The sequence below is a fragment of the Parasutterella excrementihominis YIT 11859 genome (assembly GCF_000205025.1).
GTDB classification, from domain to species: Bacteria; Pseudomonadota; Gammaproteobacteria; order Burkholderiales; family Burkholderiaceae_F; genus Parasutterella; species Parasutterella excrementihominis.
In genome coordinates this window covers 1-44,714 of sequence record NZ_GL883713.1, presented here as the reverse complement: position 1 = coordinate 44,714, position 44,714 = coordinate 1, and the positions used below count along the sequence as shown (strand labels likewise).

Below are 44,714 nucleotides of genomic sequence, written 5' to 3'. Positions count from 1 at the left end.
AGGCCCAAAAACAACTATCAAACTCGGGAAAAAATCTGAGGCGCTAAAGAAGATTAATGAAGCGGACCTGCTCACAATCGATGGCTTTGGTCTGGGGACTCTAACTGCTCAGGAGCAAAGCCTCGTCTTTGAAATTACTAAAAGTCGTGCCGATAACTTGTCCACGATCATAGTCAGTTAAAGGCCATGCGTTGATTGGTACGAGTGGTTAGGCGAAAAATACATCGCTGATGGTATCGCTGACAGAACTCTTGGTTTCTACTATTTGAGAGAGTGAAAGGAGAATCCCCTCGAGCATTAGCACGGATACAGGCTAAGGAAGCGGCGTTCGTAAGGCTAGACGGTCTCTCGAACTAAATCGCTGCCCCGAGAGACTAATTAAAAAAGTCAGAACCTGTTCCGCGGAACTGAGAATATTGTTCAAAGACCGTATCCTGCGACAGTTGTTTAACAGGTTCTAAATTTTATTTGTTACGAACGTATTTTTTTATGAAATTGTAGATCTTTCTCGCTACTTTTTTTATAAGGTTGTAGCGAAGAGTCTGAGGCGGAAAAAATATTAAAAGAAATGATAAGCAATTTTCGTATCGTTCTATTTTTTTTCTATCGTACGTTGATAAATTAATTACCTCCGATTTATTTTGTTTGTTCTCTGATTGGAAAAAGAGAATTGTTTGCCAAAAGTTATACCAATCAGGATCAAAGGGTTCGTGGCGGCTATGGGGGGGGGTAATTTCTTTTAATTCTAATTTGTCGATAATGTCTTTCCACGACCGTATATGAGAAGGAACTCTTCTTTTGAATGTGTCTAACGATTGTTCCGATGCTAACGACAAAGCCTCTCGTTTAGAATCATTGCGCAGTAACTCAATAATCGCTTCTGCTGCTTCTTTAACGGAATGCTGTGGGACCGGGATTATTCCCTTTTGATCTTTTATGAGTTCAACATAAGGAAGTTCAAACAAAACAACAGGGATACCGTATTGCTTTGCTTCGATCAGGTTCATAGGAAAACATTCGAAGCTCGAAGTAATGAGTTGGACATCCGCGGTAGAAAGAAATTTTTGCAAATTAGTTGTAAAACCTTCATAAATGATTTTATTTTCTAGTCCGTTGGTTTTAACGTAATTAGTTATGTACTCAACATCAGCTGCTTCTCCACGTCCGACGATGTGACAAACCACGTCATCAATCTTTTCGCATACTAGCTTAAAGATCTTTAAAGCTTCAACATAATTTTTTTGAAATTGATCAAGTCGAGCAATCCATACGAGATTTTTTACATCATTTGGTTCAATTGTTTTGGGAGTGAAGGGTAAAAATTGGATAGGATTAGGAATATAAAATGTCGGGATTCCTAATGCAGAATAGAACTTTAAGTCCATTGTGTTTAGTACAGCCATGGCATCTGCAATATGATAAAAAAATGGAAATTGAGATAAGTGACTGCACTTGTCAAGCAAAAAGAGGGTGCAGATTTCATGGCTAGTAATACAAAAGCGTATTCCTAAAGACTTTGTGATCAATCCGTCAAAAAACAAGTTGTTAGAATGAGCTGCGTGGTGGATGAGTAAATCAACATTGTGTTCTTTTAAATATTTCCTCAATTTTGCACCTCGGCCATGCTTAAAAGAGGAAGGTAGAATCACTCTCTCGGTCGTTGAGGGAAGGTTATATTCAAGTTCTTCTTTTATTTCTTCTGTAAAAAGAACTACTTTGAATCCCATTTCTAAGAATTGAGGGATTTGGAGAGAGATTACTCGTTGGACGCCTCCATCATAAACCCTGTGATAGAAAATCCCTATTTTTCTGATTTTTTTGGGAAGAGACGCCAGGAAGCGTGCCCCTTTGATTTTTTGGGATAAGAGGGCGGGAGAAGACCAATATTTTTGAATTAGATAATCAACAACTAAGTCCCGAAGGTCTGTGTTTACAAATAATGAATCGAAACCGGTTGCACTGTCTGCAATAGGGAGACGTGAAACTCGTGTGACGGCTTGATCAAGTAATCGTTCCGTCAATCTCTTTAGAACATTTTGGTATTTTTCTTCTTGTTTTTCCGACTCAAGAAAGCGACTAAGATAGCTTGGGATTAAAAGAATTTTCGATTGCTCATTAATTTTGTTAGCATCAGGGGAACTCGTTGAAATCCCGCACCCTATACGATAGCTATAAAGCGGCTCGGTTTTTATGGATTGGAGCGTAGACGAAAAATAACAAATAAGAAAGAATTGATAGCAGTCTGTTCCGGAGATTAGAAAGGTATCATTGACGAATGGTAGCGTTCTTTTAACAATGGATGTGCGATATATTTTATCCGCCATTCCCCAGCCGATGGTCCCCCGGCTGAAGACGGCGTTGATGATTTCGTATGGTGTGTTGATAATCCCGTACCATGGATTTCTGAATCTGAAGTAAGCCTGTATTTCTTCTGGAGTGGTGCCAAAAGCATCCATATCGAAACGGAGGATATCAGCATCGTATTTATTCGCTAATGCAACCTCGATTTCAAGGACTCGATTAAATGGTAGCTTGTCATCACCGTCTAGGCAGACGCACCATTTTCCTTTGGCAGCAGCAAAAGCTGTTTTACGGGCAGCGAGGGTTCCCTTATTTTCTAGATGAATAACTTTGAAGCGAGAATCTTTTGACGCAAATTCATCGCAAATTTGTCCGCTTTTGTCCGTGCTGCCGTCATCGATGACAATAAATTCCGCCGACTCGAGCGATTGAATGAGGAGGCTCGAAAGACATTCGTTCAAATAGGCCTCAACATTATGTACAGGCACAATGACGGAAATGGAGATCTCTTTATTTCCTTGTTGAGCGGTCATGAAGTGTTCCTTTCAGAGATTTGATGAATGTTGTTGTTCCTAGTCTACTGAGTGGTTTGTATCATTGTCTGGTTGGAAGACGATGAGGGTTTATGTAGACGATCCAAGTGGGGTATGAAAAAGATTCTATTATTTTTTCGAGGATTTTATGTTGCTTCGTTCTCTGTTTTGGATCAAGGGACGCTCGGGGTTTTCGATAAAATAAGTCGGAAGGAGCAGAATCATAATGCTTACTCTTGGCATAATACTATTTGTTTGAAATTCTAACTTACCCGTATCAATCTTGTGTTTATCACTAAGTCATGGAAAATCCTATCTTTGCATTATTGGGAGCTGCTGGTTTTGTTGCACCTCGTCATATAGAGGCGATTCACAGTGTTGGCGTCGAACTCTGCTGCGCATGCGATAAATCAGATAGTGTTGGTGTGTTGGACCGTCGATTTCCTCATTGCCAATTTTTTCTCTCTGAGAACGAATTGGAAAATTACATAAAAGAGAGAAAGAAATCACAAGCGCCGGATATTAATTACCTTTCGGTTTGTACCCCTAACTATCTCCATTTTTCTCATATTGCATTTGGGCTTAGCCATGGGATGAACGTGATATGTGAGAAGCCTTTGGTTCTGACCTCCAATGAGTTATTCCGGCTGCAGGAACTAGAAAAGCAATCTGGCAAAAAAGTCTTTTGTATCCTTCAGCTTCGTCTTCATCCTCAGATCCAAAAACTGAAAACAAGAGTGGAAGACTTATTTGCGGGTGATAGGCAGAGATCAAAGCTTCAAGTCTCTTTGAATTATGTGACGTCGCGAGGGCCTTGGTACAAAAAGAGTTGGAAGTTTGACGAAAGCAAAAGCGGAGGAATTGCAAGCAATATCGGAATCCATTTTTTCGATATGCTGATCCGATTATTTGGTTATCCGACATCTTTTTCAATCAAGGAAAATGATCCGGAGTGTCTTAAAGGAACCTTGGATTGCCCTTTGGCGCAGATTGAATTTTGTTTAAGCATTAGACAGGAAGATTTGCCGCAGGAAGTAAGAAATTCCGATCAAAGATCCTGGAGACAAATGATGATTGACGGAGAGCCGTTTGATTTCACAAATGGTTTTACAGATCTCCATACAAAAAGTTACGAGGAAATTCTGGCGGGCAGAGGATTTGGGCTTCAGGAAGCATTCCCGGCCGTCTCGCTTTGCGAGAGCATCCGAAGGACGAAAGGGTAAGTCACTAAGAAATGGGTAACGTTGTGCCTATATTTCGCCCTGAGGTTGTGAAAGAGGGTGTGCCGCCTGAACTTCAATCCGCTCTTTCTCAAGTCATTGCAGAGGGTAGGTTCATTAAAGGCTGTGAAGTGGCAGCCTTTGAAAAAGAGCTTTGCTTAGAACTTCAGACGCATTCCGTGGTAACGACCGGGAACGGAACCGACGCTCTTCTTGCGTGCTTGATGGCACTGGATCTTCGCGAAGGCGATGAGGTGATAACGCCGGCGTACGGATATCCAGCTGCTGTGGAAATGATGTGTTTGCTGGGTTTGAAGCCCGTTCTTGTGGATGTTAACTGGCAGACATTTAATATAGAAGTTGGTTTGCTGAAAGACGCCGTTACTTCCAAGACGAAAGCAATACTGCCCATTCACTTGTTCGGATTGCCGGCATCGATGGACGACATCCTTCACTTTGCCGAACAACACGGGCTTCCTGTTATTGAAGATGCAGCCCAATGTTTAGGGGCCGAAGTGGAAATTGAAGGAACACGCAGAAAGGCAGGAACGGCTGGGAGGCTAGGCTGTACTTCATTTTTCCCCACAAAAAATTTGGGTTGCTGGGGAGACGGAGGTGCGGTTTTCGTTAATTCGGATGATGTGCAACTTACACAAAAGATTCGGATGATTTTGAATCACGGACAACGCGATAAATACCTTCATGAAATTCTTGGTTTGAATTCGCGCTTGGACACCTTGCAGGCCGTCGTGTTGCGGCATGCTTTGAAGTATTTGAGAGATGCGAATGAAAAGCGGGTGGAAATCGCTATACGTTATCAAGAGGAGCTAAGAGAGATTTCCGAGATTGAATTGCCGCCTTTTCCTCATAATCCTCTTAACATTCCCAACGTTTTTACGATTAAGGTCAAGCCGCAGCTCAGGCAACAGTTAAAGAGCTTTTTGTGGGAGAAAGGAATTTCCACGCAAATTTATTACCCTTTGGCGATGCACTGGCAAAAAGCTTATCAATCTCGCATACGCAGCGGCTCCTCTCTTACCAATGCGGAGAAACTAACTCATTGTGTTTTGTCCTTGCCTCTCTTTCCTTCTATGGAGAAGGCCGAGCAAGATCGTGTAATTCTCGCATTAAATGAATTTTTCAGAAATCATGAATAAATATCAAGCTCATCCTACGGCGGTTATTGATGAAGGCGCTTTGATTGGAGAGGGCTGCACAATATGGCATTTTTGTCATATTTCCGGAGGCTCAAGTATTGGTAAAGGATGTACTTTAGGACAAAACGTTTATGTTGCGCCGAAAGTTAATATTGGGCAGCGCGTAAAAATCCAAAACAACGTGTCCCTTTTTACCGGCGTAATTGTTGAAGATGATGTCTTTTTAGGACCGTCTTGTGTCTTTACGAATATCTTGACACCTAGAAGCGAAGTCAACAGAAAGGACCAGTTTTTAAAAACTACGGTTAAAAAAGGAGCTTCTATCGGAGCAAATGCGGTCATTCTCTGCGGAAATGAAATTGGGAGATATGCAATGGTAGGAGCAGGTTCTGTCGTTACTAAATCGATCAAAGATTTTGAGTTGGTTGCCGGAAATCCTGCAGTTCATTTTGGTTGGGTAGGTCGGTATGGAGAGAAACTGCAGTTTGATTCAGACGGCTGGGCAGAATGTAAAAAGACCGGGAATCGTTATTTTCTTTCAGACGGCGAAGTAAAAGAGTACATAAGCTCCAAAGAAAAGTCAGTGAAGTAGTATGGATAAATTGACAAAATTAAAAATTGCAGTACTAGGCTGCGGGTACGTCGGACTTCCCTTAATTATCGAATTGTCTAAGCATTTTTCCGTTCTTGGTTTTGATATCGACCAATCCCGAATCAAAGAATTGAGGAGTTTCATTGATAGAAATGGCGATTATTCAGCGAAGGAAGTGAGAGAGGCCGAGGCAGTGTTCAGTTTTGATAAACAAAAACTGAAAGGATTCGACGTGTTCATTGTGGCCGTCCCGACTCCGGTACTGAACGATCGGCCAGATTTGTCTTGTTTAATCGACGCTGCTCAAACGGTTTCTTCATCACTATCTCCGGGTAATTGTGTGATTTTTGAATCTACGGTGTCCCCCGGTTGCACTCGCAATGTTTGTTTGCCAATTTTGGAAAAAGGATCGGGATTAAAGGCTGGTAAGGATTTTTTGTTGGCTTACTCTCCGGAAAGAATCAATCCCGGAGATCAAAGTCATGCCCTAAGTAAAGTTGCCAAGGTTGTTTCCGGTTTGGATGACAAAAGCCTTAAATTTGTATCTCGTTTGTACGAAAAGATCGTTCCGTCTATTCATGAAGCTGAATCGCTGGAGGTTGCGGAAGCTTCGAAGCTGCTCGAAAACATCCAAAGAGATGTCAATATCGCTCTTCTTAATGAACTTCTATTTTGTTTCGATGAGATGGGTATCCCAATGGATTCCGTTTTGAAATCTGCTTCTACAAAATGGAACTTCAATAATTATCATCCGGGTTTGGTAGGTGGCCATTGTGTCCCGGTGGATCCTTATTATTTAATCGATGAAGCTAGAAAGTTTTCGGCTAATCTTCCGTTAATTGCTCAGGCAAGAAAAACAAATGAAGAGGCGGTTGCCAATTTTTACAGGAAGATCTTAAATAAATTAAAGCGCCCTTACGCTTCAAGCTATGTTCTTATCAATGGATTATCTTTCAAACCGGAAGTGCCGGATATAAGAAATACTCAGGTTCCTTCTTTAAAAAGCATGTTGGAACAAAACGGGGTAAAAGTCGATATATATGATCCCAACGTGAAGCCAGAGGTTGCAAAGAACAGCTTTGGAATAGAGTTATTGAAAAAATTACCGGTATTTGATAATTACCATTTAATAGTCTCTCCTTATGACTTGTCAATTAAGAAAGGAGGAAGGTTCTGACCGGAGCTTTGTTGAATCTCTTTCAAGCATAATTTTTACATCACAGAGTAAGGCTTACAGTGTATGGAGGAGGGAGTTAAAAAGGTAAATTTTATCCTTGCTACCTTTTTAATTATTCTGGACTCGATTATTTAGCTATTGTTCTGAATTTCAGCTGAATGAAAAGCTGGAAATTCCGCTGTTTTCTTGTCTCTTCGTGATGCTTTCTTTCTATAATTCTCTTCTGGACTTTTGAATTAGGTCGCCTTGTCCTTCTGAGAGGTAACGAGCATCTGTCTGCTTTCTCCCTTTGGTTAGAGAATAAAGGGAATGGAAGGAGACACCCCCTAAACTAAAAGAATCTTTAACTCCTAAAATCTCCCTTAAAAAGGAACTGCTATTAACCCAATAGGCTTACCTAACGCAGAAGCTGTCTGCTCAACGCACTGTAACTATCTTGTCGATTACTTAGCTATTTACATATCTAATATTGGGGATTACACTTCTCTTAAGGTGAGCTTAAGAAATAGAACAAAGCTCTAATAATTCTCAAACCTACTCAAGGTTGAAATATGAAAATTCTGAAGGCTATTTCGATTTTGGTTGTTTTATCCGGGATCTCCTGTCTTACCTTCGCTGCTGATTCTCCTAAATATTTAGCCGATAGGCATGCCGCTAAACAAGTTCCCTGTGAAGCTTGTCATGGTAAAGGTACACCAAACGGTCAAATCCAAATGGATAACTGCCTCAAGTGTCACGGCGGCACATATGAGAAACTGGCAGCCCAGACTGATGGTGGAGATATCAACTATCACGATACGCATATGGGTCAAATAAATTGCATTGAATGTCATCAAGGTCACAAACCCTCTCGATTGGTTTGCGATCAGTGCCATGAGTTCAAAGCAAAAGTACCTTAAAAATATTCATTCTTAATTTCTCAAGGAGAATGTTATGCAGTTAAAAAGACGTACGCTTCTTTCCGGTTTGGCTGCTTCTGCGGCTGTTCCGTTTATGTCCGCTGCTCATGCTAAACAAGCAGGCGCCGGTACAAAATGGGATAAAGAGACCGATGTGCTCGTAATCGGCTACGGCGGAGCAGGTGCTTGCGCTGCAATTGAAGCTCATGATAAGGGCTCCAAAGTTCTAATCATTGAAAAAATGGCCCAGCCCGGCGGCAATACCGCTATTTCCTCTGGCGGTTTCATGGTTCCTCAGGACGGTCCTACAGCCTTAAAGTATCTGACAGCCACTTACGATCTGGCGAACTCTGAAAAAGATGATGAACTGCTGAACACCTTCTGCAAGGAAATCATGGGAGTCAAAGACTGGATGACCGGCCTCAAAGAAGGAACAGAACTTTGGGTTTACGGTCATGCCGGCTTCCAGAATCTTCCTGGCTGGGAAGTTATTGATAAATACAGAGTCCGCGGTAAGAAACGCTCCGGCGACTGCTTATTCGATCTTTATCGTTACGCAGTAGAAGAAAAGAGAAACATCCCTGTAATGCTCGAAACGCCTGCCGTTCAATTAATTCAGAAAGACGGACAGGTTGTCGGTGCAGTTGCCAAGAATAACGGCAAGAACATCAATATCAAAGCCAACAAGGCCGTGATTCTGACAACAGGCGGATATGAGTTCGATCCGGAATCTTTGAGAACCTATGCCCAAGGCGAAAACTATCACGCTTTAGGCAACCCCGGTAACACCGGGGACGGTCTGAGAATGGCTCAGTCCATGGGCGCAAGATTGTGGCATATGACTGCTTACTCTTGCCCGCTGGGAACCGAACTTCCGGGCTGCAAAGCCGCCCTGCAAGTGACGATGATGGCACCGTCATTTATCTGGGTGGACAAGAACGGCAAACGCTTTGCTGACGAATTCTCTCCGGACGGCCATACTCGTTGCTACGTAGTTAATCGCTTTGATCCGATCTCTCACAGCTATCCGTCTATTCCTTGCTGGCTCATTTTTGACGACAAGGCATTCAAACGCGGACCTGTCGTCGGCGGATCTTCTGGATACTCTATTAATAGAGAAGGTTACAAGTGGTCCAGAGACAATTCTCAGGAATTAGCAAACGGAGTTATTACCAAAGCTGAAAGCCTGGAAGAACTGGCTAAGAAGATCGGAGTCTCCGCAGAAAACTTGGTTGCTGCAGTTCAGAAATGGAATACGGATATCAAGGCTGGAAAAGATACTCAGTTTAATCGTCCGATCCAAAATCCCCATAAGAAAGTTGTTCACATCGAACAGAAAGCCGGTGCAGCTGTCTCCGCACCGCTGGACGAAACCGGACCTTACTATGCCATCAAACTTTATCCGACCCTCTTGAACACTCAGGGCGGTCCTAAGAAGAACGTGAATGGTCAGGTAATGGACGTCAACAACAATCCGATTCCTCGTTTGTATGCAGCAGGAGAATTGGGCTCTATGTGGGGCAACATCTACCAGGGCGCTTGCAACAACGCAGAATGCATTGTCTTCGGAAGATTAGCGGGTAGAGCCGCAGCAGCGGAAAAACCTTGGTCTTAATTAACTTCTAACTATTTAAGGAGACTGCCGGAACCAAAAATGTTTGAGCAGTCTCCTTTTTTTATATGGATTAAAACTATGATCTCGCGACGTGACACATTAAAGATCTCTCTAGCCCTTTCAGCAATGGGCCTTTCTGCCGCTCCGGCTTTTGCTTGGAGAACCGGCGAGCCTGAAGAAAAAATCTCTTGCGACATTCTCGTCATTGGTTCCGGCATTGCTGGCACCGTTGCAGCACTCCAAGCCGTAGAAGATGGAGCTAATGTCTTAATGATCGATAAAGCCTCAGAAAACCAAAGAGGCGGCAATTCAAGAGTTTGTCTTGGTTCATTTTTGATGCCGGAACATAACACTCCGGAAGCTAAGAAAGCTTTTATTGAGGATGTAAAGAAAAAGTCTCTTGGCGGCGGAAGAACCGATCTATATGAAGTATTAGCAGATAACATCTTGGATTCTGTTAAATGGGCCGAGTCCAATGGAGCCGCATTCGAACCCTGGCTTCAACAAGCGCCATGGAACGTTGGAGTAAGAATCGCATCTCCCGGCCAATACAGAGGAATGCCGAAATTATTGAAGACACTCTTTGATAAATACATCGAGAAGGGAGGCAAAGTCTTATTTAAGACAAAAGCAAAACAGCTTTTAGTTAATAAGAAAGGCGCTGTGGACGGTGCTATTTGCCAAACGGATAAAGGTCTTCTTCAAATTAACGCTAAAGCTGTCATCTTGGGAACAGGCGGATATTCTGCCAATAGAGAAATGTTAGAAGCCGCCCATCCGGGCGGAGCCAACATTCTTATTCGAGGAAACAAATTTATCACGGGCGACGGAATTCGTCTGGCTCAGGAAGTTGGTGCAGGAACTATGGGCATGGCAGGTGTTGAGTCTTTGCATCTTCCCGTTGTCTTTAATGGTCCTCAGGGAAGAGGATCTCCTACCAGAGCCTTACCTTACTGTTTAGGTATCAATGCCGAAGGAAAAAGATTCGTCGACGAATCCCTCGGTTATGCTTCTTTCGGTAAAGCCACTCTGCAGCAAACCGGTCAAAAGGTTGCATTGATTTTCGAAGAGGCGATGCTTCAGAAAGAAAAGAGAATAGGAATGTCCGTTGAGTTATTCAAACGAGCAAAAGGCGGCCTGATTGAGGCAAACGGCTATGAGCAGCTCGCTAAAGAAATAGGAGTCCAGCCGGCTGTATTAAAAGAAACCTTAGAAAAATTTAACGCTTCCGTAAAAGACGGAAAAGCCTTAACCGCTGAACCACCGAAGTCAAATTTGGCGGAAAAGATCAATCTCAACGGCAAGCTGTATGCTTTTTATCCGTTAACTCCGTCCATCACCATGGTTTACGGAGGCCTAATGATTAACAAAGATGCTCAAGTTACTGAAGCAGACGGTACTCCGATTAAAGGTCTCTATGCGGCCGGTGAAACAGTGAACCTTTATTACCATGACTACCATGGTGGCGGTATCCTTTCACAGAGCTTAGTATTTGGAAGGATTGCTGCAAATCAAGCTGTTAAATATATCAAGCAATAAAATCCATTTAATCATTAAAATCCCCAGCCTCTAATTTGGATAGGAGGTTGGGGCAGAGTATTTCGACGCTTTTTTATATTTACGGTGTTTGTTTTAACGCCTTACCGGACTAACTTTGCTTAGTCCGGCAAAGGCGTAATCACATTTCTTGAAGTGAAAAGCATCAAGTTGTTAACTCAATCGAACGCAACACTATTTAGATAAAATATCATTTACCGCGATCTTTGCAAAAGATAGATGTGTTTAAGGATGGCATATTCTAAAGCTTTATTATTTATTTGATTTGAATTAATTATTTAATTTAAGGAAAGATTTTATGATAATTTAAAGGGTAACAATAAATTAAAAGACCTAGATTTAAAAAAAAATGAATGAAACGCATCAAAATAACTTTTTATTAGAGTTGACAACAGCCTTTGTTAAATTATAATTTTTACCCTTAGATTAATAAAATGTAATGATCCGAAAGCGTTGGTTAATTTATTGGTTCGAACATTGATCGATTACAGAAAGTATTGTTTCTAATTGAATTTAGTTGCAAGAATCACAAAATAGATTGTTATTTGTTATTTATAAATTTAATTATTGAAATTTATTGTCAGCGCATTTAAATAGTTTTTTTGTCTATGGGTACTTTTGGATGAAAAACTTATTTTAGTTATTGAAATAATAGTTTAAAAATGTTATGAAATTTCATGACTCATATCTGACTTTTTATTTATGAAACAGTATTCAAGAAGTTCAACTAATAGTTTTTTTTCAAAAGAATAGGTTGATTATTCTTATGAATGCAGGAATCCCTAAAAATTAATAATTTGCTTAATAATACAAATTGACTTCAAGATATTGATACTTAAAAAAATCTTATATATTTTATTCAATGTTCGGGTAAGCGTAACTTAGTTCATTAAACTATATTGTTTATAGAACGCTCTGTAAGTTTTTTGATAATTAAATAAATACAAACCATAAGATTGTCTATTAACAATTCAAATCTATTATATTCTATACGGATAGGCATAAGGGGTGGAGGAGTTAAGACACACTCATCCAGTATGACTGTTATTCCATTTTCTTCGGATGAAACAAAGCAATTGATATATTCTTTCAATTTCTCACATATTTTGCCGTTATTGAAAGTTCCGGAATCTTTTGCGACTTTTAGTATAAATTCATTTTTATCTGATAAATATCCTCTCTTGTGAACAATGATATGTCGTAATTTTTCGACAAAAATGATTCTTTGTTTTAAGGATAAACCTTCCCATTTTATATTGCATTCCAAATAATCTATTAATTGCATGCCAATTTTAATCGCACCTCCTTTTCTTTGATTTGCCTTTCTGCAAAAATATTTGAAATCCTTTTGTATGATTTCTTCATTTGATATATTCTTTATCTCATTTGGCCAAATATTTCTATCATTAATCATTGTATAGGCATATAACTCTTCCAAAGTATCTTCGAATATCTCATAGGCCTCCATTAACAAGAACTGATATTCTCTGTTCTTTTGATTATTTATGAGTAATAATTTGTCGTCAAGATACATTGATTCATGGTTATAAAAAAATCTTTCCCCAGATGTAGGGTCAATGAAGCTCATATTGTGAGCGCTCATCGGAAATTTTTTTATTAATTCTTTGCGTTGTTTATTTTGAGAAATAGATTTAAGCTCTGAAATCCGTTTGTTATAAATATCTTTAATATCTCTCTTTAGCAAAACGACATGACCAATCCTCTTTGAATATGTCTCCCAAATCCTAACAATATCCATAAATAAAATTCTCTTTATCCACATAGATAATAATTTCTTAATAACTAGTATAAAATATTATCCAGAAAGAATTGGACATTTTATTTGCTTCCTTAATTGAAAAGTTATAATATGCTGGATTGTAGCTCCAGTCTAGAAGTTTTGATGGGTTACTTACACTGACGGCTTGCCATCATTTCTGTAAAACTCTGGCGTATCAACGAACAACTTCTTAAAACAGGGGACGCATTCTTGCTACTTATCTAAGACTCTTTCAAATACCATCCATTCCGATTTTGGTTGCCTTTGAATGAACTTCTTAAAAGAGACTTATCCGGTTACTATTTCATAGACGGAGATAGATAGGCGTTTGAAATAGATACATTCAAAAATTTCGCGCTAGTCAACCGTAACTTCCCGATGGCAAGATCCATCGGAGTCATTCATGACAAAGCAATCACGAAACTAATTCGACGATAAACGTAAGTCTTATTCTCACTTGTATCAGCAAAGAGAAGTCCAAGAAATGACAAAAGATGGAGAGTCTTGGTACAAGGAACAAATTTTGGATCAAAAATAAAATTATTAAATTTTTATTAGAGAATTACTAGAAAGACCGTTAGCAAAATCCATAATTTAGTCGATCAAGTCAATTAAGACTTTAATTAGGAGGGCCGACTAGATCCTCCAATAATATTAAAATCTCAGGATTCCATTGATACGGAATCCTGAGCCAAACATAAACTTCAAAATCGACTAATCAAATAGTCAACAAGACTGACCTTATCCCTGTTTACTCATATTCAGCGGAACCCGAATAACCAAAGAAGGCTTCGTCAATCTGCTGGAGGGCAGAGGTGCAATGTTGGCATTGTCGCCGAATTTCTTACGAAGCTCGGAGATTTCTCCGAATTCGATAGCACGCTGCGGGCAAGCTTCAACGCAAATCGGAAGAAGTCCTTGAGCAAGACGATCAGCGCACGCATCGCATTTATGCATTTTATGCGCGGTTTCATCCAATACCGGTGCACCGTAAGGACAGGCTTGGGCGCAGGCGCCGCATCCGATGCACTTCTTCTCGTCAATCAAAACGAGTCCGTCTGATTCGCGCTTGAAATGTGCTTTAGTCGGACAAACCTTGACACAGGCCGGGTCAGCGCATTCGTTGCAGCCGACCGGGACATAATAGCCGCGAACATCCTGCAACCAAGCACCGTTGGCATCCTTCTTCCAATCGCCTTCTACAAACTCGATGACTTTTCTGTAATTCGTTCCGACCGGTAAAGAATGTGCATCTTTGCAAGCAATAACGCAGGTCTTGCAGCCGGTACATTTCACCAAATCAATATAAAAACCATACTGTGACATATCAGCTCCTTAAGCAAGACTTACTTCAACGAGGTTGGTATGCATGGGAGAGCCCTTGGAAATCGGGGAGACAATAGAGCTCGTCAAGGTGTTCATGCAGGCACCTTCGTCAACACCGGATTTCGGATTGGGCTGATACCAAGAACCCTGAGGCAGAGCAACGACACCCGGAATAATTCTTGGTGTAACTTTTGCTTTGATGAACAGAGAGCCTCTGTCATTCTTGACTAAAACGCGATCGCCCGATTTAATACCTCTGGGTTGTGCGTCGATAGGGTTGATCAGCAGGAGGTCAGGCTGCAGCTCCTGAATCCACGGCAGATTGGCATAAGAGGAGTGGACGTGCCCTTGACCGTGGTAACCGTAGCATTCAAGGGGATATTTCTTCTCAAGAGGATCTTGGTGTCCTCGCATTTCCTGACAAACAATGTAGGCAGGAATCGGCAGAATGACTTGACCTTGGCCTTTGGGAAGCTCCTGTTCTTTTGCTAACTTGGCAAGACGTTCGGAATAAATCTCAATCTTTCCGGAAGGAGTCTTGATCGGATATTTTTCCGGATCTTTACGGAAGTTTTCCATCGTAATGCCGCTGTCGCCATTAACTTTGTATTTAACAATGCCTTGGCGAACGAAGTCGGCATAAGAGGCCGGTAACTCAGGAACATTCTTACGAGTTTTCTCATACAGTTCCATGAGCCACTGATCATAAGTCTTGCCTTCCGTGTATTTGTCTTCTACGCCGAAACGCTTAGCCATTTCGCGCATGATGTCCCAGTTTCTCATCTGGCCGTGCTGTGGGTTGACTGCTTTTTCCATGGCAATCAGATAGCAGTGGCCGCCGACGGAGTAGGAGTCGCCGGAGAAGTCGTTGTTTTCCTGGCCTGCGACATCAGGAAGCAAATAGTCTGCAAACTTCGCGGTCGGCGTCATTTGAGTGTCAACGACCACGAAGCATTCAACCAGTTTCGGATCCTTCAGCAGCTTAGCCATTAAGTTGCTGCCGGTATGTTGGTTAATAACGTTGTTGCCCTGAGTCTCCCACATGAACTTAATGTTCTGTTTGAGCTTGTCGCAGCCCCTGACTAAACCTTGCTTAGCTGTTAATTGGTCTGCTTCGTAAATAGCTCGATGCCAAACGTTCAAGCAAACTGAAGCTTTGACAGGATTGGGAGGAACCGGGAGAGATGCTGCAAAACCGTTTTGATCGGCTTCTCTGGCGCCATTGTTTGTGCCGGGAAGACCAAGCTGACCGGTAAGAATCGGAAGCATTGCGATCGCAATAGAAAGGCTGTCGCCGTTTCCTCTTCTTTGCGGACCCCAACCCTGAGCAACGAACAAGGGTTTTGTCGTTCCGATCTCTCGAGCAAGACGAATAATCGTTTCTTTAGGAATTCCTGTTTCTTTAGAAGCCCATTCGGGTGTCTTGGCAATGCGGTCGGGACCTTTTCCTAAGATATGGCTCTTGTAGTCCGAGTTCTTGGGAGCTGATTTCGGCAAAGTAGTTTCGTCGTAGCCGATGCAGTATTTATCCAAGAACGGCTTATCGATTAAGTTCTCTGTGATTAAGACGTAGGCAATGCCTTCAACCAGAGCAGCGTCTGTACCCGGGTTAATAGGTATCCATTCATCTTCTCGTCCCATCATCGAATCAGAATAAATCGGGTCGATCATGATGACTTTTGGACGGCCTTTTTCTAATGAACAGTTAAAGCCAAAGGCTTGGCCTCCGCCGGAGGCACGAGTAACAGCCGGGTTGTTACCGAAACCGACATAGAGTTTGGCGTTGGCAATCTGTTCCATATAAGAGCCGACGTTGGTGTCTTGGCTCATAATGGCACTTGTGTAACCGGAGCGGTCAAATGAACCCATCAGATACGGCCAAGCGTTCTGGAATTGCCCAGCTGAATAATCAGAGAAGAAGTTTAAGTTTCCTCCGATAAGGTTAAAGAATCGCTGGGCGCACTTGCGCGAGTTCATGGCAATGCCGTTGTTGCCTGAGCCGTGGTTGATAAATACAGCTTCGTTACCGTATTTTTGAATCACATCTTTTAATTTTCCGGCGATTTCATCAAACGCCTGATCCCACGTGATTCTTTCGAACTTGCCTTCGCCTCGTTCACCGACGCGTTTCATGGGGTATTTCAAGCGTTCGGCAGAGTAGAGACGTTGGCGAATCGAGCGGCCTCTGATACAGGCGCGGACTTGGGGGAAATCTTTTCCGAAGGCGCACGAGCAGGGATTTCCTGTGTTATCCGTTTCGATACGGATGACTTGGCCGTTTTTACTGACGACACGAACCGGACAGCGGCTTCCGCAGTTGACGGTGCAGGCTGACCAAGTGATTTTTTCAATGTCATTTGCTGCAGCATTAACGGCAGCGACAACTTCTTTTAATGGGAAAAGAGATGTCGCAGACAGGGATGCCAATCCCGTAAGCAGGCTTCTTCTTTTCATTTGAGGTATCAACATAGCTTCTCCATTGGGGTTGAAGAAAAATTTGCTGAAATGCTCAGCATGAAAAAATTTTAATTTTTAAAGTCTTTCGGAGGTTTCGAGAAAAGGACACCCTTCAAGAGAAAAAGACATCTCTGAAGAATTAGCAGCGTCCCAATACTTGTTTTCTATATTCTTGCGGTGAAAGCCCAATCTCTCTTCTAAACATTGCAGAAAAGGCGCTTGTACTTCCGTAACCCAGCTCTGAGGCGATCCAGCCGATATTCTTGTCCTTAGACATAAGCTCAATGGCGTTCACGACGAGTAGTTGATTCTTCCATTGCTGGAATGTAACTCCCGTCTCTTTAACTACAAGACGATTAAAAGTCTTACTGCTTATGTGAAAGAAGTCGGCCCAATCTTGAAGAGATACTTTCTCAGAAGAATTCTCCAAAATATAGGAATTTACGTGCTTTAACCTTTCGTCTTTCGGAACTGCCAGACCGAACATAGGACGGGCATGACTGTTCATCACTTCTTCTATGATCAGTTTTAATAATTTTTCTTTCTGATTTGGCAGAGGCTTCGTTTGATCACTTTCAGCGATGTACATTAATCCATGGAGAGCGTACATAGGAAGCTCGACAGAACACACCTGATCAAAGCCAGACCAAGTATCGCAGTCTAAATAGAGATAACCGGAGGAAGCTCCTTCAGAATGAAAAATCCGATGAGGAACGCCTGCAGGCATCCAAAAAGCTTGGTCCGGCATAAGTGTCCAAACCTTATCTTTCGTATAACAAATACAGCTGCCGCTGATGGGGAAAGCAAGTTGTCCGCGCTTATGCTTATGAAAACAGCTGTCTAATGTCTTTGGAGAATCCTGATTAACTAATGACTGGACGTGAGCAGTTGCAAGCGCTTCCATCGCATCGGTGTCAAAACTAAAGTCTTGTGCTGGACTCGTCTTCATTTTTGTTGGGGTATTTGAAGCAATAAGAGGATTATATTTTTCTCATGGAAAATAAATAATTCGAATTTTTACGGATAAATATTTTTTGAAAATGATTGACGATTTTAATGTTTAACTTGTTGTATTCAAAGCAATTGGTCTTAGGCATGTAAGTCTGCAAATCTGCCTCCTCATAAGATTTGGAGTTAACGCCTTATTTATAGTCTAACTTGTTAATTCTATTTATAAAAACCTCATCTTCTCGACTTTGTTTTGTTGCAATTGAGTGGATTGGTAAACTCAATTAAGAGATCGTTATTTTGAAAGATTTGTCTTTTCTACCTCCGACAAGAAGTGAGGGATAGTAATCGAATGTGATCTTTATCCGGCTATTAGGTTTGACAATTCGTTATTACTTGGAGAAAAAAGACAAAGAATTCGAGGCCAAAGCAAAGGAAGTTTTATTGCTCTACAAAAAGGTTGAATGGATAACGCAATTGTTGAAGAAATACGGTGGTCTGGAAGAGGAAATAACGCTTGTCAATCAAGAAATATTTATCTCTTACGACGAAAGACCTGGCATTCAGGCGGAAGAGAATAAGCATAAAGACAGAAATTTGAAACTCGGGAAAGGCTCTGTTCGATGCGATTATGAATACATTAGACACGGGACCTTCTCTTTGCTGGCAGAGATCGACCTGTTAACAGGAAAATCTACAGCATCGTCTGCGAATCTCATAAATCATGAGACTTCATCGATTTCTTTAAGATGCTGGATAAAACTTATGCGAACGAGTAAGTTTATTGGAGAGTATAGGCATTTTGATACTGCTTGCCAATGAATTGGCGATAGTGATAATTATGCATCAGACCACACCATTGAAAAGAGGGTGCGTTGTCAACGATAACACAGCCATTCTTCGGACAAGGAAAGTAGAGGAGAACGGCCGAATAAGAGTGTTTAAACTGTTCGCTTACTAGATTTCAAGAGCGCAATTCCATCTGAATTAAATAAAGAGGAGGCTTTTGCCTCCTCGGATTTTAAAAGAAAAGATAAAATTACTTACCTTTATTCTTTAGGAGTTCGTCTGCTGCAATGTAGCCCATGGTAAACGATTTTGAAATGGCAGAAGCAGCGAGGAAACTCTGACCATGTACGCCTCCGGAAACCTCTCCGGCAGCGTAAAGTCCCTTTATCGGCTTTCCGAATACATCAATTACATGCGTTCTGGGATCAACTTTGACGCCGCAATAGGTTGCGACTAAAACCGGAGTTGAGGGATAAATGTAAAAGGGCCCCTTATTGATGGGAACTAACTTCCCGGAAATGTCAACACAGAATTTTCTGCCGAAGACGCTGTCAGCGCCTTTCGTAAGGACGTCATCATTGTATTGTTTGACAGTTTCAGCCAAACCTTTGGGATCGATGCCGGCCTTTTTTGCAGCCTCCTCTAAGGTATTGCCGGAATAGAATACTCCGAGGCCCTTGAGATAGTTATAGCGAGCCGTTCCGTGATCTTTGATCGTTTCTTCATTAATCGGTTCGTCATAGACGCAGTAGGCAATTCCGTTTTCTTGCTCTAGCGCTTTATCTCCTATGTCTTTCTTAGAGATAGATTCGTCGCAAATACGTTGTCCCTTTTTGTTAACAACAATAGCTCCGAAACGGAACGGGTACCAGACTTCTTGTCCTGATTTTGAACCGACGGCAAAACCGTAAGTGGCCTTGATGTAAGGCATGTCAGCAACGTCTGCGCCGTAAGCTTGAGCCATAAGAAGACCGTCGCCTTGACTTCCTCCTCCGCTGATAGCATTGGCGTTGGCCATTCGAGGGACATATTTTTCAAGCAATTTTTTATTTCTGGAGAATCCGCCGCTAGCCAAAATGACGCCAAATTTAGCTTTGACGGCAACAAGCTTTTTATCGTGTTCAATCAAGACACCCGAGATCCGGTCAGCCTTCTCATCCCAAATTAATTCTTTGGCAGGAGATGATACCCAAAGAGTGCCGCCGTCTTTTGTAAATGCTTCCGTGAGTGCTTTAACAGTAGCAGGGCAGTCGACAGTCATATTACGCGGTACACTTCCTGATTTGCCGACGTTTTGATTTTTAAGTTTGCCTCCGTTGGCAAGCATCCACTCAAAAGCCTTCAGAGAATTTTCGGTAACGGACTTGACGAGTTCAGGATCATTTTTTTCTCCCCCGACACGCATCATGTCTTCGTAAAACTGCTTCGGAGAATCTTTTATATTTTTTTCTTTTTGGAAACTAGAACCAGGGACGGCAAAACCGCCGACGGAAAGAAGTGTGCTGCCGCCGGTGAACGGAAGTTTTTCTGTAAGCAAGACTTTTAATCCGGCTTGAGCTAATCTCGTTGCAGCTGTGAGACCGCTCGCTCCGCTTCCGATGACTACTGCGTCAAACTCCTGGTTCCAGTGATCGTTCTGTTTTGGTTGTGCAGCGGCAGGAAATGAAACAGTAGAAACTGTTGCTAACGTTGCGTAAAAGAAGTTTCTTCGGGATAAACGTTGCATCATTTTTCTCCTCTAGAGAGCTCTAGGCTCAACATTCATAAAATTCTTATACAGAAACAGTTTGTTCCTGAGGAAATGCCTTTTCTCAAAAAGGATTCCCTATATCTATTCAATACCCCAAAGTCCCTAGGTACTTTGATAATCATCAAACTTTGTCGAAAAAAAAACGAACTACGAGTAATTACTCTTTTGTTCGTTCCTGAAGATGGATATCCTTGCTTCAAGGAAAAAGTAATGTTTAGAAGAAATTTTATTAATTTGGCGGCTTTTGCCTTTTCTGCGCCTGCTTTCGCCCAGATATATGGTGATAAGTCGGACGATTACGATTTGATCGTTGTTGGTTCAGGGGCTGCCGGACTTTGTGCTGCGATTTCTGCTTTTGATCACGGAGTAAGAAAAATAGTGGTTTTAGAAAAGCTGCCAATTTTAGGCGGCACGAGTGCAATTTCCGGGGGAGCTGTAGCTGTCTCTCAAACCGATATGCAAAAAAGAATGGGTATATCGGACACGGATGAGGAATTTTTTGAGGATTTGATTAGAGAAGGCGGTTATCGCAATGATCCCAAACTTGTGGAAATCTACATTACAGAAGTCAGGAAGCAATTTGAGTGGTTGGGAAATTGCGGAATTCATCCTTCAAATATTATGGCTGCTGCAGGAATGAGTAAACCTCGTTCTCATATGTTTAATCCAAATCAAATGATGAATTTTCTTTTGGACGAAGTGTCTCGCAGGAAAATCGAAATTAAAACAGGAACGAGAGCTGTCGAGCTCCTGCAAAAAGGCCTGAGGATCTGTGGGGTGAGGGCGGTCAGTCGCAAAAGCTCGGTTGAATTTTGCAGTAAATACGGAGTGGTTCTCGCAACAGGTGGCTTTGCTAGGAATCAGGCCTTGATGAATAAATTTGCGCCGCACATGTTTGGCGTAGATGTGGTCTCAGGGATTGGCTCTGAAGGAGACGGAATCTTAATGGCAGTTGAGAGCGGCGGACAGGTAGCTGGGGGAGAAACCGTTACAGCTTCTTTTGGTTTTGCTCAAAATCCATCTACTGTAAGAGACTTCTCCACGATTTTCTATAGTGGCGCGATTATTCTTAATCGTTCTGGAAAAAGATTTGTTGATGAATCTTTGCCGTACAAGTCATTAGGAGAAGCTTTTCTTAATACTAAAGAAGCATGCGCTTATATTCTGTTCGATGAATCTATTAGAAAAGCTCAGATGAGACGCCGTCCTGTTGATAAGGCCATGTGGAGTCCCTATGACAATGGACAAGAACCCGGCTATTGCTTTAGGGCAGATACGGTAAAGGCGGTGGCTGATAAAGCAGGTTTAAACCCGATAAAAGTAGCAGAGGAAGTAGCAAGGTATAACGCTTATGTGTCTAAGGGACGAGATCCTGAATTTGGTCGGACTTCTCTCTCATCGGGCTATGGCCAGCTAAAGAAAATTAACGTTCCTCCTTTTTACATCATGCCAGCTATAGCAGTCGTTCCGGGAACTTATTGTGGCTTAAAGGTAGATGAACAAACTAGAGTGCTTCGAACCACTGATGATCCTATAGAAGGTCTTTTTGCGGCAGGAGAGATAATGGGTGGTTTTCACGGTAAAAATTTTGTGACTGGGACGGGCCTTGGCAAGGCCCTCGCGTTTGGAAGAGTCGCAGGAAAAAACGCTAGCCTATGAAAACGACCTACTACGCCTTTTTCTTCGTATTGTCACTCTTTTCAGCGGGTTCTTCTGCAGAAGTTATTCGGTTGGGAGTCACAGATTATGCTGCCAACGGAGTTCATCAAGAGCTGATTCGCGATTCTGTTGAAGAAATTAATAAAATTCTTGAACCTAGACACTCCCTCATTGTAAAAGAGATGACGGAAAGTGAGATGAAGACAGCAATTCTTCAGCATGAGTTAGACCTGTTTATTTCTTCCAGTGCTTTTTATCGCCAAATGGTTAGGAGCGGAGCAAGAGATATTGTTTCAGTAGAAACAGGAAGAGGCACGGGGCCAAACAGAACTGAAGGTGCTGTCGTTTTGGTTGATAGAAGAAGGAATGATCTAATTTCCTTTAAAGATCTAGAGAACAAAACAGTGGGTTTTTGTAAAATTTTTGGAAATTTTACTTTGCATGTCATAGAAAGGGAGCTCAGAGAAAAAGGCCTGCACGCACTTACTTACTCAAATAAATTAGATCTTCAAAATATAGATCTCCAGGAGTTGTTGGAGCAGCTGAGATTAAAGCGTGTTGATGCAGTTATTGCTCCTACTTGTTCACTTGAGAAATTAGTAGAAGAAGTTGAAGTAGATACCTCTTGGTTGAAAGTTCTGGAACCAAGACAGTTCTCTTCCCTTAAGTGCTCCCACTCAACATTTCTTTATCCCGGACTGACAGTGTCCTCTTTGCCGTCACTAAATTCGGTATTCTCAAAAAAAATAACTCAGGGATTATTAGACATTCTTTCCAAGGATGGAGAGCACTTTTGGAGTGTATCCACAGATTTCAGCGAGGTTGATCAACTTCTCAGAGCTTTAGATTTAGACGCTTGGGCTGAAGATAGAAAATGGACATTTGGTAAATTGATTAAAGAATTTTGGCCGCTCTTGTTATCCATAGTACTTGTGATGGTTTGTTTGGCTACTTACGGTTCAGTGGTTAGTTTTATTGTCAGAAAAAGAACGAAAAGTTTGCGCTGTGCATTAATGAGAGAGCAGTTCCTCAAGCAAAAATCGTTAACGGAATCTAGAAGAATTGAGGAAATGCAGCGAATAGGAGCCTTCAGTCAGCTCAGTTCTTTATTTGCGCATGAATTGGGGCAGCCAATTTATGTGATCAGGTGCTTTTGTTATTCTCTTCAGAAGGCTTTGGATCGTACGAAGAAAGGTGATTCTTCCTTGAAAGAAATGGTAGCAGACATTGAAAATCAGGCTGCACGCGCTGAAGAAATTGTTCAAAAAACCAGAAATTATATTAAGGGCAGAAAAGGACGTTTAGAGAAAGTTGAAATTAATCATCTTGTTGAAAAAGCAATAAAAACTTTTAAGATGCTCCAGCATGAAGATTTTCAGATTTATTTTCATCCGACAGAATCCGAACTTTTTGTGTTGGCAGAGTCTTTAGATATCGAGCTAATACTCATCAATTTGCTGCGCAATGCTAGTGATGCCTGCGAAACGGTAGGCATATTTAAGGCGTGGATAGAAATAAGAAAATTAGCGGATATTGTTGAGATTAGGCTTTGGGATTCAGGGGCGCCCATATCTCAAAAAGTTTTATTGAATATCAAAGAGTTGACGGCTTCTTCTAAAGAAGAAGGTCTGGGTGTTGGCCTAAAAATTGTTGATTCTTTAGTGGAAGGTATTGGGGGAACACTAAATTTTGGTATTTCCAAAAACAAAGGTCTTGAAGTTATCCTTCGATTCCCACTTTCTGAAGGTGTTTAAATGAGTTCTGCTGAGAAAAAGCTAGTGCGCTTAATTGATGATGATCCGATGGTATTAAAAGCGATGAAATCGGTTCTGGTGGAAGAAGGATTTGAAGTCAAAACCTATCTCACGGCAGAAGATTTTTTGACAGAGGACGCAAATTCAATTCTTGGGTGTTTGGTTTTAGACTTGAGAATGCCGAATATTAACGGTCTCCAGCTTCAAAAAATTCTCAAGGAGAGGGAGTTTCACCATCCGGTTATATTTTTGACAGCTCATGGAGAAGTTGAATCGGCCGTCTTAGCGATGAAAATGGGCGCAGTGGATTTTTTGCAGAAACCAGTTTCTCCTGCAAAGTTAGTAGAGACGATCAGGAAAGCTTGCAAACTTGACGAAACCGAGCAATGGGAGAGCCAGGATAAAAGAATTGAGTTGTTGAAAAAGCTGTCTCCGCGTGAAAAAGATGTAATAGTCAAAGTATTACAAGGTCTGTCCAACAGAGAAGCGGGTGAAAGTCTTGGTATAAGTGAGAAAACCATTGAAAACCATAGAAATAATGCCTATAGGAAATTGAATGTTAAAAGTTTTAAAGAATTGCAAAAGAAATATTCATTTCATTTTTAAAAGTATTAATTCTGATAAAAGGCGAAAAATTACCCCTTCATGAAGAAAGAAAATATTTTCTCGCAAATAAAGAACGTAAGTGCATTGCCTGTTGGCTCCGTCTTTGCAAGCAGAGGCATACATAGACTAGCTCAATTGTCGAATCCAGTTATAGCATATCTACTACATATCTATAAATAAGGGCTAAGGGTCAAAAAATAGACCTCATGGGCATTTTCGTCCAAAAGGTCAATCAGAATCCGCCAAACTCAGGTTTTAGTTACAACTGGCGATATCCGCATAAAGCTCCACTTTTTGTATCGGGAGCTTTATGCGAAATTATTAATGCTAAAGGGCACTAACTTTCTTCTTGTAAGCTTCGTTTAAAAGTCTCTCAGCATGTTGCATTTGAACTTTGACGGCCTCAGGGGAGGTGCCTCCATAAGATTTTCTCGCTTCAACTGAATGCTCAAGAGAAATGTCATTAAAAATATCTTCTTCGAATAAGCTGGATTGAACTTTAAACTCTTCTAAAGTTAAATCGTCAAATGTTTTGTCATTTTCAACGCAATATCTTACAGTTTGACCAACCACTCTGTGAGCTTCCCTGAAGGGTAATCCCTTTCTCACCAGGTAATCAGCCATATCGGTTGCGGTTGAGAAACCATTGGAAGCTGCTTGATAAGTTCGTCTGGTATTGATTTTCATCTTGCGGACCATTGGGGCCATTACCTTCATTGTGTTCTGCCAAAGGTCGATGGTTTCGTAAGATAAGAATTTATCTTCTTGCATATCCTTGTCATAGGCGAGCGGAATTCCTTTCATCATCGTAAGCATGGCTTGAAGGTAACCGTACATACGTCCTGTTCTTCCTTTAATAAGTTCTGCAAAATCGCAGTTCTTTTTCTGAGGCATGATGGAAGAACCGGTTGTAAAGTCATCGGAGAGTTCTACAAACTTATATTCCTGACTTGCAAAAATAATAATTTCTTCACAAAGCCTGGATAAATGCATGTAGCTTATAGTTGCTATGGAAGCAAATTCAATGCAGTAATCTCTGTCCGCAACAGTGTCAATACTGTTCTCTGTTGGTTTTTCAAAGCCAAGTTGTTTTGCTGTGGACCAGCGATCAATAGGAAAATCCGTACCTGCTAAGGCAGCAGCTCCTAAGGGACACTCAACCAAGCGGTCTAGGAAGCTCTGAAGTCTAGCGTAATCGCGTTTAAGCATCCAAAAGTATGCCATAAGCCAATGAGAGACTAAAACAGGTTGGGCTACCTGCAGATGAGTGAAACCGGGCATAATTGAGCCGAAATTCTTCTCCGCCTGTTCAAAAATTGCTTTTTGGATTTCGATAATGAGTTTTTGGCACTCTTTTGCGGCATCCCTAAAATAAAGATAACTGTCTATACAACACTGGTCGTTACGGCTTCGTCCTGTGTGTAGTTTTCCTCCGGTAAGTCCTATGATTTCAGTCAATCGCTTTTCAATTGCCATGTGGATATCTTCGTCCTCGGCATTGAAAGTGAACTTGCCGTCATCTATCTCTTTGCCTACAAGTTTCAGACCTTCTTTAATTTTTTCCACATCTTCTTTTTGAAGAATGCCTGTTTCACCAAGCATAGTGACGTGAGCTAAACTTCCTTGAATGTCGTAAGGGCAAAGACGTGTTTCAACTTTAATTACAGCGCCGAATTCTTCTACAAATTTCGGAGGAACTTCTGCAAATCTTCCTCCCCACATTTTGTTGGACATATATTCTCCTCAGAGTTATTTGAGGGCATTGACAACGGTCATCATATAAACCTTGATAAAGTCTAGATACCGGTCAACGGGGATTTTTTCGTTGGGTTTGCCCATTTCAGAGTAGCCGTTTGCCGCTCCGAAATTAGGTATCGGCATTCCTGTTATTTTTCTGATCCAAGAAGCGTCGGAACCGCCGGGTTTTGCTGCGATGACGACATCCTTGTCTAAAACTTCTTTATATGACTTGGCAACAAGCTGGATAAACGGATCATCGTAAGGAATATCAAGAAGAGGGCGGTTATTCGTGATTTCCAGTTTGTAATCGTAAGAAGGATCCTTAGCCTTAAAGGTCTCAAGCACGTCTACGATTTCTTTCAATGCTGCATCATGATCTTCTCCAGGGACTAGCCTCCTGTCAAACCAGAAGACTGCTTTAGAAGGATGAACATTAGCTGCCTCTCCGGAGTTCAAGATGGAAACGGTCAGGTGAGGTGAAGGCATGCCTTCTGCCGGTACTTTTAATAATCGTTGATTAATTTTCTTGAGTTCGAGAATGACGTTAATTGCCTTTTCTAGGGCATTGTCTCCGTGTTCATATATGGCGGCAGTGTGTTGTGCTTCTGCAGTGTAGGTTACATGACCTCTGAGTATCCCGCCATGCTTAGGAATGAGACGTCCGTCGCAGGGTTCCATGCAAAGACCGAAATCTCCTCGCAGGTAGCCGTTATTTAATAAATATTGGGCGCCAAGTTTGCTTCCGTTTTCTTCATCACACATCCAACTTAGCAGAATACTTCCTTTGGGGTCAAACCCCATTCGTTTTAAAAAGATAACTGCCATTAAGGCACCGGCATCTCCTCCTTTCATGTCGGAAGCACCTCTGCCGTAGATATGTCCGTCGGCGACAATCCCAGACCATGGACCGTATTTTCCAGGGTCCTTCGGGTCGGGTGGAAAAACGTCCATATGCCCGTTGAAAACAAATCTTTTTCCCTCTTTAGTACCTTTCCATTCGGATAGTAAATTCGGTCTGTTGGGAGCACCATAAATCCTTTCGACAGGTAATCCGTTAGCAGTCATCCATTTTTCAAAAACATGGCTGACTGCTTCCTCTTCTCCGGTAACGCTCGGGACTTGCAGTATTTCTTGTAAACATCGAATAGCTTCTTCTTTATTCTGATCGACAAAAGAAGAAATTTGCTTGGCGCTAAGTGTCATAGATATTCTCCTATAGGAGTTGCCCAACCTTTTTGGGTTGGGCATGGATAGGGAAATTGATTAGAAGATGAATTTGCTTATCACGTAGCCGATTGCTACTTGAGATGCAGTGGTAACGAGTCCAGGAAGCATATAGCTGTGATTAAAAATGTATTTGCCGATCTTAGTCGTTCCGGTTCTGTCAAACGCTATGCAGCCGATGATGGCTCCGCCGGCAGGGATGAGAAAGTAACCGTTGCAGGCAGGGAACATCCAAACCGTGTCAGCAGGATTTAAATTTAAAGCCATAGCTAACGGCATTAAGGCTGTAATGGTAGCTCCCTGAGAGAAAAGTACGGCAGAAAGGAAAAATAGGCATAGGCCGAACAAAATAGGAAGATTATTAACAACTTCTCCAAATTCTTGAACAAAGAAGGGTTTATAGAAGTTGAAGAAAGTTGAGGTCATCCAGGATACTCCGTATACAGCGGCCATACCAATTAAACCGGCTCGGAATACTGAACCACTGGCTAACTTAGCTTTATCAACCCTGCCGATTACCATGATGAAACATGCGCAGCAAAGCATGACAATTTGGACCATATTTGGAATAGACAAGCGACTTGTTTTTCCTGCGGCATTAGTAAAATGGGGAAGTAAGTCAGGGAATGTTCCGTAGAAGACGACAGCAAGAATGCCTAAAGCAAAAATCCATACTGACCAGACTGCTTCTTTAGAAAATTATCTGGTTTCTCCCGGTGCAATGGTGTCTCTGAACTCACCGGAGGCAAGTTTGGCTTGAAACTCCGGATCGTCCGCCAGTTCCTTTCCTCGTTTGTACATAAAGATGCAACCGACAAGTAAACCTAAAATACAGGCGGGTATACTGACTGCAAAAATTTGGAAGGGAGTTACTCCTTTTACTGCTAGGAAACCGATCATGGCGGCTGTTGCTGCTGACATTGGAGAACCGGTAATGCCGGCTTGTGCGCCAATTACCGACATCGTCAGAGGTCTTTCCGGTCTGACTCTTGCGCTTGCCGCAACTTCCGCAATAACTGGATAAACGGCGAAAGCCACATAACCAGTGCCGCAGAATAGGGTAAAGAAATAGCTTACCAGCGGGCCCATGAATGTGATATGTTTAGGATTTCTTCTGAGGAGCTTTTCAGCAATACTGACTAAATAATCTAAGCCTCCGGAGCCTTGTAAAATTGAAGCGCAAGAGACCACAGCGAGCATGATGAACAGGACGCTTACGGGTGGCGAGCCTGGAGTCATTCCAAAAATGAAAATGAGAACCATTAATCCGAATCCGCCTCCGGCTCCAAGTCCTAAACCGCCCCATTTTGCTCCTATGCCTATAGCTAATACGACTACTAATAGTTCTAGCCAAAAATTGATATCCATGATGTCCCCCTGGTTATGGGATGCCGACGGGAAGAGTCCAGTCGGCTGAATGTAATGTTTCTAAGATTGAATCAATGCATTAACTTCGTTTTCGAGAAGTTCTTTTCCTGCATTTACTTTGGCTAATCTTTCTGAAACTTCTTTCTTGTCAGCTTCCAATTGTTGTTTTCTAGATTCCAACTGACGCTGTACTTCTTTTTCTGCAGACCCGCCAATGATGATCTTTGCCATAGCGATGGCCACAGGATCTAGAGCAGCTTTGACTTGCTCCTCGGACATGTTTGTTTTTCGACCAAAGAGCTTTTCAAAACTGTCATTAACTATGCTGACGTTGATTTCATTCGCTTTTAGCTTGTGGACAAGCATGTAGTCCACTACCTGAGCAACAACTGCATGTGCAGCTCGGAATGAAATTTTGTCAGATCTGACAAGCGAGTTAGCAAGTTCCGCAGCTGTGCAGAAATTGCCTAGCGCATTTTCTCTCATGCGATCTTTATTAACAGAAATTAAGCCTAACGTGTCAATTAAGAGTTCGATGCAGCCGACCATATCCTTTAAGCCGACCATGAGGTAGCGGGGACCTTCGCCTGTGGCATCGCAGACGTTTGAATAGGGAGTATTTTTGATAGCGCTGTAACCACCAACAAAGTAGCCCAGGATATTTCCAACTCTGCCTCTAACATATTCAAGAGTGTATGGATTCTTTTTTTGAGGCATGATTGAGGAGCAGATGGCAACCGAATCATCAACTTCTACATAGCCAAATTCTGGTGCTGACCAGTTATAGAGATCCGTACACATTCTCGACATGGTATTTCCCATGACGGTAAGTACGCCTAGAATCGCGAGGACATAGTCTCTTGAACCAACAGCGTCAATAGAATTATCTATTGGTTTTTCAAAACCCAATAAATCGGAGACTAGTTTTGTGTCAATATCCCACGTTGTGGAAGCCATACAGCCTCCTCCCATAGGACAAATATTCAGTGCAGTGAAGACTTGACTCAGACGTGCGTAATCCCTTTCAAATGCAGCTAATATTCCTGAGATGTATTGGGCAAAAGTAATTGGTTCAGAGGGTTGCTGGTGCGTATAACCGGCTAGTACTGCATCTTTGTTTTTTTCTGCAACAGCAATCATTGTCTCGCGTAGCTGATTTAATTTTTCGCACACAAGAAAATAAACTTTGCGATTATCCATCCTTGTTAGGGTGGCAATCATGTCGTTTCTTGATCTAGCGGTATGAAGTTGACCGCCGATTTCAAGACTTGTGTGGTCAATCAAGTATTTTTCAAGGTTGAAGTACATTCCTTCTAGTTGGGGATCCATTGGAAAAGCAGGTTGTTCCCCCATTGCAGCCATTTCTTGTGTTGCTCTTAAAATCTCTTTGGCCACATCTTTTGAAATGATGCCTTTTTTTGTGAGCATGACTGCGTGAGACTTATTGAGGTCCAAATACGATTGATAGGAATGGTCTAAGTCGGATGCTAAGTTTGGACGGATGATGTTCTTTTGGACGGATTCGGCAAGTTGTTTTTTAATTTTGCCTCGGTGGATATTTCCCATGATGTCTCCTTTAGGAGTTGAAGTGAGAGGGGTGCTACCTGAGGGGATTATTTGCCTAAAACCAAAAATAGTAAGGGGTATGTCTAATTTGCATACCCTTCCATGCATTTAACACATAGCCTTTTTTTAGAAAAGGAGAGTGGAGATAATTTAAATCGAATCTTGATTTTTGGGGGCGATCATGTTTTTAGGCGTACTCAGTGCTCTGATTGCATGCTTTTTATGGGCGATAACTTATCTGTTGCCACAACTTTTGCCTATGTATACCTCAATGCAGTCAGGTTTGATACGTTGTTGTATCACTGCTCTAATCGCAATTGCCATGCTTCTGCCGGTACTGCATCAACTTAAATTTTTGAAAAAGTCAGACTGGTTAGTTGCAATCAAATTAACAGTCATAGGAAATTTGATTAATTTTTTGGCAATGCTTTACTGCAGTGAGTTAGCTGGTGCTTCAATTTCAGGTTTAACGACAGGGGCAATCCCGGTATTGGTTGCAGTCATATCAAATGAGCGGGATAAGAAATTAGGGCGTCCCTCACTTAAGCTCCAAAAATTATTTATTCCTTTAGGATTAATTTGTCTAGGTTTTATTATCAGCAATCTCTCGGAATTAGGAAATATTCCAGAAGGTTCCGCAACTGGATATTTCATGGGCGTTGCATTAGGGATTCTGCATACTATTCTCTGGTCATGGTATCCAATGGTTAATGCCGAGTGGCTTCAGAGCCATCCTAAATTTAGCAGCCTTACCTGGACTCTTGTTCAGAACTCTATATTGCTCCCTCTCGCAGCTCCCCTTTATTTTCTTTTTTGGTCAAAAGCTCTTCCCGGTACACCGTTTTTAGGTTCAGATCCTTGGTTATTAATTGGGATTCTCAGCTTTAATGCTTTATTTTGTTCAATAGGGGCCATGAGTTTTTGGAATTATGCCTGTAAAAAGCTTCCCACTTCTCTCAGTATTCAGCTAATGGTTTTTGAAACGATTTTTGCAATTGTAATGACTCATGTTCTCATGCAGAAGTTTCCTGCGTACGACATGATCATTGGTGCAGTTTTCTTAACCATAGGAGTGTCCATATCCCTCAACTTTTTTTCTAAAAATATCAAAGAGTTCGAAGGAAAACTTCAAGAGGAGGGTGGCTTATGACAACATTTAGAGCTGCTATCTTATTGCTTCTAGGGGCTTTATGCTTTAGTACAACTGGTATGTTTCAATCCATAGCTCCTGAAGATGCTTCTCCATGGATAGTGGGGGAGGCTAGGATGTCGGTGGGATGTCTTTGTCTTTTTGCATGGTGCTTCTTCAGTCATAAACTTCCCAAGAACTGGAAAGCTCTGCCTTGGAAATACATAGCAGTATGTACAGGTTGTATCCTCGCATATTCTCCACTTTTCTTTTTTTCTGTAAAGGCGGTCGGGGTTTCAACTACAGCCGTTGTCGCCATTGGCGTTACACCTTTATGGACGGCGATTATTGAGAAAGTTGTATATGGAGAGGCCCCGCCTATTCGTTGGTATGTTGCTACTTTCCTTGCCCTAGCGGGAATTGTACACATGAATGCAGAATCTTTTGATACAAGCTCTTCTTCGTTGCTTTACTCTATCCTGCCGATTGCAGCCGGATTTGTTTATGCAGTTCTTTTGGTAGTAACGCCTAAAGTAATGGAGCATATTCCAGCTGAAACGACAATGATGATAGTAATGGGAATCGCATCTGTAGTTATGTTTCCTGTAATTTTCCTTTTTCCATTCGACTGGATTTTTACAACCAAGGGTGCAGTAGTTGTTGTTGGGATTGGGCTGATTTCTGTTGGGCTGGCCTTCAGCTTGTTTATGACGGGTCTTAAATATACAGGCAGCGTTATAGGCGCGACCTTAGGACTTGCTGAGCCTATTGGAGCCTCAATTATCGGAATTGTTTTTCTAGGAGAGCCGGTTTCAAAATTGCAAATTGGAGGTCTGCATCTTCTTTTTGCTTCCATTATTCTGCTAGTTTTTGGACAAATATTATTAAGGAAGAAAACTAAAGCTGAGACTGAGTAAGAAGTAGAAAATTTTTTATTTGGAGGACCTATGTCTAAGACACCTAGGGGCGTGACTTTAGATCAATTGAGCACATTTCTTTTAGTTGCTAAGACAGGGACTTTTACGCAAACCGCAAAAAAATTAAATGTAAATCAATCGACGGTTTCCAGAACTTTACAAAAACTTGAAACCTTTCTAGGAGTTAGACTTTTTGAGCGGGAAGGTAATAATCTTATCCTTTCGTCTGCTGGTTTAAAAATACAGGCGAAAGCGCAAGCAATCGCTGATTCTGTAGACTCCCTAATAGCTGAAGCCAGAGAGTTTCAAGGGTGTAAAACTCATGGCTTACGCTTTGCTTCTTCAGTATCTTTTTCCAGGGCAATATCTCCTTTTTTGGTAAATGCATTGATAGGGTCGATCCCTGATATTGCAACTTTTTCAGGTAACACACCGGAAGTGATAGGTATGCTTCAGAAAGGTTTTGTTGACATTGCTGTTGCTACGACTTCGATGGCCGGTTTCTCTGAATTTACCTCAAGGGTTTTATACAGAGAGAAGTACTTATTAATTTTGCCGAGAGAGGTAGAGCACGTGATATCCTCCAAACAGGAGCTTGTTGAATATGCGAGTGATCACCCCTGTATTCAATTTCATAGACAGACGCAAGACTGGCTCCATACTTCTCGAGTTCTAAGACAGTTGGGCGTTAATAATTGGACTATCTCTCTAAGTACTATTGAAAGTATTATTCAACTGGTCGAAAGAGAAAAGTACTGGAGTTTGATGCCAGCTGTAAATATTTGGGGGGCTAATCGTGATTTATCGAAAGTCACCTATAAATTTTTATTTGGACAACAAGGTTATAGAACCCTCTATCTTTTGTATAGAGAAGAATATTTTAGGCCGATCGCCGATGAAATTGCATCAGTGGTAAAAATAGCTTTGGAGCAAGAGTTGATTCCTAAGTTCAGCAAAATAAATTTAACTTTGGGTACCGCTGTTGAATGGGAGGGAGATAGTAACTAACTTCTTCCTTGAAATTGAAAAGTACGGCATGTTCAGCGCCAACTCGATGTTCCTTCTTGATGTTCTAGCCATTAAACGACTTCTGATCTGTTTATCAAATTCATTCGTCTTTTTAAATAGCTCATTACTCAGCTCTCCATAGAAGGAATAGACTCCTAAACTACCGGCGAGCTGGAATTATTTTGGAAAGAAATCTATAAGACACATACCTACGAATGGCGTGGGAAATATTGAATCAGTGGGCAAGATTCTTATCCCTCGTGGGCAGAAGGTAAAAAAAAATAATTTTTCTTCCGTTCTGTGTTCTGGTTAAACGTGGGCGCTATCCAAAGCTCAAATATCGAATTCCTCGTGATCTTGAGTGGGTCAAGAAACCGTGGAATAAGCCGTAGCGGAGCGAGGTTACGACCTTATGCCGCGGAAGTTCTTGACGCCTTCTATTAAAAGTACGCTTGTAGATAAGACGGTTAAGGCAATCTTTGCCATAACCGCCTTATAGACTAAATCTCAGCTTTAGGTTAGAAAGACTACCTCAAACGAAAAGAATCACCGATTCTTGATTGGAAATATTTATTTCACAGCTTTCGAACTAGTCACAAGCTATTGAGTGGAGTAGGCAGTTTGTTTCTCGGGTTTGATCAAAAGAATAAGAGACAACAAAATCAGCACAATTCCGGAGAGGGTTGTGAGAGTGCACGGCTCGTGCAAAAGGGTTATTCCCCATAAAGCGGCTCCGAGCGGTTCGGCCATACCTAAGGTGGAAGCAACGGCAGCAGGTGTGGTCTTTGTGCCTCCAAAAAACAGCGCAAACGCCATGGACGCTGTCACAAGGCCTAGTCCAAGACAAACCAAAATACCTCTGGATGTGAAGGCCCAAGTTAACTCATTGAAGAATAACGATGGAAGATTGAAAAGGGCGACAAGCGCCATAACAATCATCATGCACACTTCGGAAGAAGAGCCTTGCATAGCCTCTTTTGCAAAAACAATTTCCAATGCATAGGCAAGCCCGGCCAACAAGGGGAGGAAGGTATAGAGAATATTTACTTGCCCCGAAAAGTTCTGAAGATTTAACAGGATTATTCCGACGACGGCGATTGCTGTGGCGATGAACCAAACACTGCGGGGAGATTTATTAAAAACAGTTTTTTCTATGATCGCCGTCCAAATAGGTGTAGAGCCTATGGCAACCACGGTTCCGACCGCAACCCCTGTTTTCAGGACCGAGGAGAAGAAAAGCAGTTGAAAGGAAAGTAAGCTCACGGCCATGAGAACGAGATATTTCCACCTCAAACTGCCGAAAGAAACACGGAATTTTCCTGATAAAAGACACCAAAATAGTAATCCCGCCGCGCCGATTAACATCCTCGCTTCGGTGATGGTAAAGGGCGTCGCACCACTAGGTGCATATTGCTGAAAGGTTCCGGAAAAACTAAAACAAACCGAACCGAGAAGAATTAAGAGCGGGCCTTTGTTGATCATAACAATCAAAATAATTTCGTACGAACAACATTGTTATTGGGAATACAGCGCGGTCGAACAAAAAACACTTCAGCTCATGTTAATCATGAGCAAAACTCAGGATTTATCTTTCTTCGGCTTTTTTACCTGTCATATCAACCATCACACCGCTTGTAGGATCAAGAACAAAAATATCCTGTTCCAACCAGGGGGCAATTTTTATTAATTCGGGGGCAACTGATTCTTTGAGAATGGAACAGGCTAACTGCGTGAATTCCTGCATCAAAGCCGAAGGTTCATTTTGACGAGTGAGTACATAAACTTTTCTGACCAGCAGAGGTTCGGGCATGGGTAAATACAAAATTTCATTCATCAGCCCTTTGTTTTGGAGGATCGTAGATGCCCTTGAAATCGTCCATCCGGCCCCCTGGGCAATTAAAGAAAGCATCGTGCTGTTGCTGTCAACTTCTATTTGATTAGCTACTGAGATTCCTGCGGTTCGCATAAAAACATCATTTAATTTGCCTCCTCCGGAAGCATGGTGATATTTGATAAAGGGCAAACCGCAGAATTGAAGGCCTTTCCAAGATTTCCAGCAATTGGAGTCTTTTAATGATTTGGGCAGTACGAGGAGACTGCCTTCCTGAAGAATCAATGTCCTATTCAAGCCGGAAAGTTCCGCTGTGGAGTCCGAGGAGATAATGATGTCAAGTTTTCCCTCAAGCAGCTCGCGGTGCAGTGAATTGGAAGTAGCTAAAATCGTAACGATTTGACGTGTTTTATCTCTGAGCCGCAGGATAAGTTTAGGCAGGAGGTCCACGCTCAAACTCTCGACACAGCCGACTCTAACGACCGGCTTCAAGTTGCTCTCTTTTCGAATCGAATCTGCTAAATCAAGAAAAGATTTCAAATGCTTTTGAAGTTCCTGATTAATAATTCTTCCTTCAGCCGTCAATGATATCGGCCGAGAACTTCGATCAAAAAGGGGACATCCCCAGCTTTTTTCCCATTCCCTCATGGATCGGGAAACTGCGCTCTGAGTGATTCTAAAAAATTTGGCCGTTTCACTGAAATTCCGTGTTTCCGATGCCTTTAAGAAAATTAAAGCCGAATGACTTAGAAACAGGTTTGAGAAGTCTTTTTTCTGTTCCATAGAGTCCTCCGCGGTAAAGGTGGGTTTATTAATTTTTTCACGGAATTACCGTCCGGATATCCAACCTGAGTTTAACGCATACTAAATATTAATTTAAGTTGGGATTGTCTCAGTCTATCCGAGTTCGGCTCAAAGATAAAAAAGATCCTTTTGGATCAATCCTTAAATTCCTGGAGAAATCTTATGATCTGGATTCAAGCCCTGATTATTCTGGCCTGTATCATGCTAGGCGCCAGAAAGAGCGGTGTGACTATGGGTTTTGCCGGAGGTGTCGGACTATTTATTTTGGTCTTTGTCTTCGGATTAAAACCGGCTTCTCCGCCTGTCAACGTTCTGCTTATCATCATCGCAGTCTCTTCCATGGCGGCGACGCTTCAGGTCGCCGGCGGGTTGGATTTGCTCGTCCATCTTGCAGAAAAAGTTCTTCGCAGTCGCCCTGACAGAATTACTTTCATGGCGCCTATCGTCACATTTTTGTTTACAGTCTTCACCGGTACGAGTTATGTGGCTCTGGCCGTCTATCCCGTTATCTGTGAAGTTGCTCTGGAAGCAAAGATAAGAGTGGAAAGACCAATGTCAATCGCGCTGGTGGCAAGTCAGCATGGAATTTCCGCGAGTCCGGTTTCTGCCTCCACGGCAGCTCTGCTGGCTGTTTTGGCCGCTCACGGCGTAAGCCTCGGACAAATTATGATGGTTCTGTTCCCGGCTATTTTCCTGGGAATTATTGTCGGAGCTTTGAGTGTTTATAAAAAAGGACTTGAACTCGAAAAAGATCCTGAGTTCTTAAAGCTCGTCAAAAACGGAGATATTACCTTTGGTTCCGGGGAATCTAAAAATTACAAACCGACGAAGGAAGCCGTCCTTTCCGTAACGTTATTCGCATTAGGCGTCTTCTTCATTGTCCTTTTGGGAAGCGTCAAGGCATTGATGCCCAGTTGGAATGTCGGAGGAAAAGTCTCTTATCTGTCAATTCCCAATGCGATTGAAATCATTGCCTTTCTAACATCCTTCATCATGGTATTTACCTGCAAATTACAGCCTGGAAAAATCGCTAAGAGCAGCGTTTTCTCCGCCGGTATGACAGGCGTAATCGCAATTTTCGGTATCGCATGGATGACGGATACGTTTTTCTTAGCACACAAGGCTTTTGTTATTGACAGTCTCGGCGGAATTGTAAGAGAGTACCCAATCCTCTTTGCAGTGATGATTTTCGTGATGTCCGCTCTTCTTCTTAGCCAAGGTGCGACAACCAGATCCATCGTGCCGATCGGTGTTTCCTTAGGGCTGCCGCTGGGCTCCTTGGTGGCATTTGCGCCCGCCGTAAACGGACTGTTCTTCTTCCCGGCAACGGGCAGTGCTATTTCAGCCATCACTTTTGATAGATCCGGGACGACAAAAATCGGCCGCTATGTCTTGAACCACAGCTTCCAGTTGCCCGGTTTTGTGACATGTATCAGCTCGATTTTATTCGGTCTTGTTATTTCCTATTTCGTGTTCTAAGGAGTTAATTCATGCGTATAGAAAAAGACGCCTTAGGCGAACTTCCTGTTCCGGAAGAAGCCTACTACGGTATTCAAACTGTCCGATGCGCTCAAAACTATGATGTGACGGATCATACTTTCAACGAACTTCCTCACGTGATTCGAGCGGTTGCTGAAGTAAAAAAGGCCGCGGCGCTTGCCAATAAAGAAATCAAGGCTCTCGAAGCTCGTAAAGCCGATGCAATCGCTCAAGCCTGTGATGAGATCATCGCAGGAAAACTCTCCGATCAATTCCCCGTCAATATTTGGCGCAGCCATGGGACCGGGGTCAATATGAACGTTAACGAAGTCATCGCGAACAGGGCTAACGAAATTTTGACGGGCCGCAAAGGTTACGATGAAGTTCATCCGAACACGCACGTCAACATGTGCCAGTCTTCCAACGATACCTACCCGGCTGCAGAAGCGATCGTCCTTTACCGGATGATTAAGAAGACAGTGGAATCCGTTAAATATTTCGAGGATGCGCTTAAAGAAAAGGCGATCGAATTTAAAGACCTCCCGCGTCTGGGGAGAACATGTATGCAAGATGCTGTTCCCATGACTTTCGGTCAAGTTTTTGCTGCTTGGCAGTCCCTGGTCCAAAGAAATCGTAAAAGGCTGGAGAAATTATTGCCGGAATATCAGGAAACAATCCTTGGAGCAACGGTTCTCGGCAGCGGTATGGGTGAAATGCCCGGATACAACGAAGCCGTCTACAAGCACCTCAGTGATATTGTCGGCTTTGAAATGCGTCAGGCTAAGAATATGGACGAAGTAATCGAAGATTCCGCTTTGTTTGACGGCTCCCAAAACAATGACTCATTTATTTACCTTCTTGGGGTTTTGAAATGTATCGCCTGTGCGGGAGGCAGAATTGGAAATGATTTGTACATTTTCAGCTCCGGCCCGAGAACTGGAATCGGAGAGTTTATCCTTCCGTCGATCGCTCCGGGCTCCTCCATCATGCCCGGAAAGATCAACCCCTACATGCCGGAAATGCTTCTGCAGATCATGCAGCAAGTCATCTCCCACGACATGATGGCCACTCTTACGGTAAATGAATCTGATTTGGACCTTTGCTCGAGTACTTGCGGTAGTTTCCTTGGCGCTATGGAATCTCTCGAATTAATTGAAAAGGGATTCAGACTGGTCGCGGATCTTTGCATCAAGGGGATCCAGGTTAACGCCGAATTAGCTAGAAAGAACGCTGAAATGAGTACCTCTCTGGCAACGATGGTTTCTGCCTTATACGGATACCCCATCGGTACAAAAATTGCCCATAAGGCATTCAATGAAGGGAAATCCTGTAAAGAAGTCGCCCTTGAGGAGGGGCTTATTGATCCGAAGATTGCAGAAGAGTTATTTGATGTCAGAAAGCTGGCCGATAGAAAAGAAACTATCGAGATGTTCCGCAAATATTCTTCTTTAAGAAAAATTGATTAATAGGTGCAATATGAGATTAGAACATGATGGTTTGGGCCAGATGGAGCTTCCTGAGGAGGCCTACTGGGGTATTGTCTCGGAAAGGAACAGAAAAGCATTCGATGTGGGTCCTCTGACATTGGATAACTATCCTTCATATATCCGTGCAATTGCATTGTGCAAGATCGCCTGTGCTCGTGCTAATGCAGAAATCGGGGCCTTAGATCCGGAAAAAGCCAAATTTATTGAAAAAGCAGCTTGGGAGGTTGCCGAGGGAAAATTCAAAGGAAACTTTGTCGTCAACATTTACAGAGGATCCGGCACTCCTGCCAACATGATCGTCAACGAAGTTATCGCACACCGCGCTAACGAATTGATGACGGGAGATAAGGCGAAGGGAACGATCCACCCGAACACTCACGTGAACATGTGCCAGTCAACCAATGACCTTATTCCGAGCGCCAAGGAAATGGTTGTTTATGACGAAATGGGTAAAGTCATCAAAGCTTCGGAGTATTTTGCCGAAGTTTTAAGAAGCAAGGCAGACGAATTCGCAGACGTCATAAAAATGGGAAGAACCTGTTTGCAGGACGCGGTTCCGATGACGCTCGGGCAAGAGTTCGGCGCCTTTGCCCATGCCGCCGAACGATTAGTCAAACGGCTTAAAACAGAGCAAGCCAGATGGAATCAATCCTGTATCGGCGGAACCTGTGTAGGCACGGGTATGGGCTGTATGCCCGGATTCAGAGCCGTGATTGATAAACACTTATCTGAGGTTTGCGGCCGTCCGATTCATACAGAAGAAGATCTGTATGATGGAATGATGGCAACAGACGGATTGGTGATTGCACACGCACATCTGCAAGCCCTCGCAACGTTAGTTTGGAAAGTTGCGCGTGACATCAGACTGCTGGGTTCGGGCCCGAGAGCCGGGTTTGGAGAAATCAACCTTCCGGCGGTGGCACCGGGGTCTTCGATCATGCCGGGAAAGGTAAATCCCGTTATTCCCGAGATGGTCTTTTTGTCTACTGATCGTGTTTGTGCCAATCACGCAGGTCTGGTTTCAGGCGTTTTATCCGGCTGGCTTGAGCTTGGAACATCTTCCGGTATTCCGATTAAGAGCTTCATTGAAAGTGCCGATCTGATTTCAAGAACTATGCGTGTTTTCGCAGACAAATGCATAAAAGGAATAACCGCAAATCGGAAACACTGTCTGGATATGACCGAAAAGTCGACTTCGTTAGCAACAATGGTTTCGGCTCTTTTCGGTTATGAAATCGGAACTAAGATTGCGCATATCGCGATCGACGAAGGAATCACGTGCAAAGAAGCAGCTAAAAAAGCTAATGTTCTTCCGGACTCTGTCATTGAAGAACTATTCGACGTAAATAATTTGGTCGATCCAAACAAGATGGAGGCTCTATTCAAGAAGTATCAAAACTATAGGTCCGTATAAATCTTCCACCTAAGGGCAGCCGGGTTGATTAGACATGAAATTGGAGGAGTTCTTTTCAATCCGGTTGTTTCACTTTTATTTGAAATCGTTTATTTGGTTAATTTTGTAATCAGCGGGAGAATAATCCATCTAAGTGTAAAAAGATAACAGACGTTCTCAATCTTGTCTCCATTGCAAAAAAAGATTTCTAAACCATTGGTGAGCCGGATCCCTATGCTTACTGTCTGACCAAATGATGGCCATCTTTGGACTGTTCAATTTGAGATGCGGGACTAGATCGACAATTGTGAGGTTCTGATAAAGGGTGCAAGCGGTTTTTGCGCTTTCTTCAGTACTAATCAAAATAAGATCGGATTCCGAAATAGCCTTCCAAGCCATGTCCGCACGGTCGGTTTTGAAAAACACGGACTCATTTTTGTTCCTTCCTGAAAAAATCTCATCGTCCGGCGATCGCCAATCCTGTTTGCGTCCCGAAGATAACGAAACGCGTTTGTACTGAGTCAAGTCATCAACCGTGATCTTGTCTTTATAAATCAGCGGATGATCTTTCCTAACCAATAAGCAGCGGTGTCCCGTTTTTAGGTCGGCGTAATGTGCTTGTTGCGGAAGACCGACGGCTCTCCCGATCAAAAGATCAATATCGCCGCTCATGAGTACTGAGATAGGACTTTCTCCGATGCTGACGTGTTCAACGGTACATTCAGGAGCTTCGGAAAGTATTCTCGGTAAAACATAAGCCATCATAGAAGGAGCAAAACCCGGTGAGCAGGAGAATTTAAAGTGGCGCCGGCAGTGTTTTAAATCGAAATCTCGTTCACGAATAGTCGAAGCAAGTTCCAAGAAACTCTCGAGCTTGGGTCTAAGGTTGTGAAAATAAGAGGTGGGGAGTAAAACGCCTTTAGATACAACAAACAGCGGATCGCCGAAAAAATCCCTATACCGATCGAGCAGTCGTGTCGCCGCAGAGGGAGAAAGATTAAATTTTTCTCCGCTTTTGCCGATCGCGCCGGTATCCGCAATAGTTAACAGAAAATCAATATGATCCGAATTAAAAGGGTCTTTTTTGGATGGCATCGAATTTACAAAAAACGCAATTCCAAGGTTGATTTATTTGCTATTTCTAATTGTAAACAAACTTCATAGAATCAGGAGGTGTACCGACACATCTACCAAGGAGAATATATGAAGACCTTTGCTTTAGCCCCAATAACCATCCTAGTTTCCTCTGCTTTGGCCTTGGCCTGCGGCTCGTCCTTCGCAGAAGAAGTTGCTAAAACACAAGCCGTGAGTACTGCGTCTCCCCAAGTTCAGGAAATTTCCGGTGCTACTAAGAAGCGTGAAGCAACTTCTGGAGCATTTGTCTTAACCAAGACAGCCGAAGGCAAAAAACTTTTGGCAGATATGGCAGCTGATTTCCTTTATACCGGTCCCAGCACGTTCGACGGAAAGAAAATCGGCGGCGGTAGAAATATGTACGCAATCGCGACTTCTTACGGCAACAGACCGGAAAACATCACTGCAGAGTTGACGACAGATTACGATCCGGCTAAAGGAACTTTTGTTTTCTACGGAACAACTGCCAAAGACAGCGGCAAGATCTTGAGAGCAAGCAAGTCCGGAACAGGTGTTTCTGTTGCTTGGGTCAAGCAGCTTCGCGAAAATGAAATCAAAAATCATGGCTATAACTACTACGACAGCTATGGCGTGCAGTTTGACGGTCCGGTAGAAGTCATCACTTCTAAATCGATCAATACTGGAGATCCGAAGAAAGATGCTGAAGCTCTGAAGAAGCTTGAAGCCATTATGAGCAAGTCCTTGACGACCATTAAAGAATGGAATCTCCTTTGGCACTTCGATCCTAATCTGAATCCCCAGCAGTTGGCAAAAGCGAAAGAAAATGCGATTCGCGATTTCATGTCTTATGAAGACGTCTACGTCGTGAATCCCAAGAAGATGATCATCATCGGTTACTTCTATCGTCCTTTAATGGTCAATCCCAAAAACGCCTTTGTCTACGGCGACTATGGTATTGATTCTTCCAAACCCGGATTCAAACTTGAAGAAGCTCCCGGATATCAAAAAGCACTGAGAGATACAAACTGCGCATATACCGTGAGCAAACAAGGCCGTGCTGAATATCCGTTCTTGGATGCAAAATACCCAGCTTCTTCTCCGAACAATATTATTAATCGTTTAGTGGCCTATAAAAACGAACAGGTGTTCGGACAGTCAAAACCTGCAGCTAATGCCAAACCTTTGCCTGCTGCTTTAGAAAAGATAGAGAAAATGTACAACGGCGGCGGAAAGATGCTGACCAAAGCTGAAGCAGAGAAACTTGCAAAAGAAGCAAACGGAAAACGTCAGGCAATTTATTGGGAAGATACCAGCAAAGCTGCTGATATGCCGGATCGTTACATGATCACATACACGGGTGTTGACTCCAATGGCAAGAATTACATTAGCGTTCAGCCGAACTGGAACCGCTTCTTTATGCTCCAGCCTAATAATATGTGCGGTATCGCAACACGTCACACTCTGACCTGGAACTAATCTTCAAACCCACATAGGAGACAACGAATACGTTGTCTCCTCGAACAATACGAGGACAAGTTATGAAAAAAGTTCTTGCTTTATCTGCGGCTGCTTTACTCATGACTGGGGTTTATGCAGCAGAAAGTAATGTTCAGGTCTACGGTGTGATTGATGCAGCTGTCACCGGCTATAAAGTCAAAGGGCAGGATGCAATGCTGGAATTTACATCCGGTTTTTCAATGGGAAATCGTATCGGCATTCGCGGCAGAGAAGATTTAGGTAATGGCTATTCTGTCGGATTTGATTTGGAACAGGGCTTCCTTTTGGACACAGGAGCTCAGTTCAATACTTGGAGCAAAGACGGTGTTGTACAGAATGGTGCCTTCAATCGTCAGAGCTATTTAGATGTAACGGGTCCGTTTGGCAAGATTGCTTTCGGAAGAATGGTTTCACTTAGCGGAGGTACCGGTGATTTCAATATGGCGAAGTGGAGCCCCTTTGGAATCGGTTACGGTGTAGCCTCTTTTATTGGCTATACCTTTAACCAAAGCCGCGTTAATAACGCATTGGCCTACGTTTCTCCGAGTTTTGACGGCTTTAAAGTCCAAGCCATGTACTCTAACGGTACAACAACAGATGACGAAAAGTGGTCTCACAACGATCATTACTACGGAATCGGGGCGATGTATGACAAGGGACCGTTAAATGCAGAGCTTATTTTTGAAACTCTCGATAATAAGTCTTCCGAAGCGCTTAAACCGGCTTATGTGATTTCTGCCGGCGGTTCCTATAAGTTCTCGATGACCAAAGTCTTCTTCGGTTATCAATACGGAACCCAGGACAATAAACGCAAACAGCATGTGATTCTTCTCTCAAGCGCAACTCCTTTGGCTGGTGGTACGTTAAAGTTCGGAGGCAAGTTGCTTTTGGGTAAATTGGATGGAAAAGCCAAGAAGGCCGGTATGGAAGATAAATACAATTCTTGGAACATCAATGCTGCCTATGAGTATCCTCTGAGCAAGAGAACTTACGTGTACGGATTCGCCGGCTATGCTGACGGCGGAAAGTTGCTTTCCGGAACTGCTTCTTTGAAAGCAAGCGGTTTACCTTTCCGCGCCAATATGGTTAACGCATGGCAGCTTGCTGTAGGTATGAATCATAAATTCTAAAAATATGAACCCAAGCCGGAATACGAATCCAATTTACAGCCTATTGGTAATTTGTTCCGGCTTTTTTGCAGCAAGTATTACCGCATGTCTAAATGTTGCTAACAATGAATACTGTTTATCCCAAATTTTATTCGTTCGGTATTTTCCTCTGGCCTTAATTTCATACTCGCTCCTTAAGCATTCTCACGTTTCCATTAAGACTCCTAACGCACTTCTGACAACGATTCGCTGTTTATGCGGTATCGGGGCAGTTGTTCTGTTTATAGAAGCTGCACAAAATATTCCGGTTATCAACGCTCAGACGATGTACTACACGGCACCGCTATTTACTAGCCTCTTTTTCTGCTTGCATGCTTTCAATCAAAAGCGTTCGGTATGGTTAAAGATTCTTCCTTTAATACCTCTTGGCTTCTTCGGAGTTCTTCTTGTTAACCGTCCTTCTTTTAGCGAGGTTGGTTTTGGCTACTCTTCAGCCGCATTACTGAGCGCATTGTTCCTTTCACTTGCAAGTCTTTCTCTCAAGGGTTTAGGTAAAAGAGGGGAACCTAGTGAAAGAACAATTTTTTATTTTTCGCTGACGTGCTGTATCACTGCGGCAGTCCTTTTCCCGTTAGAAAGTAAACCCTATAAAAGTTTTCTCGATCCTATTTTTATTCTGTTGGCGCTCTTTACTGTACTTCAGCAGTTTTGTGTCACCCTAGGCTGGGGTAGAGGCTCGACGTTACTTAATTGTGTCTTTCAATTTTCCGGCGTGCCGTTTGCGGTAATGTTTGGAGTCCTGCTTTTTAATGAGCGATTGGGCTTGTCGGCAATTTTCGGAATGGCGGTACTTCTTGCCAGCGAGTTAGTAGCGGTTTTGATTATGCAGAAGAAGCCGCATTCTGTGAACGGCAAGAAATAGAAGCTAACAGGCCCGCTAATCTGAC

General features: G+C 42.6%; 33 protein-coding genes and 2 pseudogenes. 21 read left to right on the top strand and 14 right to left on the bottom strand.

The annotated features are described in order from the left end of the window. Nucleotides 1-181: ATP-binding protein (locus tag HMPREF9439_RS06950; protein WP_008864311.1), on the top strand; the 181-nt coding region annotated here is incomplete at its 5' end. A gap of 283 nt (nt 182-464) precedes the next feature. Here HMPREF9439_RS06950 and HMPREF9439_RS12920 read toward each other — a convergent pair. Beyond that, the gene (locus HMPREF9439_RS12920; RefSeq protein WP_008864310.1) at nt 465-2,834 is read right to left on the bottom strand and encodes a glycosyltransferase; all 2,370 of its coding nucleotides are present in this window, start codon (nt 2,832-2,834) and stop codon (nt 465-467) included. Between the two features lie 302 nt (nt 2,835-3,136). Here HMPREF9439_RS12920 and HMPREF9439_RS06940 point away from each other — a divergent pair, with 302 nt between their 5' ends. The 7 genes from HMPREF9439_RS06940 (at nt 3,137) to HMPREF9439_RS06910 (ending at nt 11,033) form a co-directional block, all read left to right on the top strand. After that, nucleotides 3,137-4,057, top strand: coding sequence for a Gfo/Idh/MocA family oxidoreductase (locus HMPREF9439_RS06940; RefSeq protein WP_008864309.1), 921 nt, complete (start codon nt 3,137-3,139; stop codon nt 4,055-4,057). Between the two features lie 11 nt (nt 4,058-4,068). Then, on the top strand, nt 4,069-5,211 hold the full coding sequence (locus HMPREF9439_RS06935; protein ID WP_008864308.1) for a DegT/DnrJ/EryC1/StrS family aminotransferase: 1,143 nt from the start codon (nt 4,069-4,071) through the stop codon (nt 5,209-5,211). Continuing rightward, complete coding sequence (locus HMPREF9439_RS06930) at nt 5,204-5,803, top strand: acyltransferase (protein ID WP_008864307.1); 600 nt, start codon at nt 5,204-5,206, stop codon at nt 5,801-5,803. Before HMPREF9439_RS06935 ends, HMPREF9439_RS06930 begins: the two co-directional genes overlap by 8 nt. 1 nt (nt 5,804) lies before the next feature. Then, a complete protein-coding gene (locus tag HMPREF9439_RS06925; protein ID WP_008864306.1) occupies nt 5,805-6,980 on the top strand; it encodes a nucleotide sugar dehydrogenase in 1,176 nt (391 codons plus the stop codon). A 551-nt stretch (nt 6,981-7,531) separates the two neighbouring features. Then, nucleotides 7,532-7,879: a cytochrome c3 family protein gene (locus HMPREF9439_RS06920; protein WP_008864305.1), complete on the top strand. Its 348-nt coding sequence runs from the start codon at nt 7,532-7,534 to the stop codon at nt 7,877-7,879. Between the two features lie 34 nt (nt 7,880-7,913). Beyond that, a complete protein-coding gene (locus HMPREF9439_RS06915) occupies nt 7,914-9,494 on the top strand; it encodes an FAD-dependent oxidoreductase (RefSeq protein ID WP_008864304.1) in 1,581 nt (526 codons plus the stop codon). 78 nt (nt 9,495-9,572) lie between these two features. Further along, nucleotides 9,573-11,033 carry an FAD-dependent oxidoreductase gene (locus HMPREF9439_RS06910; protein WP_157645857.1) on the top strand — a complete coding sequence of 487 codons (1,461 nt, stop codon included), beginning with the start codon at nt 9,573-9,575 and terminating at the stop codon, nt 11,031-11,033. Nucleotides 11,034-11,940: 907 nt separating this feature from the next. Here HMPREF9439_RS06910 and HMPREF9439_RS06905 read toward each other — a convergent pair. The 4 genes from HMPREF9439_RS06905 to HMPREF9439_RS06890 form a co-directional block, all read right to left on the bottom strand. Next, nucleotides 11,941-12,810 carry a hypothetical protein gene (locus HMPREF9439_RS06905; RefSeq protein ID WP_040603497.1) on the bottom strand — a complete coding sequence of 290 codons (870 nt, stop codon included), beginning with the start codon at nt 12,808-12,810 and terminating at the stop codon, nt 11,941-11,943. 762 nt (nt 12,811-13,572) lie between these two features. Then, complete coding sequence (locus HMPREF9439_RS06900; RefSeq protein ID WP_008864301.1) at nt 13,573-14,157, bottom strand: DMSO/selenate family reductase complex B subunit; 585 nt, start codon at nt 14,155-14,157, stop codon at nt 13,573-13,575. 9 nt (nt 14,158-14,166) lie between these two features. After that, a complete protein-coding gene (locus HMPREF9439_RS06895) occupies nt 14,167-16,626 on the bottom strand; it encodes a DMSO/selenate family reductase complex A subunit (RefSeq protein ID WP_008864300.1) in 2,460 nt (819 codons plus the stop codon). A gap of 127 nt (nt 16,627-16,753) precedes the next feature. Further along, complete coding sequence (locus tag HMPREF9439_RS06890) at nt 16,754-17,518, bottom strand: AraC family transcriptional regulator (RefSeq protein WP_040603496.1); 765 nt, start codon at nt 17,516-17,518, stop codon at nt 16,754-16,756. Nucleotides 17,519-17,940: 422 nt separating this feature from the next. Here HMPREF9439_RS06890 and HMPREF9439_RS06885 point away from each other — a divergent pair, with 422 nt between their 5' ends. After that, nucleotides 17,941-18,384, top strand: coding sequence for a hypothetical protein (locus HMPREF9439_RS06885; protein ID WP_157645856.1), 444 nt, complete (start codon nt 17,941-17,943; stop codon nt 18,382-18,384). Nucleotides 18,385-18,601: 217 nt separating this feature from the next. Here the strand turns inward: HMPREF9439_RS06885 and HMPREF9439_RS06880 are convergent, their stop codons facing one another. Beyond that, nucleotides 18,602-20,080: an FAD-dependent oxidoreductase gene (locus HMPREF9439_RS06880; protein WP_008864295.1), complete on the bottom strand. Its 1,479-nt coding sequence runs from the start codon at nt 20,078-20,080 to the stop codon at nt 18,602-18,604. Nucleotides 20,081-20,311: 231 nt separating this feature from the next. On the opposite strand from HMPREF9439_RS06880, the gene HMPREF9439_RS06875 reads away from it, so the two are divergent. From HMPREF9439_RS06875 to HMPREF9439_RS06865, 3 genes are read left to right on the top strand one after another with little or no spacing between them, the layout of a single operon-like run. After that, the gene (locus HMPREF9439_RS06875; RefSeq protein ID WP_040603499.1) at nt 20,312-21,760 is read left to right on the top strand and encodes an FAD-dependent oxidoreductase; all 1,449 of its coding nucleotides are present in this window, start codon (nt 20,312-20,314) and stop codon (nt 21,758-21,760) included. Then, the gene (locus tag HMPREF9439_RS06870; RefSeq protein WP_008864294.1) at nt 21,757-23,514 is read left to right on the top strand and encodes a sensor histidine kinase; all 1,758 of its coding nucleotides are present in this window, start codon (nt 21,757-21,759) and stop codon (nt 23,512-23,514) included. The genes HMPREF9439_RS06875 and HMPREF9439_RS06870 overlap by 4 nt, the downstream gene beginning before the upstream one ends. Beyond that, nucleotides 23,515-24,120, top strand: coding sequence for a response regulator transcription factor (locus HMPREF9439_RS06865; RefSeq protein ID WP_008864293.1), 606 nt, complete (start codon nt 23,515-23,517; stop codon nt 24,118-24,120). A gap of 327 nt (nt 24,121-24,447) precedes the next feature. Here HMPREF9439_RS06865 and argH (HMPREF9439_RS06860) read toward each other — a convergent pair whose 3' ends face one another. From argH (HMPREF9439_RS06860) to argH (HMPREF9439_RS06845), 4 genes and pseudogenes are all read right to left on the bottom strand, one after another. Further along, the gene (argH, locus tag HMPREF9439_RS06860; RefSeq protein WP_008864292.1) at nt 24,448-25,854 is read right to left on the bottom strand and encodes an argininosuccinate lyase; all 1,407 of its coding nucleotides are present in this window, start codon (nt 25,852-25,854) and stop codon (nt 24,448-24,450) included. Between the two features lie 15 nt (nt 25,855-25,869). After that, entirely contained in the window at nt 25,870-27,063 is a 1,194-nt protein-coding gene (locus HMPREF9439_RS06855) for a M20 family metallopeptidase (RefSeq protein ID WP_008864291.1), read from the bottom strand. 60 nt (nt 27,064-27,123) lie between these two features. Continuing rightward, nucleotides 27,124-28,452 (bottom strand): annotated as a pseudogene (locus HMPREF9439_RS06850) (anaerobic C4-dicarboxylate transporter family protein). 60 nt (nt 28,453-28,512) lie between these two features. Continuing rightward, nucleotides 28,513-30,018, bottom strand: a complete 1,506-nt coding sequence (gene argH / locus HMPREF9439_RS06845; protein ID WP_040603494.1) for an argininosuccinate lyase — start codon at nt 30,016-30,018, stop codon at nt 28,513-28,515. A 181-nt stretch (nt 30,019-30,199) separates the two neighbouring features. Between argH (HMPREF9439_RS06845) and HMPREF9439_RS06840 the strand changes: the two genes are divergently transcribed. From HMPREF9439_RS06840 to HMPREF9439_RS06830, 3 genes are read left to right on the top strand one after another with little or no spacing between them, the layout of a single operon-like run. Then, nucleotides 30,200-31,168, top strand: coding sequence for a DMT family transporter (locus tag HMPREF9439_RS06840; protein WP_008864287.1), 969 nt, complete (start codon nt 30,200-30,202; stop codon nt 31,166-31,168). After that, complete coding sequence (locus HMPREF9439_RS06835) at nt 31,165-32,064, top strand: DMT family transporter (protein WP_008864286.1); 900 nt, start codon at nt 31,165-31,167, stop codon at nt 32,062-32,064. Before HMPREF9439_RS06840 ends, HMPREF9439_RS06835 begins: the two co-directional genes overlap by 4 nt. 30 nt (nt 32,065-32,094) lie before the next feature. Then, nucleotides 32,095-33,072 (top strand): LysR family transcriptional regulator, encoded by a 978-nt coding sequence (locus HMPREF9439_RS06830; protein WP_008864285.1) that lies wholly within the window; start codon nt 32,095-32,097, stop codon nt 33,070-33,072. A gap of 600 nt (nt 33,073-33,672) precedes the next feature. Here the strand turns inward: HMPREF9439_RS06830 and HMPREF9439_RS06825 are convergent. The 3 genes and pseudogenes from HMPREF9439_RS06825 to HMPREF9439_RS13640 form a co-directional block, all read right to left on the bottom strand. Continuing rightward, nucleotides 33,673-34,554, bottom strand: a complete 882-nt coding sequence (locus HMPREF9439_RS06825) for a DMT family transporter (RefSeq protein WP_008864284.1) — start codon at nt 34,552-34,554, stop codon at nt 33,673-33,675. Between the two features lie 103 nt (nt 34,555-34,657). Then, entirely contained in the window at nt 34,658-35,395 is a 738-nt protein-coding gene (locus HMPREF9439_RS06820; RefSeq protein WP_244862411.1) for a LysR family transcriptional regulator substrate-binding protein, read from the bottom strand. An 87-nt stretch (nt 35,396-35,482) separates the two neighbouring features. After that, nucleotides 35,483-35,686, bottom strand: a pseudogene (locus HMPREF9439_RS13640) (helix-turn-helix domain-containing protein); the annotation flags it as partial. A 183-nt stretch (nt 35,687-35,869) separates the two neighbouring features. On the opposite strand from HMPREF9439_RS13640, the gene HMPREF9439_RS06815 reads away from it, so the two are divergent. Genes HMPREF9439_RS06815 through HMPREF9439_RS06805 form a run of 3 tightly spaced genes read left to right on the top strand, consistent with a single transcriptional unit; the run spans nt 35,870 to nt 40,087 of the window. Beyond that, entirely contained in the window at nt 35,870-37,186 is a 1,317-nt protein-coding gene (locus HMPREF9439_RS06815) for an anaerobic C4-dicarboxylate transporter family protein (protein ID WP_008864282.1), read from the top strand. An 11-nt stretch (nt 37,187-37,197) separates the two neighbouring features. Then, complete coding sequence (locus tag HMPREF9439_RS06810) at nt 37,198-38,652, top strand: lyase family protein (RefSeq protein WP_008864281.1); 1,455 nt, start codon at nt 37,198-37,200, stop codon at nt 38,650-38,652. Between the two features lie 10 nt (nt 38,653-38,662). Further along, nucleotides 38,663-40,087 (top strand): lyase family protein, encoded by a 1,425-nt coding sequence (locus HMPREF9439_RS06805; RefSeq protein ID WP_008864280.1) that lies wholly within the window; start codon nt 38,663-38,665, stop codon nt 40,085-40,087. 156 nt (nt 40,088-40,243) lie between these two features. Here the strand turns inward: HMPREF9439_RS06805 and HMPREF9439_RS06800 are convergent, their stop codons facing one another. Beyond that, a complete protein-coding gene (locus HMPREF9439_RS06800; RefSeq protein ID WP_008864279.1) occupies nt 40,244-41,161 on the bottom strand; it encodes a LysR substrate-binding domain-containing protein in 918 nt (305 codons plus the stop codon). Nucleotides 41,162-41,269: 108 nt separating this feature from the next. Between HMPREF9439_RS06800 and HMPREF9439_RS06795 the strand changes: the two genes are divergently transcribed. The 3 genes from HMPREF9439_RS06795 (at nt 41,270) to HMPREF9439_RS06785 (ending at nt 44,689) form a co-directional block, all read left to right on the top strand. Further along, complete coding sequence (locus HMPREF9439_RS06795) at nt 41,270-42,637, top strand: hypothetical protein (RefSeq protein WP_008864278.1); 1,368 nt, start codon at nt 41,270-41,272, stop codon at nt 42,635-42,637. Between the two features lie 62 nt (nt 42,638-42,699). Next, on the top strand, nt 42,700-43,788 hold the full coding sequence (locus HMPREF9439_RS06790) for a porin (protein WP_008864277.1): 1,089 nt from the start codon (nt 42,700-42,702) through the stop codon (nt 43,786-43,788). Nucleotides 43,789-44,092: 304 nt separating this feature from the next. After that, on the top strand, nt 44,093-44,689 hold the full coding sequence (locus HMPREF9439_RS06785; protein ID WP_008864276.1) for a hypothetical protein: 597 nt from the start codon (nt 44,093-44,095) through the stop codon (nt 44,687-44,689). Nucleotides 44,690-44,714 lie beyond the last annotated feature (25 nt).

Coding starts and splice junctions, on each gene's coding strand:
- HMPREF9439_RS06785 (WP_008864276.1), top strand. CDS start 44,093: ATGTACTACACGGCACCGCTATTTACTAGCCTCTTTTTCTGCTTGCAT.
- HMPREF9439_RS06840 (WP_008864287.1), top strand. CDS start 30,200: ATGTTTTTAGGCGTACTCAGTGCTCTGATTGCATGCTTTTTATGGGCG.
- HMPREF9439_RS06895 (WP_008864300.1), bottom strand. CDS start 16,626: ATGTTGATACCTCAAATGAAAAGAAGAAGCCTGCTTACGGGATTGGCA.
- HMPREF9439_RS06890 (WP_040603496.1), bottom strand. CDS start 17,518: ATGGAAGCGCTTGCAACTGCTCACGTCCAGTCATTAGTTAATCAGGAT.
- HMPREF9439_RS06915 (WP_008864304.1), top strand. CDS start 7,914: ATGCAGTTAAAAAGACGTACGCTTCTTTCCGGTTTGGCTGCTTCTGCG.
- HMPREF9439_RS06825 (WP_008864284.1), bottom strand. CDS start 34,554: ATGATCAACAAAGGCCCGCTCTTAATTCTTCTCGGTTCGGTTTGTTTT.
- argH (WP_008864292.1), bottom strand. CDS start 25,854: ATGTCCAACAAAATGTGGGGAGGAAGATTTGCAGAAGTTCCTCCGAAA.
- HMPREF9439_RS06855 (WP_008864291.1), bottom strand. CDS start 27,063: ATGACACTTAGCGCCAAGCAAATTTCTTCTTTTGTCGATCAGAATAAA.
- HMPREF9439_RS06800 (WP_008864279.1), bottom strand. CDS start 41,161: ATGCCATCCAAAAAAGACCCTTTTAATTCGGATCATATTGATTTTCTG.
- argH (WP_040603494.1), bottom strand. CDS start 30,018: ATGGGAAATATCCACCGAGGCAAAATTAAAAAACAACTTGCCGAATCC.
- HMPREF9439_RS06865 (WP_008864293.1), top strand. CDS start 23,515: ATGAGTTCTGCTGAGAAAAAGCTAGTGCGCTTAATTGATGATGATCCG.
- HMPREF9439_RS06795 (WP_008864278.1), top strand. CDS start 41,270: ATGAAGACCTTTGCTTTAGCCCCAATAACCATCCTAGTTTCCTCTGCT.
- HMPREF9439_RS06790 (WP_008864277.1), top strand. CDS start 42,700: ATGAAAAAAGTTCTTGCTTTATCTGCGGCTGCTTTACTCATGACTGGG.
- HMPREF9439_RS06925 (WP_008864306.1), top strand. CDS start 5,805: ATGGATAAATTGACAAAATTAAAAATTGCAGTACTAGGCTGCGGGTAC.
- HMPREF9439_RS06940 (WP_008864309.1), top strand. CDS start 3,137: ATGGAAAATCCTATCTTTGCATTATTGGGAGCTGCTGGTTTTGTTGCA.
- HMPREF9439_RS06930 (WP_008864307.1), top strand. CDS start 5,204: ATGAATAAATATCAAGCTCATCCTACGGCGGTTATTGATGAAGGCGCT.
- HMPREF9439_RS06900 (WP_008864301.1), bottom strand. CDS start 14,157: ATGTCACAGTATGGTTTTTATATTGATTTGGTGAAATGTACCGGCTGC.
- HMPREF9439_RS06905 (WP_040603497.1), bottom strand. CDS start 12,810: ATGGATATTGTTAGGATTTGGGAGACATATTCAAAGAGGATTGGTCAT.
- HMPREF9439_RS06830 (WP_008864285.1), top strand. CDS start 32,095: ATGTCTAAGACACCTAGGGGCGTGACTTTAGATCAATTGAGCACATTT.
- HMPREF9439_RS06870 (WP_008864294.1), top strand. CDS start 21,757: ATGAAAACGACCTACTACGCCTTTTTCTTCGTATTGTCACTCTTTTCA.
- HMPREF9439_RS06810 (WP_008864281.1), top strand. CDS start 37,198: ATGCGTATAGAAAAAGACGCCTTAGGCGAACTTCCTGTTCCGGAAGAA.
- HMPREF9439_RS06815 (WP_008864282.1), top strand. CDS start 35,870: ATGATCTGGATTCAAGCCCTGATTATTCTGGCCTGTATCATGCTAGGC.
- HMPREF9439_RS12920 (WP_008864310.1), bottom strand. CDS start 2,834: ATGACCGCTCAACAAGGAAATAAAGAGATCTCCATTTCCGTCATTGTG.
- HMPREF9439_RS06805 (WP_008864280.1), top strand. CDS start 38,663: ATGAGATTAGAACATGATGGTTTGGGCCAGATGGAGCTTCCTGAGGAG.
- HMPREF9439_RS06920 (WP_008864305.1), top strand. CDS start 7,532: ATGAAAATTCTGAAGGCTATTTCGATTTTGGTTGTTTTATCCGGGATC.
- HMPREF9439_RS06880 (WP_008864295.1), bottom strand. CDS start 20,080: ATGATGCAACGTTTATCCCGAAGAAACTTCTTTTACGCAACGTTAGCA.
- HMPREF9439_RS06875 (WP_040603499.1), top strand. CDS start 20,312: ATGTTTAGAAGAAATTTTATTAATTTGGCGGCTTTTGCCTTTTCTGCG.
- HMPREF9439_RS06935 (WP_008864308.1), top strand. CDS start 4,069: ATGGGTAACGTTGTGCCTATATTTCGCCCTGAGGTTGTGAAAGAGGGT.
- HMPREF9439_RS06835 (WP_008864286.1), top strand. CDS start 31,165: ATGACAACATTTAGAGCTGCTATCTTATTGCTTCTAGGGGCTTTATGC.
- HMPREF9439_RS06910 (WP_157645857.1), top strand. CDS start 9,573: ATGATCTCGCGACGTGACACATTAAAGATCTCTCTAGCCCTTTCAGCA.